Source organism: Pseudomonas abyssi (genome assembly GCF_002307495.1).
Classification (GTDB): Bacteria; Pseudomonadota; Gammaproteobacteria; order Pseudomonadales; family Pseudomonadaceae; genus Halopseudomonas; species Halopseudomonas abyssi.
On the sequence record NZ_NTMR01000003.1, the window covers coordinates 171,756 to 226,337 of the forward strand.

Genomic DNA, 54,582 nt, shown 5'->3' on the forward strand with positions numbered 1-54,582 from the left:
GCATCGCTGAGGTGGAAGATATCAAAGCGCGCGCTGTCGGCCACGACCTGTTGAACCGTGTCCAGCGTCAGTTGCCCCTGAGGGCAGTACAGCTTGAGCTTTTCGATCTCCTGGGCGGCGGCCAGCAGGTTGCCTTCTACCCGGGCGCTGAGCAGCTCCACGGCGTCCGGGCTGGCCTGCAGGCCAGCCTGGGCCAGCCGGTCACGAATCCAGGTGGGTAGTTGCTGCGGCTCGATCGGCCAGATTTGCACAAACCGGCTGTCGGCGTGCTCGATCAAGGCCTTGGCCCACTTGCTGCGCTGGGTGCTGCCGTCCAGCTTGGGCAGGCTGATCAGCAGGGTGGTGTCTTCGGCGGGTTGCTCTAAATAGGCAAGCAGGGCCTTGGCGCCGGCGTCGCCGGGCTTGCCCGAAGGCAGGCGCAACTCCAGCAATCGCTTCTGGGCGAACAGTGACAGGCTGTGGCTGGCTTCATAGAGTTGCGCCCAGTCAAAGCTGCGGTCTACATCAAAGACCTGACGTTCTTCGCTACCGGCGGCGCGGCAGGCCTGGCGAATCAGGTCGCAGGCCTCGCCGCAGAGCAGCGGATCATCGCCACTGACCACGTAGACCGGCGCCAGCTCGTCCTTGAGCTGCTTGCCCAGCTGGGGCGCGTTGAGCTTCATGCGACGCTCAGTTTTCCTGCTGGTTAAGGCGAGACTCGTAGCTCGACAGCTGGCCTTCGGTGATGCTGGACAGGCGGAACAGCAACTGCCGGGTCAGGTCCTGGCGCATCTCCCGGCGCAGCAGTTCCTCTTCCTCGGTGGTGCCGATGATGTTGTCCTTGTCATTGACGTAGGTGCGCTGCGTGCCCAGTGTTTCCGGGCCGATCAGCGGTCGGCCCTGACGGTCGGCGATCTGGAACGTCAGGCTGCTGCTCAGTTCGTACTCGGCCGGAGTCGAGCTGCTGGTATAGCTGACGGCGCGGCGGCCCTGGTTTTCTTCCAGCAGCTGCAGTTGGTAGGGCGCTGTTGGGGTCACTTTTACCCCGTCAATTTCCAGCGCCTGCAGTACCTGCTGGTAGGTTGGTCCATAGCGGTTGTGGGCGCTGACATCGAGCTGGTTCAGCTCAACGCTGTCGACACCAGTGCCGCGCAGGTGGAACCCGCAGCCGGAGGCGAGCAGGGTCGCGCCGAGAACGGCGCAGCTGAGCAGCAATCTGGGTGTGGTCAGTGACATCTTGGCTCTCCGTTGCAAAATCAGTTGGCGACAATGTTGACCAGCTTGCCGGGGACGACGATGACCTTGCGGATCGTCAGCCCTTCGGTAAAGCGCAGCACATTCTCGTTGTCCCGTGCGGTGGCTTCAATCAGCTCGCGGCTGGCATCGGCGGCGACTTCAATATGACCGCGCAGCTTGCCGTTGACCTGAATCACCAGTTGCAGGCTGTCCTGAACCAGTGCGCTCTCGTCGACCTGCGGCCAGCGGGCATCGATGATGGCATCGCTGTGACCCAGTGACTGCCAGAGGCTGTGGCTGATGTGCGGGGCAATCGGGGCCAGCACCAGGGCGACAGTCTCCAGGCCTTCCTGCAGCAGCGCGCGGTCCTGCTCGGCGTCCTGCGGGGCTTTTTCGAGCACGTTCATCAGGGTCATGACGGCGGCGATGGCGGTGTTGAACTTGTGGTGCTGGCCAATATCCTGGCTGGCCTGCTTGATGGCCAGGTGAATGGCGCGGCGCACGGCTTTCTGCTCGTCACTCAGGCTGCCGAGGTCGGCTTTGCCGGCCGGGCCCTTGGCGTGATGCTGCTGGCTCAGGCGCCAGACGCGGCGCAGGAAGCGCTGGGCGCCTTCAACGCCGGAGTCGGACCATTCCAGGCTCATGTCCGGCGGCGAGGCGAACATCATGAACAGGCGGCAGGTATCGGCACCGTACTGGTCGATCATGGCCTGCGGGTCAACGCCGTTGTTCTTCGACTTGGACATCTTTTCGGTGCCGCCGATCTCGACCGGCTGGCCATCGCTGCGCAGGGTGGCAGCAACAATCTTGCCCTTGCCGTCGCGTTCGATATCTACATCGGCCGGGTTGAACCAGGTCTTGGAGCCGTTGGCTTCAAGGCGGTAGTAGGTGTCGGCCAGAACCATGCCCTGGGTCAGCAGGTTCTTGAACGGCTCGTTGCTGTTGACCAGGCCCTCGTCGCGCATCAGCTTGTGGAAGAAGCGGGCGTAGAGCAGGTGCAAAATGGCGTGTTCGATACCACCGATGTACTGGTCCACCGGCAGCCAGTGATTGGCGGCAGCCGGATCGACCATGCCCTGGTCGTACTGCGGGCTGGCGTAGCGCGCGTAATACCAGGAGCTCTCGACGAAGGTATCCATGGTGTCGGTTTCGCGCTTGGCCGCGGCGCCGCACTTCGGGCAGGTGCACTCGTAAAATTCGGGCATCTTCGCCAGCGGGCTGCCGGCGCCATCGGGAATCACGTCTTCGGGCAGTACGACCGGCAGCTGATCGTCCGGTACCGGTACGTCGCCACAGCTGTCGCAGTGGATGATCGGAATCGGGCAGCCCCAGTAACGCTGGCGGCTGATACCCCAGTCACGCAGGCGGAACTGGGTGCGCGGCTCGCCCAGGCCTTTCTGCTTCAGCACTTCGCCAATGGCGGTGAAGGCGCTGTCGTAGTCCAGGCCGTCAAATTCTTCCGAGTTGATCAGCTCGCCTTTCTCGCCGTAGGCGTCTTGCCAAGGCTCAGGCGTGGCGTCGCCGGCGGAGGTGCGGATAACCGGCTTGATCGGCAGGCGGTATTTGCTGGCAAAGGCAAAGTCGCGCTCATCATGCGCCGGCACAGCCATCACGGCGCCTTCGCCGTAACCCATGAGTACGTAGTTGGCGACCCATACCGGCAGTTTCTCGCCGGTCAGCGGGTGCAGTACGTACAGCGGGGTTGGCAGGCCTTTCTTCTCCTGGGTGGCAATATCCGCTTCGGCCACGCCGCCGCGCTTGCACTCATCGATAAAGGCTTGCAGCTCGGCGTTGCCCTCGGCGGCCTGGGTGGCCAGCGGATGCTCTGCCGCTACGGCAACGTAGGTCGCGCCCATCAGGGTATCGGGGCGGGTGGTGAAGACCTTGAGAGTGCCGTCGTGGCCGATGCTGGCGGTGTCGTACGGGAACTGGACTTCCATGCCCACTGACTTGCCGATCCAGTTGCGCTGCATGGTCTTGACCTGCTCGGGCCAGCCGGTCAGCTCATCGAGCGAGCTGAGCAGCTCCTCGGCGTAATTGGTGATCGCGAAGTAGTACATCGGGATTTCGCGCTTCTCGATGACTGCACCACTGCGCCAGCCTTTGCCGTCAATGACCTGCTCGTTGGCCAGCACGGTCTGGTCGACCGGGTCCCAGTTCACCGTACCGTTCTTGCGGTAGATGATGCCTTTCTCGAACAGGCGGGTGAACAGCCACTGCTCCCAGCGATAGTAGTCGGGTTTGCAGGTGGCGATTTCGCGTGTCCAGTCGATGGCCAGGCCCAGGCTTTTCAGCTGGGTGCGCATGTAATCGATGTTCGAGTAGGTCCAGGCAGCCGGGGCAACCTTGTTGTTCATCGCGGCGTTTTCCGCCGGCATGCCGAACGCATCCCAGCCCATGGGCTGCAGCACATTCTTGCCCTGCATCCGCTGATAGCGGGCGATCACGTCACCGATGGTGTAGTTGCGCACGTGCCCCATGTGTAGCTTGCCGCTCGGGTAGGGAAACATCGACAGGCAGTAGTAGGTGTCCTGACCCGGGGTTTCGCTGACCTTGAAGGCCTCGGCGTTATCCCAGTCAGCCTGGGCGGCGGCTTCTATCTCACTCGGTGAATACTGTTCTTGCATGGCGTGGGTCTGGTGACTCGTACGGAGGAAAAAGGAATGGGGCAGGATACACCACCCGGCGCGGCTCAGGTAGTCGCGTTGCCATTCGTCGTCAGGTCGCCGGCGACCGCTCTGCGGCGTCTATTCTCTAGGAAAGCCCGACCCTAACGGTCGGACATAAGCGTCGGGAGGTGACAGCACATGTGCGCAGCAATATCAGAGACAATGCTCAGTCGGCCTGGCGACAGCGGCTATGGCCGGCTGTTGCGACGACTTGATCAGGCTCTGGACATGGCGCACACCCGACAGTGGATGGGTGGCGAGGCCGAGCCATCGGAGCTGGAGTTGAAAGGGCTGAGCGAAGCAGATCTGCGCCTGTTGCAACAAATACTCTGTGCGCTGGCCGAGCGCACGCCCTTACCGGGCGTGTTGCCGCCGGCGCAGGACACACGGCACTAGGATCAGCAGTGCCAGGGCAATCAGTGGCCAGCTGCGCCAGCGCAGGTAGGGCGTCAGGCCGGTCATGGGCTGCACTTCACCGATCAGCACCTCCTGCTGGAACTGCGGTATGCGCTGACGGATGCTGCCGCGTGGATCAATCAGCGCGGTCACGCCGTTGTTGGTGGCGCGGATCATCCAGCGCTGGGCCTCAATGGCGCGCATCTGTGCCATCTGCAGGTGCTGCAGCGGGCCAATCGAAGAACCGAACCAGCTGTCATTGCTGATGGTGATCAACAGCTCGCTCTGCGCTGCCAGTCGTGCAGCAAAATCGGGGTAGACGGCCTCATAGCAGATCAGCGGGGCCAGGGCGTAGCCGGCTGCCTGCAATGGCGGCTGGTCGGCCGGACCGCGGCTGAAGCTGGACATGGGCAGGTCGAAGAAATCGATCAGCCCGCGCAGCAGTCCTTCCAGTGGTACGTACTCGCCAAAGGGCACCAGTTTTTGTTTCAGGTACTGGCTGCGTGGCTCGCTGCCGCCGACCATGATGCCGTTGTAAATGCGCAGGCCATCGGCATCCTGGGTGTCCACCGGAATGCCGGTGATCAGCGTGCGGCCCTCTTCGGCCAGATTGGCGGCAATGCCGTCGACGAAATACTGGCCCTGGCTCTGCAGGATAGGGACGGCCGTTTCTGGCCAGACCACCAGATCGGTAGGTGGCTGGGCGTAGGTCAGGTCGCGATACAGCTCCAGGGTGCGGGTAATGTAGGCCGGGTCCCACTTATTGGACTGGGCGATATTGGCTTGTACCAGGTTGACGCTCAGGCGTTTTCCGGTCGGCTGGGTCCAGTCGATGTAGGACAGCAGCAGGCCGCCGCCCCAGATAACGCCGAACAGCAGCGCCGCGCCGAGCAGCTGCAGCGGCTTGCGTGCCAGGCGCCATTCGCTCAGCAGGCAGGCCATGAAGACCGACAGCACGCCCAGCAGCCAGACGCCGCCCACCGGCGCCCAGCCGGCCAGCCAGGTGTGGCTGTGGGCGTAGCCGTGATACAGCCAGGGGAAGCCGGTCAGGAACCAGCTGCGAAACATCTCCTGGACAAACCACAGCAGGGCAAAGGTCAGGCTGCCGTGCCAAGCGCCCTGCGGGCGCAGGAAGCGTGCCCAGAGCCAGGCCATCAGGGCGAAGAAGCACGCCAGTCCCAGCTCCAGGCCACCGGTCAGGAAGGCTGCCAGCGGCGGCGAGGCGTTGCCGTGCAGGTGGATGCTGATGTAGATCCAGGACACCCCGGAGGTAAACAACCCGAGGCCCCAGGCACCGCCGCGCAGAGCTGCCTGCTTGGGTGCGATCTCTTTCAGGCCCTGATACAGCAGCGCCACCGAGAGCATGCCCAGCGGCCAGAGGTTGTAGGGCGCGAAAGACAGCGTGCTGAGCGCGCCGGCGACCAGCGCAATCAAGTGGCCGACGAGGCCGGGGCCGCGCAGGCGGCTCAGCAGGGCGTGCATGGGGTGTTCCTTATCGCGATGGACTCAGCGGTTGACCAGGGTGACGCGCAGCAGGTGAACCCGGCGGCTGTCGGCGTTCAGGACGCGAACGCGGAAACCATCCAGCTCGACCACTTCATTGCGCTTGGGCAGGTGGCCAAAGGCGTTCATCACCAGGCCGCCGACCGTATCGAACTCTTCGTCGGGGAAGCTGGTGTCGAAGTGCTCGTTGAATTCGTCGATGGGCGTCAGACCCTTGACCAGATAGTCGCCGCTGGGCAGCGGTTTGATCTGGCTGTCTTCGTCGACATCGTGCTCGTCTTCAATGTCACCGACAATCTGCTCCAGCACGTCCTCGATGGTCACCAGGCCGGCAACGCCGCCGTACTCGTCGATGACCACGGCCATATGGTTGCGGGTGGCACGAAACTCTTTCAGCAGCACATTCAGGCGCTTGGACTCGGGCACAAAGGTGGCCGGGCGCAGGATGTCCTTGATGTTGAAGCGTTCGGTATTGTCTTCCAGCAGCAGTGGGAGCAGGTCCTTGGCCAGCAGCACGCCGAGCACATCGTCGATGCTCTCGCCGATGACCGGGAAGCGCGAGTGCGCCGCTTCGATCACCGCCGGCAGGAATTCACGCGGGCTTTGGGTTGCCTTGATGGTGGTCATCTGCGAGCGCGGCACCATGATGTCGCGAACCTGCATGTCGGAGACCTGCAGTGCACCTTCGATGATCGACAGGGCCTCAATATCCAGGACCTCGTTGCTGTGCGCCTCGCGCAGCAGTTCGAGCAGTTCCTGGCGGTTCTTGGGTTCATGGACAAAAGCCTGGACCAGCTTATCCAGCCACGACTTATGCCCGTTGGTCGATCGATCTTCGCTCATTGATCCTTACTCATCATCGTCAAGATAGGGGTCGGCTATGCCGAGTTCTGCCAGCAATTCCCGTTCCAGGCTTTCCATTTCCTCGGCCTCATCGTCTTCGATGTGATCATAGCCGAGCAGGTGCAGGCAGCCGTGGATAACCATGTGCGCCCAATGGGCGTGCAGCGGTTTGCGTTGTTCGATGGCTTCGCGGGCCACCACGGGAACGCAGATAACCAGATCGCCCAGTAGCGGCAAATCCAGTTCGGCAGGCAGGTCAGCGGGAAAGGACAGTACGTTGGTGGCGTAGTCCTTGCCCCGATAGGTGTGGTTCAGCTGGCGGCCCTCGTCGGCGTCCACCAGGCGAATGGTCAGTTCTCGGTCGGTACCGGCGCCCAGTGCCAGTCCGACCCAGCGTATGAAGCTGTCGTCGTCAGGCTGATCTGGGGCGCCGGAGGCGCGCTGGATATCCAGCTCAATGCTCATCACGGCGTTCTCGACGGGCGCTTTCCTGCAGTGCATCAAAGCGGTCATAGGCTTCAACAATGCGCTGTACCAGCGGATGACGTACGACGTCCTTGGACTGGAAGTGAGTAAAGCCGATGCCGTTGACGCCCTTGAGGACCTCGGTGACGTGTGCCAGGCCCGAGCGCGTGCCGCGCGGCAGGTCAACCTGGGTGATATCGCCGGTGATAACCGCGGTCGAGCCGAAGCCGATACGGGTAAGGAACATCTTCATCTGTTCCAGCGTCGTGTTCTGCGACTCGTCGAGGATGATGAAGCTGTTGTTCAGGGTGCGGCCGCGCATGTAGGCCAGCGGGGCAATCTCGATCACCTGCTTCTCGATCAGTTTGGCAACCTGCTCAAAGCCAAGCATTTCATACAGTGCGTCATACAGCGGGCGCAGGTAGGGATCGATTTTCTGGGCCAGGTCGCCCGGCAGGAAGCCGAGTTTCTCGCCGGCTTCGACCGCCGGGCGCACCAGCAGGATGCGTCGCACCTGTTCTCGCTCCAGTGCGTCTACCGCGCAGGCGACGGCGAGGTAGGTCTTGCCGGTGCCGGCCGGACCGATACCGAAATTGATGTCGTGCTCCTGGATGGAGCGCACGTAATTCTGCTGATTCGGGCCGCGCGGCTGGATGGTCATCTTGCGTGTGCGCAGGATCACCGGCTTTTGGTTGCTGCCCCCCGTACTCAGCGTTTCGCTCAGGCTCTCCAGACCCGACTCCTGCAGATACAGGTGCACGGTATCGGGGCTCAGGGCGTCGTTATCACGCGTTTCGCGATACAGCTGGCGCAATACGGCCTCGGCGGCGCGGGTCAGCGACTCGTCGCCAATCAGCTCGAAGTGATTGCCGCGATTGCGCACCTCAATGCCGAGACGCTGCTCGATCAGGTGGAGATTTTCATCGAACTGGCCGCAAAGGCTGGCAAAACGACGGGGGTCGACGGGTTCAATGCTGAAGCGATGTATGTGTGCGGATGCGTTCAAAATGGTCCAGATGGCGCCGTGTGGCTAAAGGGCGTACAGCATAACGCTCAGGCGTAACAAGCTACAAGCAGCAAGCCGCAAGCTGACCCGGTTCGGGCTGCTTGAAGCTTAAGGCTTGCTGCTTGCAGCTGTGAGTTCACCTCTGAGCGAATGCGGCAGCGCTTCGAGGATCTCGACGTCGACAAATTGACCGATCAGACCGGGGTTGTCGCAACGGAAGTTGACGACGCGGTTGTGCTCGGTGCGGCCCTGCAGCATGCCTGGGTCCTTCTTGGAGAAGTCGCTGACCAGGATGCGCTGGGTGGTGCCGACCATACGGCGGCTGTTCTCGAAGCCCTGCTGGTTCAGGCGGGCCTGGAGAATCTGCAGGCGCTGCTTTTTCACCTCCATCGGCGTGTCGTCGTTGAGGTCGGCGGCCGGGGTGCCTGGGCGTGCGCTGTAGACAAAGGAGTAGGAAAAGTCGAAGCCGACGTCCTCGACCAGCTTCATGGTCTGCTCGAAATCACGGTCGGTTTCGCCCGGGAAGCCGATGATGAAGTCGGAGCTTAGGATGATGTCCGGCACGGCTGCTTTCAGCTTGCGGATGCGCGACTTGTACTCCAGCGCGGTGTGGTTGCGCTTCATCGCTGCCAGCACGCGGTCGGAGCCCGATTGCACCGGCAGGTGCAGGTATTTCACCAGCTTGGGAATCTCGGCGTGGGCCTGGATGATGGCGTCGGAGAATTCCAGCGGGTGGCTGGTGGTGTAGCGAATGCGTTCGATCCCGTCGATCGCGGCAACCGCGTGCAGCAGGTCCGCAAAGTCGGTACCGTCAAAGCGGTAGCCGTTGACGTTCTGACCTAGCAGGGTGACTTCCTTGACGCCGTTCTCGGCCAGGTGAAGGATCTCGCTGAGCACGTCCGCCAGCGGGCGGCTGACTTCTTCGCCGCGGGTGTAGGGCACCACGCAGAAGCTGCAGTACTTGCTGCAGCCTTCCATGATGGAGACAAAGGCGGTCGGGCCGTCCACGCGGGGCTCGGGCAGGGCGTCGAACTTTTCGATCTCGGGGAAGCTGACGTCCACCTGCGGCTGGTGGGTGGTACGTGCGGCGTCGATCATCTCGGGCAGGCGGTGCAGCGTCTGCGGGCCGAACACCACGTCCACGTAGGACGCGCGGTCACGGATCGCGCTGCCTTCCTGGCTGGCGACGCAGCCGCCAACGCCGATAATCAGTTCCGGATTCTTCTCTTTTAGCGGACGCCAGCGCCCCAGCTCGGAAAAGACCTTTTCCTGCGCCTTCTCGCGGATCGAGCAGGTATTGAGCAGAATGACATCCGCCTCGTCGGGGTTGTCAGTCAGCTCCATTGCCTGGTGGTCGCCGAGCAGGTCTGCCATGCGCGAGCTGTCATACTCGTTCATCTGGCAGCCGTGGGTCTGGATAAAGAGTTTCTTGGCCATGGGAATGTGCTGGGGGCTGGAAAAAGGGGCGATTATACACACAAGCGCCTGCCTTTGTTATGCCGGCCCCTGTGCTATGATGCGCGCCCGCCGAGCGGTCCTGCTCTGGCGTTCCTTCATATATGTCAACCTGTTGATCAAGCCGCCATGAGTAAAGAACAGCCACCGGTCTTCCGAGTCATCTTCCAGAACCAGGGACAGGTTTTCGAGCTGTACGCCCAGCAGATTTTCCAGAGTGAGCTGTGGGGCTTCATGGAAATAGAAGAGCTGATTTTTGGCGAGCGCTCACAAATGCTGGTTGATCCAGCCGAAGAGAAGCTCAAGAGTCAGTTCGAAGGCGTCAAGCGCAGCTTTATCCCGGTGCACTCAATCATTCGCATCGATGAGGTGGAGCGGGTAGGGACCGCCAAGATCAGCGAGGCGACCAGCACAGGCAATATCATGCATTTCCCGATGCCGCCGCGTAGCGACAAGTAACTAGGGTCTGTTGACGCTTCGTTCACCCTCCTGTTGCAGCCTGTAAAGCCGCCAATCAAGGAGCGAGGAGCGTAGGGTGTTCAGCGCATCCCTGCGCTTCACCCCTTCGGGGCTGGCGCGCAAAAACGCTCCCGGCGTTCTTGTGGTCATTCCACGTGAGCGCCGAGCGACGCCGAGTGGCGGCTTTACAGGCGCAACCTTGGCGGCCCCACCCGGAGGGCCGGGGCCATTTTTCGGCCATGCTGCGTTGTCGGTCGCTTATGTAGAGCGACTACACTGCGCTCCCTCCGCCTTGCCTGGCCGAAAAATGGCCTCCGGCAGGCGAGTGAGCGAAACATCAACAGACCCTAAGGCAGCTCCAGCTCCTCGTCTGCTCCGTTCTCCCCGTCGTTCTGGGGCTCTTGCGGCTCAGGCTCGGCGGGAATGCTGCCGCTCAGCTGCTCCTCGCGAATCTGGGCCAGGTAGTCGCGGAACAGCGTGCCTAGCACGTGATTGGCGACCTGGGTTTCCTGCTCGTTCATTTGCAGCGCGACGAGGTCGGCGGCGTCCATGGCTTCATTGCTGCCATTGACGGCTGCCATCTTCAGGATGATGTAGGCCTGCGGCAGGTTGCGTGTCACCCCTTCGCCCTGAAAGTGCATCATGCCCAGTCGGTACTGCGCCTGGGGTTGCCCCTGAATGGACGCCTTTTCCAGCCAGTTCAGCGCGCTGGCGTAATTGCGTTCTACCCGTTCGCCCCGGTAATACAGCTGGCCGAGTTCGAACTGGGCGCGCAGGTCGCCGCCGTTGGCCGCTTCTTCGCAGACCTCAATGGCCATCGGCAGGCTGTCGTCGTCTACCCGTTCAAAGGCGCAGCGGTCCTCGGCGCTGATCAGCAGCGGGTTGTCAGACTGGGCCAGCAGTGGCGCGGCGGGCAAGCCCAGCAGGCTGAACAGGGCGAGGCGTGGAAACAGGCGGTGCATGGGCGACTCAGGGTCTCGGCTAGGAATCATCACTCGACGCGTCAGCGTCGGACGTTGCTTTATTGTGCGCCTGTTCGCTCAGCAGGCCAACCGTCAAAGCGGCGCCCAGCAGCGCTGGGAATAGCGACAGTAGCGTGCCGTTGGCAACAAACAGGTCAGCCAACGGAGGGCTGCCCTGTTTGAATAGCGGCGCCAAGGCGCCGGCAGCGCAGACCAGCGCCAATGGCAACGGACGGCGGTCGTTGCCCATCACTCGCACGCAGGCCAGCAGCATGACCAGCAGCGCAGCGCAATTGATCAGCCACTGATAGCTGTTCAGGACGTCCATGCGCCGGCTCAGCTCGAAGGCGGCCATCAGGCCCAGCAGAATGCGTCCCCAGTTAGCCGGTTGCCAGCGCAGGCCGACCCCCAGATACAGCGCGGCCAGACCGAGCAGCGGCAGGCTCAGGCTTTGCGCGGCCAGGCCCAGAATGCGCTGGGTGTGTGCCAGCTCGTCGGCCCCGGGGAGCGCCCCGAGGCTCAGCAGCAGACTGGCGGTGGCGGCTAGCCCGAGCCCCAGCAGGGCCGCGGTGATGGCGCCGCGTGCGGGCAGGCTGAGCGGTCCGCGCTGGCGCCAGAGCCAGATGCCAACGGCCAGCAGCAACAGCGTCAGCAGGGCATGACCCAAAGCGATCATAGGGCGGCGAAGGCCTTTTCGGCAGCGTCCAGGGTCAGCTTCAGTTCTGCGTCGCCATGGGCGATGGAGGTGAAGCCGGCCTCGAAGGCGCTGGGTGCCAGATAGACGCCACCATCGAGCATCAGGTGGAAGAACTGCTTGAAGCGTTCCACGTCGCTGGCCATCACGTCGTCAAAGGTGACGATGTCGTCGGCGCCGGAGAAGTACAGGCCGAACATCGCACCTGCCTGAGTGGTCACGAAGGGCACCCCCGCGGCATCGGCGCGCTCCTGCAGACCGGCCAGCATGCGGCTGGAGTAGTCGGTCAGTTCGTCATGGAAGCCAGGACGCTTGATCAGGCGCAGCGTGGTCAGGCCGGCGGCCATCGCCAGCGGGTTACCGGACAGGGTGCCGGCCTGATAGACCGGGCCGAGCGGGGCAATGCACTCCATCACGGCGCGCTTGCCACCGAAGCAGCCAACCGGCATGCCACCGCCGATGATCTTGCCGAAGGTGGTCAGGTCAGGAGTGACGCCGTAGTGCGCCTGGGCGCCGCCGAGGGCCACGCGGAAACCGGTCATCACCTCGTCGAAAATCAGTACCACGCCGTGCTCGTCGCAGGCCTCACGCAGGCCCTGCAGGAAGCCGGGCGCCGGCGGCACGCAGTTCATGTTGCCGGCAACCGGCTCGACGATGATGCAGGCGACCTGCTCGCCAACGTCGGCCAGGGTGCTGCGCACCGCTTCGATGTCGTTGAACGGCAGGGTCAGGGTGTGTTTGGCGAAGTCGGCCGGCACGCCCGCCGAGCTGGGTACGCCCTGGGTCAGCAGGCCGGAACCGGCCTTGACCAGCAGGCTGTCGGAGTGGCCGTGGTAGCAGCCTTCGAACTTGATGATGCTGTCGCGGCCGGTGTAGCCGCGAGCCAGACGAATGGCGCTCATAGTGGCTTCAGTACCGGAGCTGACCATACGCACCATGTCCATCGACGGCACCAGCGAGCAGACCAGCTCGGCCATTTCGGTTTCCAGCGCGGTCGGCGCGCCGTAGGACAGACCGTGCTGCAGCTGATTGCGCACCGCGTCCAGTACGTCCGGGTGGCTGTGGCCGAGGATCATCGGGCCCCAGGAGCCGACGTAATCAACGTAGCGCTTGTCGTCTTCGTCAATGACGTAGGCACCTTCGGCGTGCTTGAAGAACAGCGGCGTGCCGCCGACGCTCTTGAAGGCACGAACCGGCGAATTGACGCCGCCGGGGATGTGTTTCTGGGCGCTGGCAAACAGGGATTCGGAACGGGACATGGCAAGTCTCTCAGGATGCGTGAATGAGTTGGCTGAACTGACGGGCGCGTTGCTGCACCGTCTCAGCGTTGGGGGCGCCGAACAGGCCGTTGATGACGGCGAGGTAGTCGGCACCGGCTTGCAATAGCGGCGCAGCGTTGTCCAGCGTGATGCCGCCGATGGCGACGATCGGCAGGCTGAAGCGGGCGCGGGCTGCGCGTAGCAGGGGCAGGTCGGCGCTGGGCCCACCCGGCTTGGTCTGGGAGGTGTAAAAGCGCCCAAAGGCGATATGGTCGGCGCCGGCATCGATGGCGTCTTCAGCCAACTGCAGGCTGGCATGGCAGGTGGCGCCGAGCAGCGCCTGGGGGGCGAGTTGCTGGCGGGCCTCGCGCAGGGAGCCGTCTTCCTGGCCCAGGTGCAGGCCGACGCCTAGCTCGGCGGCCAGCGCCAAGTCATCGTTGATGATCAACTCGCAGCCGTACTGGCGGCACAAATCGCGCAGTTGACTGGCTTGCTCCAGCCGCTTGACACTGTCACCGGACTTGTCGCGATACTGCAGCCAGCGGGCACCGCCGATCAGCGCGGCTTCGACATAGGGCAGTAGCTTGCCGTCGGCCAGCAGCGCGCTATCGGTGATGGCGTAGAGACCGCCCCCCCTCATGAACAGAAGTCCAGCGGCAGACGACGCGGCACGTACTGGCCGTGGCCGGGCTGCTCCGCGTCACGTAGCGTGCGCCAGGTGTAATCCAGTGCTGAACGCACCGCGCTGACCAGCTCTTCGCCCAGCGCCAGGCGACCAGCCAGGGTGCTGGCCAGGGTGCAGCCGGAGCCGTGGTAGCTGCCGGGCAGGCGCGGGCAGGTAAAATCGTGGCGGCTGCCGTCGACGCAATACAGGCGGTTGTGGATTTCCGCCTCGTCACCGTGGCCGCCGGTAATCAGCAGGTGGCGAATATGCGGCAGTAATTTGTCGGCACACTCGTCGGCGCTGCCCTCCGGCAGTTCGGCCAGAATGCGTGCCTCGGGCAGGTTTGGGGTGGCGATGGTGGCAGCCGGGAACAGGCGTTCGCGAATGGCAAAGCCGACATCGTCCTTGCCCAGTGAGCCGCCACCGCCGGCGCGTAGCACCGGGTCGCAGACCAGTGGTGCGTCCGGCAGACGCTGCATCAGCTCCAGCACGGTATCGACCATCTCCACCGAGCCCAGCATGCCCAGCTTGACCGCCGAGACGGGCATGTCGCTGATCACCTTGTTGGCCTGGGCCAGCACCCACTCGCGATCCAGTACGCGGAAGTCACTGACATCCACGGTGTCCTGCACGGTCAGGGCGGTAACCGTGGGAGCTGCGTGGCAGCCCTGGGCGATCAGTGCCTCGATATCGGCCTGCAGGCCGGCTCCGCCACTCGGATCATGGCCGGAGAGGCAGAGGACGACGGGCTTGAAGGGGTTGGGTTGGGGCATGGTGAGCGCTTCCGCGAGCTGACGGGTGATGCACCAGCGGCGGTGTGAATCCGCCGCTGGCATGACAGCGCGTTAGCATACCATCTTGCCCGCCGAGCGGGGGGCTCAGCCGCTGTGCCGATGCAGGCTCTGTTGCGCCGCATCGTAACGCCAGTGTGGCTGGCCTGGCTGTAGCTCGACGCCGCCGACCCAGTAGCCATTGGCGCGGCTGGTGAAGCCGTCCGCCTTGCCCTGTAGCACGGCTTCGCCCTGAGGACTCAGTTGAATAACCCGTTGGGGCCAGTCCGCCACGCTGTCGTCGATCTGCAGTAGCGGGGTCGTGCCACCGAGCAGCGGCTGCAGTATCCACCAGAACATCAGGTCGCCCAGATAGGGTAGTGGCTCGTCATTGCGCATCAGGGCGGCGAAGACCTTGCCTGTCGGCAATGGGCCTTGACGCTGGATAATCTGCAGGCTCAGGCGTTCGGTCAGCCCGAGTCCGTCGTGCTGTCCTGGCAGCTGCTGCAGGTGCCGGTGCAGGGCCTTGCCGAGCATCGGCAGGGCCGGCGTGCCGGTTTGAATCAGGGCCAGCAGGGCGGTGGGGTCGTCTGCGGTCAGTGCGTGCCAGGCGTCGCTGCCGAGTTGGAGCAGTTCGGGTTTGATCGGTCGGCGCTGGGGCCAAAGCCAGCTCAGCACCTCCGGTGCCAACTGGCCGATGCCGATAAAGCGCTCCACGCCCGGCACCTGATCGACCGCAATCAGCTGCAGCTCAGCGCTGGGCTGCAGTTCGCGCAGGCGATGCAGCAGATAGGCGAGAATCAGTTGGTCGTAGCTGTCGTGTTCGAACCACAGCACGATGCGTTGATACTGATCGAGCCTCAGCAATGTGCCGTAGCCCTGTTGCTGGCGGCCCAGCGCGTCGGCAGGCGCCAGATCGAAAGCCTCTGCAAGAAAGGTGGCGCGCTCACGCAGCAGGGTTTGCGGGTCGCTGTCACTCAGCGGTCCGATGCAGTAAGGGTCGGAAAACTCGAGAAAGTCTCCGGTCAGACCCGCAGTGCGCAAACTGTGCTGAATATCGCTGCCGCAGCGGATATGCAGGGTCTTTAGGTCCTGATCCCCCTCGCTCAGCAGTCGTTGATTGGCCAGGCTGATGCTGTCGATATGCTGCTTGAGCCGCGGCCAGCTGGCAAAGCCGCACTCGCGGGCAATAACCAGCTGAGCGTCGGCCAGCTTGAGTGCGTCGCTACGCGGGGTGATCCACTGGGTGACACGCGCCAAGGCTGAGTGCTCGCCTGCGTTGATGCCCTTGAGCAATACCTTGGCGCGCTTGCGTTGCTGTTCAAGATTGAGGCGGCCGTTGCTGATGGGCCGGGTGCTGGTGCTGGACATACGATCCCCTTATCGGGCCTGTGTCCGCCTGGCAGGCTGGGTGTCGTATGGGTGACTCAAGATAAGGTGAAGCGGGCGCAGCCCTTTCCGCGAACGGGGACGCCTTGCAGCGTGGCCCAAAGGATCGCCGCTGTCGCGTGCGTTGTCAATGACCGCTGGCCGCCGCGGACACTGGTTATCCTGTGCTCATGCTGTCTACACTCTGAGACAGAGTATGTAGCCCATCAGACCAATAACAGGGTGCTTTATGAAAGCGATTGACCAATGGTTCGACGAGTATGGTGAAAGCCACCGCAACCCGATCAACAAGCTGACGCATTGGATTTGCGTGCCGCTGATCACTTTTAGCGTGCTCGGCATGCTGTGGGCCATCCACCCTTGGGTGGCGATGCTGGTGGTGGGTGCCTCGCTGCTGTTCTATGCCATGCTGTCCTGGCAGATTGCGGCTGCCATGCTGGTCGTCAGCCTGGTGATGTTGCTGATCCTCAGCCTGATGACCTACGTGTTCTGGCCCAGTGTGGCGATTTTTGTCCTGGCCTGGATCGGTCAGTTTATTGGTCACCATATCGAGGGCAAGAAGCCGTCCTTTTTCAAGGATCTGCAGTTCCTGCTGATTGGCCCGGCCTGGCTGCTGGGCTTTGTATTCAGATTGCTCGGCATTCGCTACTGAGTTGAACGGGCGCCGGGCGGCGCCCAGTAGCATTCCAATCAGCGCTTGGCCTACGACAGCTGGTGCTTCATCACCTTGCCATTGGCGTTGCGAGGCAAGGCCTGCATCTCTGCGTACAGGCGCGGGCGTTTGTAGTCGGCCAGCAGCGGTTCGAGGAAGGCTGACAGTTCTGCCTGCAGGTCGGCCACCGGTTCACGCAGCACGACGACCGCCTTCACCGTTTCGCCCCATTGCGGGTGGGGGACGCCAAATGCCGCCACTTCCACGATATTTGGATGCCCTTCCAGCGCGACTTCAATCTCCCGTGGATAGACGTTGACGCCGCCGGAAATGATCAACTCCTTGGCGCGGCCGAGCACCCAGTAGTAGCCACCGGCATCGCGCCGGGCAAGATCCCCGGAGTCCAGCCAGCCGTCGCTGTGCAGGCATTCGGCTGTCGCTTCGGGTTTGTTCCAGTAACCGAGCATCATGCCTTCTGTGCGGATCTGCAGTTGCCCGGTGCCTTCACCAATAACCTCGTTGCCGTGCTCGTCGACCATGCGCACTTCCGTGTGCAGTGCGCCGCGGCAGCCAATCGATCCTGCTTTCTGGCGATGTTCCTCGGGCATCATGATGGTGCCGCTCGGCCCTGCTTCGGTCAGGCCGTAGACGCAGTACAGACGGTCAGTGCGCATACGCTCGGCGATCAGCGCTACCTGCTCGCTGGAGAGCGGGCCGCCGCCGTAGACCCAGGCCTGCATCGAGCTGATGTCGCGCTCGGTGATATCCGGCTGCTGGGCGGTCAGCAGAAAGGCCACCGGCGCACCAAAGAAGTGGGTGGTACGTTCCTGCTCGACGGTATCGAGCAGCAGCCTGGGGTGAAACTCCGGCAAGACCACGTGGGCTGCGCCAACATAGGTGCCGCCCAGCAAGAAGACGTTGAGCGGCGCCGAGTGGGTCAGCGGCATCATGTGCAGCAGGCGGCTGTGCGGGCGCATGTCCATTTCCACTGCTGAGGCGGTCGCGACGGTCAGCAGGGCGTGATGGTCAAACAGTACGCCCTTGGGTTTGCCGGTGGTGCCGGAGGTGTAGAGCAGGGTGCAGGGCTGGTCGGCTGCTGCGTCGGCGACCAGCCAGCGGGCGTGCATGTCGGCCAGCTGGGCTGACGGCTGGTCCAGTCGCAGGCAGGGCGCCAGGGCGCTGGCACGTTCGGCGTGCTCGCCCTGGGCGATAACCACACGGGCGTCGCAGTCGCCAAGGATGTACTCCAGCTCCGCACTGGTCAGGCGCGCATTGATCGGCACCACAATGGCGCCCAGGTTGATCACCGCAAAATAACCCAGTACCCAGCTGTAGCCGTTGGGCAGGTACAAGGCAACGCGGTCGCCGGCGCCGATCTCATACTGCTCGTGCAAGTGGGCTGCCAGGCGCAGGCTCTGATCGTGCAGCTCGGACCAGCTGAGGCGGCACTCGGGCGTAATCAGCGCCTCGCCAGAAGGGAATTTGCGGGCATTGACGGCGAGCAGCTTAGGTATGTTCATGCGTAGCATCCTGTTGTTCTTGTTGATTGATGATATGCAGGGTCAATGGCTGATAGGGATATCTCTCCATTGGCCCGGTAGCAGGTTGTCCAGCGTCCAGTCGCCGATGCGCACGCGCACCAGTCGCAGGGTTGGCAGGCCAACGGCGGCGGTCATGCGGCGCACCTGGCGGTTGCGGCCTTCGCGGATGGTGATCGCCAGCCAGCGGGTGGGCACGCTCTTGCGAAAGCGCACCGGCGGATTGCGCGGCCACAGGGCAGGCTCGTCGATCTGCTCGACCTCTGCGGGTCGGGTCGGGCCGTCGTTCAGTTCGGGGCCATCGCGCAGCTGCTTCAGTTGCTGCTCGCTGGGCTCGCCCTCAACCTGCACCCAATAGGTCTTTGGCAGCTTGTGTTTCGGGTCAGTAATGCGTGCCTGCAGACGACCGTCATTGGTCAGCAGCAGCAACCCTTCGCTGTCGCGATCCAGACGACCGGCCGGATACACCCCGGGGATGTCGACAAAGTCACGCAGGGTTGCGCGCCCACCTCCGTCGGTGAACTGGGTCAGCACATCAAAGGGTTTGTTCAGCGCAATCAGGCGCGGCTCGGCAGGCGGCGGCGCGGGTTTGCGGCGAACGCGCTGCGGCGGGCGCGACTGAGCTGAGCGGGGGCGTTGCTTCATGCGATTCCTTGGTCTGATCGGCTGTGCAGGGCGGCCGAGCATTGTCCCTCTGGCGGTGGGCGGCTGGGAAGGGCGGCCTGCTAGGGCCGGTGCCATTTTTTGGCCATGCTGCGTTGTCGGTCGCTTATGTAGAGCGACTACACTGCGCTTCCTCCGCCTTGCCTGGCCAAAAAATGGCCTCCGGCAGGCGGGTGAACGAAATGGCAACAGACCCTAGGCCAGCCCATCACTTGAGACCACGGCAAGGGTGACGGTGGCCTTGCTGAACAGCCGCTTCTTACCCTTCTGTAATGCGAATACCTCGGCCTCGACGACGCTGATCTGCTTGCCCGGTTTGAGTACCTCGGCGCGGCACAGCAGGGTCTCACACAGCGCCGGGCGCAGCAGGTTGAGCTTGAACTCGACCGTCAGTGGCGCGTAGCCCTCAGGCAGCAGCGTGGCGGCGGCGGCGCCAGCGCTGTGGTCGGCAATGGTGCCTTGCACCCCAGCATGGACGAAGCCATTTTGCTGGCTGTGGCGGTGGAGAATCGGCAGCTCGGTTTCGACCCAGCCGGGCCCGCAGGCAACCAGCTTGACACCCAGGTCGCTGAGAAAGGCGGCGCGGTCAAAGCCGCTGCGAACCAGCGCTTCGATCTCTTGTTGTGTTCTGTTCATGCGCATCCCTCAGAGGTTGGCCGGTGTGGAGCGGGTGACCAGCGCCGCCACATCTATGCCGCGCGGCAGTGTGCCATACGCTTGCCCGTGCTCGCCCAGGCGGCTGGCGATAAAGGCGTCGGATACCGTGCTGTTGCCTGCTTCGAGCAGCAGTTTGGCCTGCAGTGCGATGGCGACATCTTCGGTCAGTTGGCGGGCGCGGTATTGAATGTCGTCGGTGTCGGCAAAGTGCTGCTTGATGTGCTCGATGCGCTGTTTCAGCGCGCTGGAACCGTGGCCGTCACCGAGTTCGATGAACAGGGCATCAAGCACGCCCGGTTCTTTGGACAGTGCGCGCAGAACATCCAGACATTGCACGTTGCCTGAGCCTTCCCAGATTGAGTTGACCGGCGCTTCGCGGTACAGGCGCGGCAGGATGGTTTCTTCAACGTAGCCGGCACCACCTAGACACTCCTGTGCTTCGTTGATCATGCCGGGCGCGCGTTTGCAGATCCAGTATTTGCCGATGGCGGTGACCAGGCGAGCGAACTTGTCCTCCTGCGCATCGTGGGCGTTGTCCAGCGCTCTGCCCATGCGCATGGTCAGGGCCAACGCGGCTTCGCTTTCCAACGCCAGATCGGCCAGCACGTTTTGCATCAGCGGCTGCTCGCTTAGAACCCGCGTGCCGACGGTGCGGTGCGCGCAGTGATGCGTCGCCTGGGTCAGCGCTTGGCGCATCAGCGAGCTGGAGCCGATCATGCAGTCGAAGCGGGTCAGCGAGACCATCTCGATGATGGTGGGTACGCCGCGCCCCTCCGGGCCAACCATCCAGGCCAGCGCTCCGCGGTACTCGACCTCGCTGGAGGCGTTGGCCCAGTTGCCCAACTTGTTCTTCAGGCGCTGCACGTAAAATTCGTTTCGGCTGCCGTCGGGGCGGTGGCGCGGCAGCAGGAAGCAGCTCAGGCCCTTGTCGGTCTGCGCCAGGGTGAGGAAGGCGTCGCACATTGGCGCTGAACAGAACCACTTGTGGCCGACCAGTTCATACGCCTGCCCCGGACCGCCGACACCCACCGGGTAGGCGCGCGTGGTGTTGGCGCGCACGTCGGTGCCGCCCTGTTTCTCGGTCATCGCCATGCCAATGGTGGCGCCGCTCTTCTGCTCAATCGGCAGGTTGCGCGGGTCGTACTGGCCGGACAGGATCTTCGGCAGCCAGGTCTTGGCGATGTCGGGCTGCAGGCGCAGCGCGGGGACGCAGGCAAAGCTCATGGTCATCGGGCAGCTGGTGCCTGCCTCGGCCTGGTTGTGCAGGTACATGGTGGCTGCACGGGCAACCTGTGCGCCGGGGCGCGGATCGTTCCAGGGTGCGCTGGTGATGCCGGCTTTGATGCCGGCGGCCATCAGTTCGTGATACGCCGGGTGGAAGTCGACCGTATCCACGCGGTGACCGTAGCGGTCATGGCTCTTGAATACCGGCTTGTTCTCATTAGCCAGGAAGCCCGCCTCCATCAGCGCGCCGCCTGCCAGCTGGCCGTAGGCGTTGAGCTGCATGTCGGCCCAGTCGCCCTGGTAGCGATGCACCCATTCCTGCAGTGGCAGGTCGGCGCGATACAGGTTGATGCCTTCCAGCGGTGGGACCTGATTGGTGACTTCGTGGGTTTCGGCGTACTGCTGTAACTGGCTCATGGAACCTCCTTGGCGTTGATGGCGCGCAGGCAGAAACGAACAATGGCGAGGGTGACGGCCTCCAGCGTTTCGCTGGGCAGGCCGCTCTCGCGGTCTGCTCGGGCCTGTGGTGAGAGCGGGCCGACCAGCGATTCGGCGACAGCCCCGACCACGCAGGCGGATGTCAGCGGAATGTTCTCGACCTGAAAGCTGCCGTCGGCGATGCCCTCGGCGATCAGTTCGCCGTACAGCGATGCATAGGCCTGACGGTAGTACAGACGCTGGGTCTCGACTTCTTCTTCGGCGGGTTCGGCAATCAGCGCATAGGCGAGCTGGCGGCTGTGCCAGGCGCGTGCGGCAAACTGGGTCAGGCCGTTGCGCAGGCGGTCGACCGCGCGGCCTTTGGCCTGGAACTGCTGCTTGAGGGTATCCAGCTCAAGCCGCGTGGCCTTGACGAAAACGTCGGCAGCCAGCTCGCCCTTGCCGGAGAAATGCCGGTACAGGCTGCCGGTGGCCACACCGGCGTTGCGCGCCAGCGTACTCATGGTCAGCGAGCTGAATCCACCCTCGGCGACCTGCTGTACGGCGCAGTCGAGGATGTGTTCGCGTAGCGCTTGATCGCGCTCGATGCGGCTGGCGGTGGTGCGGTAGGCCATGTTCTGAATCCTGGTTCACTTCTTTGAGTGCTAGTGAATCAGGATTCAGACGTTGGAGCAGCGGGGAAAACAGCCAGAAAAGCGGCTGAATTGGTCAGTGTTCGACCACCATGATCAACACTTCCTTGACGATGAAGGCGGCCACACCCAGGCCCAGCGCAAAGAACAGCACGGCGGTACCGTAGCGGCCGGCCTTGGACTGCTTGGCCAGATCCCAGACGATGAAACCCATAAAGGCAACCAGCCCGAAAATCATCAGGGGCATGGCAATGGCTTCGAACTGTTCGTAATTCACAGGCGACTCCGGCGCAAAAGTGGGGCGCCAGTATAGCGGTGTCGCACCGATAAATCAGCGCTTGCTCAAATGCGTCAGCGGCAGCTCCGTACTGGCAATGATCTGATGAAGCACGAAGCTGGAGCGTACGCTGGAGACGCCTTCAATGCGCGTCAGCGTGCCCAGCAGCAGTTGCTGATAGTGCTCCATGTCCGGCACCACCACGCGCAGGTGGTAGTCGGCGTCCATGCCGGTGACCAGGCAGCAGTCGAGGACCTCGGGGCACTGAGCAATCACCTTTTCAAAGCCGGCGAAGCGTTCCGGGGTGTGACGGTCCATGCCGATCATGACAAAGGCGGTCAGCTTGAGACCCAGCTTGGCAGGATCGAGCAGGGCCACCTGGCGGCGGATCAGGCCGCTTTCTTCCAGTTGCTTGACCCGGCGCGAGCAGGGCGAGGGGGACAGGCCGATGCGTTCGGCCAGCTCCTGATTGCTGATGCGGGCGTCGTGTTGCAGGGCGGCGAGGATCTTCAGGTCGTAGCGATCAAGGTTGAGAGAATCCATAGGTTTTAACCGATTGCTGGTGTTGTCTGATTTTTAGGTTTTTATTGCGCGATTGGCAAGCATTTGTGCAAAAAGAGGGAATTAATGTCCGGGCTGTCGCGATACCATGTTCAACAGATTCAGCCAGAGCCGGTCGTCCAGATCGCTGCGTCCACAAGGCGAAGCGAAGCCAGAACATCCAGAAGATGTGCGGCAAACCGGTTACCCAGCCCACAAGGCACGGGAGCAAAGGCATCATCCCAAGAGGATGGAAGGGGACGTAAAAAGGCGAGCTGCCCTGCAGGCAGCTCGCCTTTTTTATGCGCTCAGGCCGGGTCCTTGTGGACCAGTACGTCGGCCTGCGGGTAGCGCGCCATGATCGCCAGCCGGGCTTGCTCGCCCCGTTCGTGGGCCTCAGCCAGGGTGAGCGTGGCCGGCAGCTCAAGATGCAGCTGCATAAACCAATGTTGCCCGGACTGACGGGTGCGCAGGTCATGTACGTCGATGACGTCGGGTACGGAGCGGGCGATGCGCAGGGCCTCGGCACGCACGTCGTCAGGCAGTTCATGGTCCATCAGAATCTGAATGGCATCCAGCCCGATGCGCACGGCGCCGTAGCCGATGAACAATGCTATGCCCAGACCGAACAGCGCATCTGCCTGCTGAATGCCGAACTGGGCGAGCAGCAGGGCGATGATGATGCTGAGGTTGAGCAGCAGGTCGGAGCGGTAATGCAGGGCGTCGGCGCCGACGGCGGTGGAGTGGGTCCGGGCGATAACGTGTTTCTGGATCACCAGCAGGCCGAGCGTAGCGGCGATGGAGAACACCATCACAGCCACACCGGCCCAGGCGGTATCCAGCGGCTCGGGATTCAGCAGGCGGTTGATGCCCTGCAGCAGCACCAGCACCGCTGACCCGGTGATAAAGGCAGACTGCGCCAGCCCAGCCAGCGCCTCTGCCTTGCCGTGGCCAAAGCGGTGTTCCTTGTCAGCGGGCTTCAGGGCGTAGCCAACGGCAAGCAGGTTGATGATCGACGCGGCTGCGTCCATCAGCGAGTCGATCAGGCCAGCCAGCAGGCTGACCGAGCCGGTGCTCATCCAGACCGTGGCCTTTAGCGCGATCAGCATCAGCGCAACGGCGACCGAGGCGCGGGTCGCCAGCCGCAGCAGCCGGGCGCGCTCCTCGCCGGTGGCCAGCGGTGAACTCATCAGCCGCGGCCAGTGTGTTGCAGCAGGGCCAGTTGGCTGAGTGATTCGGCCTTGATCTGGGTCGCTTCGGCGAGCGGCAGATCCTGTCCCAGCTGCTGCTTGAGAATCTGCTGCAGCATGGCGGTATCGACCTGGCCGTCCTCGTCGACTGCCTGCTGCAGGGTCTCCGGGGCAACGCTGTATTTACCATTCGGCAGGTAGATGGCACCGGTTGCGAAGTCGACGCCAAAGGCGATCAGGCCCGGGATGATGTAGATCAGCAGGCCGATGCCATTGAGGATGGCGACGCCTGGGTCAATCTGGCCGCTGATCTGGCCTCGCCGTTCGGGGTAAAAAATCGAACCGCAGGCGCTGAGTTGGGTGATAAGGCTGCCGCACAGCACGATGGCGGCCAGAGGTTTGAGTCGGGTTTTCACGCGAGGCGCTCACAGCAGAGGGTTGACTGGAAATCGGCTTTAGCATAGCCGGCGGCCTGCGTGACGGGAAGCCTTCGGCCGCTATAATGCGGGCTCATTTCAGTCAGTCCAGGCCCCATGAACGACCTGCCCGTTTCCCAGATACTGCCCGAGCTTCAACAGACCTTGAGCGCGCGTCACTCGGTGGTGCTGCAGGCGCCGCCTGGTGCGGGCAAAACCACGTTGGTGCCGTTGGCATTGCTGAGGTGCGATTGGCTGGCCGGGCAGAAGATCATCATGCTCGAGCCGCGACGGCTGGCGGCGCGAGCGGCTGCCGAGCGCCTGGCCGAGTTGCTGGGTGAGCCGGTTGGGCAAACGGTCGGTTATCGCATTCGGCTGGAGAGCAAGGTCAGCGCAGCGACGCGCATCGAGGTGGTTACCGAGGGCATATTGCAGCGTCTGCTGCAGGACGATCCGGAGCTGCCGGGTGTCGGCGTGGTGATTTTCGATGAGTTTCACGAGCGGAGTCTGGATGCGGATCTGGGGCTGGCGCTGTGCGTGCAGACCCAGCAGTACCTGCGCGATGATCCACCGCTGCGATTGCTGGTCATGTCGGCAACGCTGGATGCCGAGGGTGTCAGCAGCTTGCTGGATGATGCGCCGATCATCACCAGCGAAGGGCGTCAGTACCCGGTGGATATACGCTATGGCGCGCCGGCGACGTTGGGTCGGGCAAATGATGCCGAGGTCGTTCAGACCGTGCTGCGCGCAGTGGAAGAAGAGGCGGGTAGCGTGTTGGTGTTCTTGCCGGGCATGGCCGAGATCCGCCGGGTGCTGGCGCGCCTGGAAGAGGCCTTGGGCGACCAGCCGAAGGTGCTGCTGACTCCATTGTATGGTGATCTCGATCTGACCGCGCAGCGCCGTGCAATTGCGCCAGCGCCGGAGGGTGCGCGCAAGATCGTGCTGGCGACCGCCATTGCCGAGACCAGCCTGACTATCGAAGGCATCAGGGTGGTGGTGGATGCTGGCCTGTCACGCGAGGCCGCTTTTGATCCGCTGTCGGGCATGAGTGCCCTGCAGACCCGCCGGGTATCCCGTGCAGCGGCGGAGCAGCGCGCTGGCCGTGCGGGGCGGCTGGAGCCCGGTGTCTGCTATCGGTTGTGGTCGGCGCAGCAGCATGAGCAGTTGGCTGCGCAGAGCGACGCCGAAATGCTGCAGGCCGATCTCGCACCGCTGGCATTGCAACTGGCTCAGTGGGGTATTCAAGAGCCCAGTGAACTGGTCTGGCTCGACCCGCCGCCTGCCGCTGCGTTGCAGCAGGGGAGGGAGCTGCTGGAGCGCTTGGGCGCCTTGGTACGCGATGGCGCCCACTGGCAATTGACCGAGCATGGCCGCGTCCTGGCGGGCTTGCCAATGCACCCGAGGCTGGCGCATATGCTGGTCGAGGGGCAGCGCCTTGGGCTGGGCGAATTGGCGGCGCGTATCGCAGCGGTAGTCGATGAACGCGATCTGCTGCGCCGCGCTGACAACGCTGATCTTGGTACCCGACTTGGCCTGTTTGACGACCCGCGCGGGGCCGATGTCGATCGTGGCGCGCTGCAGCGTGCCAAACGACTGGTAGAGCAATGGAAGCGCATGCTGAGCCGCCTGCCGTGTAACGACCCGGTCAGCGATCCGCAGAGTGATGACTGGCATGGCGTGCTGCTGGCGCTGGCCTACCCGGATCGTATTGCCCAGCGCCGTGGTGCTGCGGGTTCAGACTACCGTCTGGCCAATGGCCGCTCGGCCGGCTTTGTCGACGTCGATCGCCTGCAGCAGTGCGAGTGGCTGGCCGTGGCGGCGTTGGGTGGGCAGGGGGGGCAGCGCCAGGCGCGCATATTCATGGCCGCCGAGCTGAACGTTGAGCGTCTGCTGGCGGTGGAACCAAGCATGCTGGCGACGCGTGACACATTGGAGTGGGACAGCCGCAGCGAGACGCTGATGGCCGAACGGCAAGAGCGGATCGGCGAGCTGGTCTGGCGTCGTAAAGCCTTGCCGAACGTGGCGCCGGAGCAGCGTCAACGCGCGCTCTGTGAGGTGGTGCGACGTCAGGGCATCAACCTGCTGCCGTGGAAGCCGGAGCAGCGTCAGTGGCAGGCGCGGGTCATGTTGCTGCGCGAGCTGGATCTTGCGCAAGCTGCGGACAGCCGCTGGCCGGACCTGTCGGACGAGGCCCTGCTCGCCAGCCTGGAAGACTGGCTGGCGCCTTATCTGGACAAGGTCACCCGGCTCGCCCACTTCGCCAATCTGGAGCTGGGCAACATCCTCGCCGGGCTGCTGCCCTGGCCGCTGCCCAAAGAGCTGGACGAACAGGCGCCGACCCACTGGACAGTGCCGACCGGCTCGCGCATTCGCATCGATTACAGCGAGACGCCGCCGGTACTCGCTGTGCGTCTGCAGGAAATGTTTGGCAGTGCCGATACGCCGCGCATCGCGGGAGGTCGGCAGGCGCTCAAACTGCATCTGCTCTCGCCGGCCCAGCGTCCGGTGCAGGTTACTCAGGATCTGGCCGGGTTCTGGCAGGGCAGTTATGCCGAGGTAAAAAAGGACTTGAAGGGGCGTTATCCCAAGCATTATTGGCCGGATGACCCGCTGCAGGCCGAACCCACCCGCCGCGCCAAGCCGCGTGGCACCTGACTGAGTTGTTCTGTGCTTCCCTGGATCAGCACATCCCTTACAATGCGCCCCTTTGATCAGCGGAGAGCCCGATGGACAACACCAGCCAGATTCTTGAGCGCAGCGCCGAGCTGTTCAGCGGTCAGCGACTACTGCTGGTCAATCCCGCGGCCGATGGTCTGACGCGCAGCCTGGCGGCAGACTGGACGCTGTGGAACTGGGATTATGCGGCCAGTCGCGGCCTGGCCGGTGCGCTGCCGGAGGATCGCCTGGTGTTCTCGCATCTGTGTCCGCAGGTCGATGATCTGGATGCGGCAATTCTGGTCATGCCCAAGGCGATCGAGCGCGCGGAGTATGCGCTGGCGCAGATGGTGCCGTTGCTGGCGCAGGGCAAGCCGGTCTATCTGGTTGGCGAAAAGAAGGGCGGCATCACCCGCGCGGAGAAGCTGCTGGGGCGCTACGGGGCGCAGCCTGAAAAGCTGGACTCGGCGCGTCACTGTCAGCTCTGGCGGGTGGTGGTCGATCAGTCGGTTGCGCCGTTCCAACTGGAAGACTGGCTGCAGCGCTACGAACTGAGTATTGATGATCAGCCGCTGCAACTGGTCAGCCTGCCCGGCGTGTTCAGTCATGGTCGGCTGGACGAGGGCAGCGAGCTGCTGCTTGAAGAGCGGCGACCGTTGCCCGAGGGGCGCGTGCTGGATTTTGGCTGTGGCTCCGGGGTGCTGTCGGTGGTTATGGCGCGGCGTAATCCGGGCTGCCGATTCGAGCTGGTGGATATCGACGCGCTGGCAATCTACTGCGCCGGGCAGTCGCTGTCGCTCAACGGTATCGAGGCAGAGGTTTACCCCTCTGATGGATTGAGTGATGTGCACGGCCGCTTTGTCGCTGTGATCAGCAATCCGCCGTTTCACACCGGCATCCGCCAGGACACCAGCATTGCCGAGCGCTTTTTCAATCAGGTCACCCGTAACCTGCTGCCACGCGGCGAGCTGCGCATTGTGGCTAACGGATTTCTGCGCTATCCGCCGTTGATAGAGGAGCATATTGGCCCCTGTAATGTGCTGCGCGAGAACAACCGTTTCAAAGTCTACTCGGCGGTCGCGCCAGGTTGATTGGCTGATAGCAAGTCGTTATAGTTGCGTCCGTCTTAGGGGAGTAGCCTCCTTGCAAGCGCTAGGGAAGCACTGATTAATTCCACACGCCCTCTGCGAGTGCTCAAGCGTGCAGATGCATGCTTGAGCGCTCGCCCTACGGGGCGTACAGGCTGGGCCGCACCCTGTGTTGTGATTTCTCGACAGGTCCCGACATGCCTTCGAAATCACGCCTTGATTGCAGCCCAGCCGGATGCGGCCCAGCCTGAACGCCAGAGGGCATGCGGAATTAATCAGTGCTTCCCTGGCTTGCACTGGCAAACGTCAACATAATTGATCCGCAGATCATGGCGTTTGCGACCCTCCACCGCTCCGCGCGGTACCGGGTTTGACGAGACCTTTGACACGCGAACACCAGCCGAGGGCGGGGGTGTGCGTGTGTCAATGGAATCCGACCCGCCCTCATTTGGAAAATCCGTGGACGCTTTTTTCGTATCAAGCGGGATTGTTACGCTGGCAGAGATCGGCGACAAAACCCAACTGCTGGCGCTGCTGTTGGCAGCCCGTTTTCGTCGCCCTTGGCCGATCATCTGGGGCATTCTGGTGGCGACCCTGGTCAATCACGCAATGGCGGGTGCCATTGGTCAACTGGTTGCCGACTACCTGAACGACACCTGGCAGCACGCGATCCTTGCCGTGTCGTTTCTGGCGGTTGCCGCCTGGACCCTGATCCCGGACAAGCTGGACGAGGACGAAGCGCCGCCGGTAGGGCGTTACGGTGCTTTTGTGGCGACCGTGATTGCGTTTTTTCTGGCGGAGATGGGCGACAAGACACAGATAGCGACCGTCGTGCTGGCTGCGCAATTTGATGCTTACGTCTGGGTTGTTCTGGGGACGACCGTTGGCATGCTGCTGGCCAACGTACCGGTGGTGATTTTGGGCAATGTGGCTGCCGAGCGTCTGCCGCTGACGCTGATCCGCCGTGTTACTGCCTTTGCCTTCCTGCTGCTGGGGCTGTATTCGCTCTGGTTGCTGCTGGCTGGCAGCTAGCAGCCAGCGTTGTGCCGCCCAGCAGCACGCCCGCATGATCAGCCGTTGTTGATCATGCGGTCGCGGCCCTGTTGCTTGGCCTGATAAAGGCTGCGGTCGACCTTGTCCAGAAAGGCTCGCGGGTCGTCCCGCTGGCTCGGGGTAATGGTGCCAATACCCATGCTGATGGTCAGAAGCTGGCTGACCGGTGAGTTGGCGTGAGTGATCTGCTCCTTGAACAGCAGTGCCCGGCAACGCTCGGCCACACGCTCGGCGGCGCTGACGTCGGTTTCCGGCAGCACCAGAATAAACTCCTCTCCGCCGTAGCGGGCGAAAAAGTCTCTGGCCCGGGCCGCCGCGCCGCTGAGTACCTTGGCAACCCGCTTTAGGCAGTCGTCACCGGCAATGTGGCCATAATGATCGTTGTACTGTTTGAAGTAGTCGATATCCAGCAGGATCAGTGAAAGCGGTTGGCCGTTGCGACGCGCGTTGGTCCATTCCAGCTGCAAAATGGAGTCGAACATGCGCCGGTTGGCGACGCCGGTCAGGCCGTCCTTGAACGAGAGTTCTTCGAGCTCTCGTTGCAGAGCCTTGAGCTTCTCTTCGGTCTTCTTGCGCTCGCTGATGTCGAACATAAAGCCGATCAGCGCTTCTACCTCGCCGTTCTCGTCCCGCGCCACATGCACCACATCGCGAATCCAGACATAGTCTCCATCGGCAGTCAGGGCGCGGTAGTCCGCCTCGTGGTCGGTGCCGGATTGTGACTGCGATACGCAAAAGTTGACCACCCACTCGCGGTCTTCCGGGTGCATGCGGGTGGCCCAGTCGTCCACGCTCAGCCAGCTGTCCTGCCGCCAGCCCAGCAGGTGCTCGATCTGCGGGCCAATGTAGGTGAAAGCCATGGTCTTCCAGTCGATCTTCCACGGAATGGCCTTGGTCGATTCCAGCAGGGTCTTGTATACCGCGCTGTCTTGGGCAATTTCGGTGGCGATGTCGGTCATGGTCACATCTCTTCTGGCGGATGGTGTCAATCTGTCACGGATAAACGTTAGCAGGCTTCATGCCAAGTGGCCATTATGGTTGTTCACTGTGGCGATTGTGTGTCCGTGAGGCTGTGTACCGCGCGCTGGTACAGTGCCATCAGCTGCTCTGGTTGATCATAGACAATGCGTTCGCCAGCGCGCAGTTCGCGGCGCATCAGCCGAATCATCTGCTCCAGAACGGGTTGCCCGAAGTTGCTCGCTGGCTCGCCGGTGACCTCCGCGAGGCGTCCGGCAATGACAGCTGCATCGCTGACAACCGGGCAGATGCGGTAGCGATAGGTGCCGCCGATGGCCTCGGGTATCAGATCCATAAAGCGGTCTGGTCGTTGGCGGAAAAAGCTCAGCGGCAAGCGATAGGCGTTGTGGCCGAGAATCGGCAGATCGTCCGGTACTGCCTCTTCCTCGTCCAGCACCTGCAGGCCGGTGGCCAGCGGCAACAGTTGATCGAGTTGATAGTTCTGGGCCATGTGCGGGTTGCCAACCCGCACCAGGTTGGCGATCAGCTCCCCGAGCGAGGCGTGGCCAATGATGGCAGCGCGCTTGGGCAGGCCGCCCCAGGCGCCGTCGGCGCCATTGAGCAGGGCCTCCAGCACCGAGGCGTTCTCGAACCCGCCGCCAGCATGCATGTGCACCAGCAGCTTGAGTGGGCTGGGCAGGCAGCTGCGCGCCACGGCGACAAAGGCGCCGACCTGAAAGGGCAGGTAGGTGCCGCGATCATCTTCCATGCTCAGGCCAAAAATCGGCTGCTGGGCCAGCAACTGAAGAATCTCGATCGTCTCGCTCGGGTTGTCGGCAAAGGCGTCACAGCCGTCGACGACGTTGATCAGAATCTTGGGTGCGCCGCCGTGATCGCCGCGAATGTTCTGTTGCAGCCAGGCGATGCTGGCCGGCAGGCTGCGCCGCAGGGTGGCGAAGTCATACTGGCCGCTCATGCCGTCCTGGCTCAGGTAAATTTCGTGCAGGGTATTGGGGACGCCATAGTCACGCAGCTTGAGCATGGAAGGAGAGGGCGTGAACTCGCCCGCGTCGTTGACCAGGCCGATATCGGTGAAGGCGTAGCAGCCGGTCATGTCGATCTGATGGTCACGCAGGTACATCATGAAGTCGTCGTCGACCTCCAGCTCATCGGGCATGGAGTAGTCGAGGGTGCCCAGCAGGATGCTGTCGAACCCGAATTCACGCACCTTGGGCAGAATGGCCAGCTTGTCCTGCAGGGTTTGGCCAACGCGTGCACCAACCGGGTTTTCGCGCAGGGACAGGTCAATAAAGAACGGGTTGATGTTGCGCAGTTGATCGATCTTGGCCTGCGCCCCAGCGAGAATCGCATGGGCGTTGCTGAGAGTGTCGTCGATTGTCGACATCGGCGTTACCTTCCGTGGTGTGTCAGCTCCTGTGTATAGCACTGACAGGTCGGCCTTGCCACCGCATCTGGTCGCCAACTGCGACCAAAGCACACTGCAGGTTGTCATCTTGCTGTGTTACCTATGATGTAGATCAGCACGCTGACCGTATCCAAAACCCATAATTCGTGCTGCCGATTCAAGGATGTCTGTCATGAGCCCGTTTATTGCCCGTTTGTCGCGTTGCCTGCTGCCAACCCTGCTGTTTGGCTGGAGTTCACTGGCCTTTGCAGCTGACCCCATTTATCTCGGTTTGAACCTGCCTCGCACCGGACAATATGCCCAGGAGGGCCTGATGCAGATGCGTGGGGCGCTGTTGGCAGTGGACGAGCTCAATCAGGCGGGGGGCGTGCTGGGCCGGCCATTGCAGCTACTGGAGCGTGACTCGGCCTCCAATCCCGAGCGTGCACGCCGCAACGTGGACGAACTGGCCAACGAAGGCGCCCGCATGCTGTTTGGTGGCGCCTCCAGTGCGGTGGCGATTGCGGCGGGACAGCGTGCTCGTGAGCGCGGGCTGCTCTACTTCGGCACCCTGACCTACTCCAACGACACCACCGGCGCGGCCGGACATCGCTATATGTTCCGCGAGAGCTACAACGCCTGGATGGCGGCGCGGGTGCTGTCAGCCCAGTTGCAGAAGCAGTTCGCCGGCAAGCGCTATTACTACGTGACCGCCGATTACACCTGGGGGCACAGCACCGAGCAGTCGATGCGGCACTTTACTGATACCACCTCGACCGAGACGCACGGCGCGACGCTGGTGCCTTTCCCGAATGCGTCGTTGCGTGAAATGCGCGAGTCGCTGCAAAAAGCCAAGGATGCTGATCCCGAGGTACTGGTGCTGGTGCTGTTTGGCGAGCAGATGGTCAAGGCGATGAGCATTGTCCGGCAGCTGCGCTTCGATGATGTCCAGGTGGTGGTGCCCAACCTGACCCTGAGCATGGTCGAGCAGGCCGGTCCCGCGGTCATGGCGGGGGTGATGGGCGCGGTGCCCTGGGCCTGGAATGTGCCGGCGCAATTTGGCTATGCGCGGGGTGAGGAGTTTGTCGGTGACTTTGTCGAGCGCTATGAAACCTACCCGTCCAGCTCGGCCGCGTCAGCCTACAGCATCGTCTATCAGTGGGCCGATGCGGTCACCCGCACGGGCTCATTGGACAGTGAAACGCTGATTCGTGCGCTGGAAGGGCACAGCTATGAATTGCTGAAAGATACCCAGACCTGGCGGACATTTGATCACCAGAACCTGCAAACGGTGTACGCGGTGCGGATCAAACCGCGTGCCGAGGTGATGGCTGACCCGCTGCATCAGGACTATTTCGAGATCCTGGACTCATTGGCAGGTGAGCAGGCTGCCCAGACGCTGGAGCAATGGCAGACGGTACGTCGTGAGGCCGGGCAACCGCTGACCTTGCAATAACGGCGTCAGAAGCCCTGCTTGGCGAGCAGCGCTGCGACCTGCTCCAGCGCAGGGATGTCCTGCACGTCGGTCTCCAGCCACGGCAACTGGGGGCGCGGCAGCGCAGCGAAGGCTTGTTCGATCTGTCGCAGGTACTGCGCTTCCTGATCGCGCCTCCGGCGCAGAAAATCGCCGTCGGCGTCGCCGGGAATGACCCGGTTGACCAGGGTCGCGACGACCGGAATGCCTGCTTCGCTGAGTGCGCTGACCGCGCGTTCGGTTTCTAGAATCGGCAGGCGCTCGGGTGTCAGCACAAAGAGAAAGCCGCTCTGTACCGGATCTTCCAGCTGACGCCGGGCCTGGTGAAATAGCCGGCGGCGCTTGCGCAGGGTGTCGGCTACGTCGCGACTGCGGCGGTCCAGTCCGCTGAGCTGATCCTCGTTGGGGTCGGCCAGCGGATTGGCTAGATCGCGCCCACTGCGTGGCGTCAGGTGCTGCAATACCTTGCTCAGCTCGGCGGACTTGCGGTTGTGACTGAGCAGGCCGTCGGTCCAGGCAGCCATGGCTTCGGGCAGCGTCAGCAGGCGCAGGGTGTGGCCGGTGGGCGCGGTATCAAAGATGATCAGGTCGTAGTCATCCGCAGGCGCCGTCAGCAGCCGCGCGATTCGCTCGAGCAGCGCTGCTTCCTGGGTGCCGGGTGAATGCCGGGTCAGCTGCATCTGGCGCTTCAGCTCCTGCAACATTTCCGGCGCGGCCAGTTTGCGCATGTGTTCGATGACCCGCGCCAGATGAGCGTCCACCTCGGCGTTCGGATCAATTTCCATGGCATCCAGGTTGGGCAGCAGACGGCGGGGATGGTCGTCGAGCGGCCGGGCAAACACATCACCCAGGCTGTGGGCCGGGTCGGTGGAGACCACCAGGCAGCGCTTGCCGCGCTGGGCGGCCAGCACGGCGAGGGCGGCCGACACGGTGGTCTTGCCCACACCGCCCTTGCCGCCGACCCAGATCAGGCGGCGCTCGAGCAGATTGGAAAGGTTGGCTGAAATAACAGGTCTCCCGTTCAGCAGCAGCGGAAATGATCCAGTGGCGAGTGTTCCATGCCCATGCGTCGATGCCAGTCATGAAAGCGTTCAAGCAGCAGCGGCTGTAGCTCCAGCGTGTAGTAGGCGGCGGGGTTGGGCACGCCCATCATTTCGCTGAACACCAGCAGCATGAACAGGTCATCGTGGTCGCGACGGCTGCGGGCAATGGCGCCGCGATAGCGCGCGCTGTAGCTCTCCTCCAGGAAGAAACGGGCCTGGCTCAGCCAGGCCCGCCAACTGTCACTGCGTTTAGTCGGCATCAGGCTGCTCCGTAGCCGCCAGGGCCCGATGGCGCTTGAGCGCTGCGGCGCATTCCAGCGCTACCAGAATCGCCGCCACCAGTACCACGATATCCAGCCCCAGCAGGAAGTAGTTCTCCTGTTCGAAGAAGGTCTTGAGCTGCAGCACCAGAGCCAGCACGGTCATCAGCAGCAGGAAGCACAACGGCAGCAGGGTAAACCACATGGGGCGGCGCATGTGCACCAGCATGACGGTGATTACCAGCAGGGTCAGGCCGGCCAGCAGCTGGTTGGTGGTGCCGAACAATGGCCAGATGATCATACCGCCGGAGCCGTCTGCACCGCCGGCACCAAAGGCCAGCAGCAGGCAGGTGCCGATGGCCAGCAAGGTAGCCGGCAGCGGCTTTTTCATCCATGGCTGGTTATAGATTTCGCCCCATTCCTGGAAGATGTAACGCTGCAGGCGCAGGCCCGTGTCCATGGTGGTGCCGGCGAACAGCGCGGCCATCACGGTCAGCAGGGTCGCTGCTGTGACCTGCGGCAGGCCCAGGCCGTTGTGGATCACGTAGGCGCCGCCTTCAACGAAAGCCGTTACACCGCCTTGGCCAAAGGCCGAGTACATGGCTTTCCAGTCCGTCAGGCTGGCAAAGCCGGCACAGGCGACCAGAATCGCTGCCAGTGACAGACAGCCTTCGCCGATGGCACCGAAGTAACCGACAAAGCGGGCGTCGGTTTCCTTGTTCAGCTGCTTGGAGGTGGTACCGGAGGCGACCAGTCCGTGGAAGCCGGAAATGGCCCCGCAGGCAATGGTCACGAACAGCAGGGGCAGCAGCGATGGCGTGCCGGCGGGCACATCGTTGTTGATCATCGGCGCTACCAGCACCGGGTTGAGCAGGGCGATGGCGCCATAGAGGATCAGCAGGCCAACAAACAGCTGCAGGCCGTTGATGTAGTCACGCGGCTGCAGCAGCATCCACACCGGCAGGACCGACGCGATACCGGCATAGAGAAACAGCAGCAGAATCCACACCGCGTTGCCGGACAGGCCCGCTACCTCGGCCGGCATCTGAATCGGCACGCTGGGGCCGGCCCAGATCAGCGCATACAGCGCGACCACACCGATGACCGATACCACCGGCAGGCTGACGATACGGCGATAGATCAACTGGCCGACGATCAGGGCGACGACGATAGCGCCCCACACCGGCAGCACCGCAGTGGGGAAGTTCATCATCAGCTTGGCGATCACCACTGCGAACACTGCGTTGACCATCAGCAGTACCAGGAAGATGACGATCATGAAAATGCTGCGGGCGCGCTTGCCGACCACGTCGCCGGTCAGCGAGCCGACCGATTTTGCCTTGTTGCGCACACTGGCCCAGATCGCGCCCATGTCGTGCACGCCAGCGAAAAAGATGGTGCCCATGACCACCCAGAGAAAGGCGGGCAACCAGCCCCAGATAACGGCAATGGCCGGGCCCACAATGGGCGCAGCGCCGGCAACCGAGGTGAAATGGTGGCCCCAGAGAACGAAGCGGTTGGTGGGGACGAAGTCGATGCCGTCTTCAAATTCGTGCGCCGGAGTACGAAAGTCCGGGTCGAGGCGGTAAATACGCTGGGCGATAAAGCGTGAGTAAATGAGGTACCCGAGGGACATCAATACCAGCCCGATCAGCAGAAGGATCGCTGCGCTCATGGGGTGGGGCTCCTGTGCGGTTGGGTCTTGTTTTAAGGGGATGCCTTTGTCTCAGGCAAGCCACTTACGACTATAGTTCAGCGTGGCGGCAGGCGTTTTACGACTAATGTCTAGGCTAGAGTCTGTTGCCGTTTCGCTCACTCGCTTGCCGGCGGCCCTTTTTCGGCCATGCTGCGTTGTCGGTCGCTTGTGGTGGAATGACCACGCCACGTTTCTCGCTCCTTGATTGGCGGCTTTACAGGCAGCAACAGACGGGAGAGCGAAACGGCAACAGACCCTAGCGACTGGCAAGCCACAGGCCGCAGCCAATCATCAAGCCGCCGCCAAGCTTGCGGGCGGCAGGCTGCTCAAGCGGGCTGGACAGTCGGCTACCGACCAGCGCATACGTCCCCTTGACCAGTAGCAGCGCGGCTGCGGTGGTGCCCAGCACCTGCAGGCATAACAGCGGTGTCAGTGGGGCGGCCACAAAGAGCGGGAAGAAACTGGCATAAAACACCAACGCCTTGATATCACCGAGGGTCAACATCAGCCCGGCCAGCAGGCTGGTGCCCCAACTGCCTGCAGTGCCAGAGGGTGGACGGGTTGCCGGCTGCCTGCACCAGAGCGTCCAACCAAACCAGACCAGATAGGCCGCAGCCAGCCAGCGCAATAGTTGGAACAGGGAGCCCAGGCTTTCCATTGCTGCCTGCCAGCCGGCCAGCGCCAGTGCGGCCAACAGCAGATCTGCCAGCGTAATGCCCGCTGCGGCGGCCAGGCCATGGCCGGTGCCCCGCTCGGCACTGCGCACGACGACCAGGGCAACGCTGCTGCTGGGCAGCAGTGCGAGGGCGATCAGAGCCAGAAACAGTGACAGCAGGGCTGCCAGGCTCATCAGCTGTCCTGCGCCTTGAGAACGCGCTCGGTGCTGGCGGGGTAGCGCTGCAGTAGCGATGCAGGTCGGACGGGCCGGGCGACAAGATTGCCGCCGCAGTTGGGGCAGCGTCCGCCAAAGCGCTGTGCTGCGCAGGTCTGGCAAAAGGTGCATTCAAAACTGCAGATCAGGGCGTTGCTGGCATCAGCTGGCAGGTCGGTGTCGCAGCACTCGCAGTTGGGGCGTAGTTGCAGCATGGGGCGGATTCCGGTAACGGGCTTATTCGCTGTTATAGCAGTGGCTGATGCGCGGTGAAAGCTGGCTGGCAAGGGTGTACGCTGAGTACTGACTTTTTTACTGATGCGAGCAAGCCCATGCAAAGCCTGACCATTGATATCGTTTCCGACATTGCCTGCCCCTGGTGCGCCATCGGCTATGCGCGCCTGGAGCAGGCGTTGGCCACGCTCAAGGGTGAGATCGATGGGCAGGTCGAGTGGCATGCCTTTGAACTCAACCCTGACCCGAATCAGCAGCCGATGCCCATCGTCGAGGCACTGTCACGTAAATACGGCCGTACCGAAGCCGAGATGCGGGCGGCGCAGGACAACATGATCCGTATCGCCACCGATCTGGGGCTGAATTTTACCCATATGCAGGAACGCAGCACCGCCAACACCTTTGATGGACACCGGCTGGTCAAATGGGCGGCCGAGCATGGTCGGCAGACGGCGATGAAGCAGGCCCTGTTTGACGCTTACTTTGGCGAAGCGAAAGACGTCAGCGATAAAGGCGTCTTGCTGGAGGCGGTGCGCGCGGCCGGTTTGGACGCAGCCGAGGCCGAGCAGGTGCTAGACACTGACCGCTTTGCCGACATCGTGCGCGCCGATGAGGCCAAGTGGCAGCAAGCCGGTATCTCGTCCGTGCCGGCCTTTGTGATCAATGGCCGTTATTTGATCTCGGGTGCGCAGGAGCCGGACTATCTGGTGCAGTCGTTGCGCGAGATTGTCCGGCAAGATGCCGAGGGTGCGCCGGCCTAGGTGACCGGCAGCCTGAACGCCGCGCAGGGCGTGTGGAGTTATCAGAGCTTGCCTAGAGGTTGCTCTTGATCATGGTGCACTGCTGAACGCCGGCGCGGCCCTGTTGCTCGCTGACAACCTGCAGCTTGGAGCCACCGGAGACCAGGCCCATTTTCACTTCCTGCCAGACAAAGTAGTTGCGGTTTGCTTCGGTGTTGAGCAGGAGCGACGAGGCGCCATTTTGTGAGCTGATGGTGTGCTGACCCGGTTCGAGCTGGAAGCGGAAGAATGACTTGGGCCCGGTGGTGCCCGCCTGCCTGCCATCCACCGATACCGGCATCGATAGTGCGGCCCCAAAGGTTTCATTACGGTAGACGTAAACTTGGGCGTAATCCGGGTGGGTGTTGAACTGCTTGGCTTCGGTGTTCATGGCGCTGGGCGCCTTGTTAATGCTGGCGCAGCCTGTGGCCATTGCCGCGGCAACGAGTACGGCAGAGAAAAGCGTGTTTCTGATCAACATCGGGTCCATCCTTTTTTTGTGGGTGATGCTCTTGGTTGCTTGACGGCGCTGGCAGCTGGTGCACGAAAGCGCCAGCGTTGAAACGCCGGGAAACAGGGCAACAGGGAAACAGGGCAGAGTATCGGGGCATCCATGCCGCAGGAGGGCCGCGAGGCAGTGCCTGCGATGGCGAAATAATGCCCCTGCCGATGATATTCCGCTAGCCCTATTTTTCAGTCAGATTGCAATCAGGTTGCAATCTGAGGTTGGCATGCTTCCCTAATGCCAACGATGGCTGAGAACAGGAGAGAGGCTGGCATGGATTCATCCCAGACCGGGGCTGCAGGGCAGCCAGTGGCGCAGGCATCGCTGCGCCAGGCGCTGCTGTTTTGGCTGAAACTGGGCTTTATCAGTTTTGGCGGTCCGGCTGGGCAGATTGCCCTGATGCACGAGGAGCTGGTGACCCGGCGGCGCTGGTTGTCAGAGCGACGTTTTTTGCACGCGCTGAATTACTGCATGCTGCTGCCAGGGCCTGAGGCGCAGCAGTTGGCGACTTATCTGGGGTGGTTGCTGCACCGCACCTGGGGTGGTGTGGCCGCCGGGCTGTTGTTCATTTTGCCGTCGTTGCTGCTGCTGATCGTGCTGGCCTGGGTATATCTGGTATTCGGCCAGGTGCCACTGGTCGCCGGGTTCTTCTATGCGATTAAGCCGGCGGTAGTGGTCGTGGTGTTTCAGGCTGCCTGGCGCATTGGCGGGCGGGTGCTGCGCAATGGCTGGTTATGGACGATCGCTGCCGTGGCCTTTGCCGCGATCTTCTTTTGGCGTCTTCCCTTTCCGCTGATTGTTCTGGGCGCCGCTCTGGCCGGAGCACTCGGCGCGCGTTGGCGCCCCGGCGCCTTTACCACCGGTGGCGGCGAGGCGGCGACCTCATCGGCGGCACCAGCGCTGATCGACGACCATACCCCGACGCCTGAGCACGCCCGCTTCAGCCGGCTGCGTCTGGCACGTCTGATGCTGCTGGGGGCGGTGCTGTGGTGTTTGCCGATGCTGGTGTTGACTGCCAGCGTGGGTTGGGACGGTACCCTGACGCAGATGGCCTGGTTCTTTACCAAGGCGGCGCTGCTGACCTTTGGCGGTGCCTATGCGGTATTGCCTTACGTCTACCAGGGGGCGGTGGTGCAGTTTGGCTGGCTATCGCCCTTGCAGATGATTGACGGGCTGGCGCTGGGTGAAAGTACGCCGGGGCCGCTGATCATGGTGGTCGCCTTTGTTGCCTTTGTCGGCGGCTATCTGGGGCAGGTGCTGGGGCCGGAGCAGCTGTTTGCGGGTGGTGCACTGGCAGCATTGCTGGTGTGCTGGTTCACCTTCCTGCCGTCCTTTCTGTTCGTGCTGGGTGGGGCGCCCCTGATTGAAGCAACGCGTGGGGAGCTTGGCTTCAGTGCGCCACTGACGGCCGTCAGCGCGGCGGTGGTAGGGGTGATCCTGAACCTGGCGCTGTTCTTTGCCTGGCATGTCTTCATGCCGCAGGGGCAGGGTCCCGACTGGCTGGCGCTGGGCCTGGCGGCGATAGCCGCGGTGCTGATGTTCGGGCGTGGCTGGACGGCGCTGCAGACGCTGCTGCTGTGCGGGGCAGCAGGTCTGCTGTTGGGCTGGGCCGGCTGGCTGCCCTGAGTGGTCGTCAGCCGGATAGCGCCGCTACCGCAAGCCCTGTTTCAGGCAGCGGAGTGAGCCGGGCCACCCAGACGGTTCATCAGGGTGCGCAGCAGTACGCCGTAGAGCGGCAGGAACAGCAGCATGCTGATAATCAGCTTGATGGCGTAGTCGACGGTTGCAATTTCCACCCAGTGCTCGGCCATGAAGGGGTTGCTGCTGTGCCAGAAGGCGACCGAAAAGAAGGCAAAGGTGTCGGCCAGGTTGCCCAGCACGGTCGACAGGCTGGGGGCAATCCACCAGGCCTTGATACGGCGCAGGCGGTCGAATACCTGAATGTCGAGTAACTGGCCGATGACATAGGCGACGAAGCTGGCCAGCGAGATGCGCAGGACGAAATCATTGAACGACAGCAGCGATGACACGCCGCGATAGCTGCCTTCCTGGAACACCACCGACACCAGGTACGAAGCAACCAGCGCCGGCAGCATGACGCGAGCAATGACGCGGCGCGCGGCCTGTTTGCCGAGCAGGCGAACGGTCAGATCGGTAGCGAGGAAGATGAACGGAAAGCTGAAGGCGCCCCAAGTGGTGTGGTAGCCGAACAATGTGATCGGCAGCTGCACCAGGTAGTTGCTGGCAATGATGATGATGATGTGAAAGCTGATCAGCAGTGCGAGCGCGCGGCGCTGCATGCCGGAGGTAAGTACGGTCATGTGTCGTCCTTTTTACGATTCGGACCGGTTGGTCCGCCGTTTTGTCAAATGGGGTGAGGGAACCCATGTCGTTCGGGGTCGAACGGCGCGCAATTGTACCGGTTTTGCGGCGATTGACTAGCGTCTTTGCGGCTTTCCGACCGGCGGAGCGGGTGCTACGCCGGTCGGAAGGTGCCTATCTGGCGGCTTCGTACAGCGGTTGCACCTGAGGCGTGGCCGCCTGCAGGGCCTGGATGCGACCGGCGGAAGAGGGGTGAGTGCTCATGAACGCGGGCGGCTCGCCCTGGGACGCGGCCTGCATTTTCTGCCACAGGCTGACCGCAGCCTGCGGGTTGTAGCCGGCACGGGCTGCCAGTTCCAGACCGATCAGGTCGGCTTCGCTTTCGTTGGAGCGGCTGTTGGGCAGCGTCAGGCCGTACTGCACGGCCATCTGAGCTGCCTGGTTGCCGGCATCACCCAATCCGAGCAGGGCGCCTGCCAGCTGGGTGCCCATCTGTGTGACGTAGGCTCGAGAGATGGCTTCGCGGCCATGCTCGCGCAGGGCGTGGGCAATTTCGTGCCCCATGATCTGGGCGATCTCGTCATCGCTGAGTTGCAGCTGGTCGATGATGCCGGAGTAGAACAGAATTTTGCCGCCGGGCGCGCAGCTGGCGTTCAGTTGGTCGTCTTTGATCAGGTTGACTTCCCAGTCCCAGCTGCTGGCGTCGTCGCGGAAATGCGGGACTTCCTCGATCAGCTTGCCGGCGATCGTGTTGAGACGGCGCACGGTCGCGGCGTTGGTGTTGAGCAGGCCTTGCTTCTTGGCTTCTGCCAGGGTCTCCTGATAGGCCTCGTCTGCCATCTGGTTGACCTCTTCGGCTGACAGGCCTCCCATCATGTACTGGGTGCGGTTGACGCCGACATTGCCGCCCTGGGTGGTTTGAACGCTCTGGCAGCCGACCAGCAGAACGAGGGGCAGGCAGAGGAGAAAACGCAGTCGCATGGCAGATACTTCCTTGGTGTCTGATGAAGTTGGAGTCGGTTGAGTTCAGGCTGCGCCGACAGGGTCAGGGCAGCGTGACTGGTCGCCCACGGCCGTTGTTGCCGCCAGGCAAAGCAGGCGGCGATGGGTGACGTTGGCGTGGCGCAAGGGTAACAGAACCGGGCCGGGTGGCGAAAAGTAGTCGTGTTACCTGTGTCACGTTCAGGGCCTGCGCAGGTCTCTAAGCAACGGTTGGGCGCCGCCATTGTAGAGTCCTGAGCAGGCCCAAGCGGCCTTTCAGTCGATGCTGGCTCGAGGTCTTGCGCTAGTTGGCGGCGTCCTGAATACCGTCACCTACCGCCTGAACATCCTCACCGACGCCCGCGACCGTGTTGCAGCCAGTCAGCCCTGCGGTACCAAACAGCGTAAACAGCAAAATCACCAGTGCTTGCTTCATGATCTATGCTCCTGACAGAAGTTGGAGGTGCCGGAATACTCCAGCCGTAGCTGCCACCTGGCAGGGGCAGCTTAAAGGGTGGGACAGCGAAACGCTGACAAAGTATGCACATGACTGTAGTTTTTTTATCGCTGGCCGATATACCCGATGAAGCGGTATCGTTCGACGCCCTGCAGCCCCCCGAGTAGAGGTAATCCATGAAATTCAGGTCCATTCAGCTGTCCATCGCCGTTTTGGCCGGTGCCTGCCTGTTTATCGCCGTTGGTGTGATGACGCTCTATTCGGTCTATTCGGCAGAACGTAGTCAGAAACATGTGCAGGAACGTTCGCGTGTACTGATCGATGAACTGGTAAAGGATCGGGTACAGGCGATTGCCTCTGGCGAGCAGGCGCGTATCCGCCGTCATCTCGAGTACCCGCTGGCCGTTGCCTCCCAACTGGCGCAGCTCAACTCGATGCTGGGCCAGATTCAGGATGATGGCATGCCGGCACTGATGATGGGGCGTGAAGAAATGACCCGCGTCATCCGCATGACGCTGGAGCAGAATCCGAACCTGTGGGACGCCTACGTGGGCTGGGAGCCTAACTCCCTGGATAATCTCGACAGCTTTTTTGAAGGCATCGAAACCGATGGCTATAACGGTACCGGCCGCTATATGCCGCTGTGGTTCCGAAATGCCGATGGCGAACTGTCCCTCGAGGCCTTGGGCGATCTTGAGGATGAAACCATTCTCGATAACGGCGTCAGAACCGGCGAATACTATCTTTGCCCGCGCGAGACCATGCGTCCCTGTGTGATCGATCCTGCGCCCTACGAGGTGGGTGGCAAAACCGTTTTGCTGTCGTCTTTCACGGTGCCGATCATCAGCGATGGCGAGTTCATGGGCGTCGCCGGTGCCGACCTCTCCATGGATTTTTTGCAGGGTATGCTGCGCGCAAGTGACGAGGATCTGTACGACGGTGCAGGCGAGCAGGCGCTGGTCAGCTCCACCGGACGTCTGGTGGCTTATACCGGGGAGGGCGCCAAACCGGGCGACCAGGCAGCTACCGTGCTGGATAAGCAGGAGCTTGAAAGTATTTCCAGACTAGGCAGCGAGCCGCTGTTCGAGGTGGATCGCGAGGGGACTGATCATATGCAGTTGATCATGCCGATCACCCTGGATGGTACTGACGTGCGCTGGGCTCTGGTTATCAAGCTGCCGCTGGATGTGGTCATGGCGGAGTTCAACCAACTGGATAACGATCTTACCGACATGCGTGTTCAGGACTCGCTGCTGTTGGCGGGTATCGGCCTGCTGGTGGCGCTGGCCGGCCTGGTCGTGATGGTGTTGCTGGCCTACAGTCTGGCCAAACCGGCCCGCCAGCTGGTGGCGATGCTGGATGACATCGCTAAGGGCGAAGGGGATTTGACCAAGCGTCTGGCGGCTGATCGAGCGGACGAGCTGGGCGATATTGCCCGTGGCTTCAATGCCTTCCTGGACAAATTGCAGGGCATGATCCGCGAAGTGGTCGGCTCGGTGCAGCAGGTGACCGATGCCTCCGAGCATACGGCGGATATCGCGATGCGCACCAACGACGGCGTGCAGCGTCAGCTCAGCGAGATCGACCTGGTTGCCACCGCTGTCACCGAAATGACCGCCACCGCGCAGGACGTGGCGCGCAATGCCTCTCAGGCTGCCAGCGCCGCGCACAATGCTGACGGCTCCGCCAGCCATGGCCGTGAAGTCGTTAGGGCGACCTCTGAAACCATTCAGAGCCTGTCGCAGGATATTCAGCGCGCGGTGGACAGCGTTCAGGCGTTGGCCCGTAACAGCGAGAACATCACCGGTATCCTCGACACCATTCGTGGCATTGCCGAGCAGACCAACCTGCTGGCTTTGAACGCTGCCATTGAGGCCGCCCGTGCTGGCGAACAAGGTCGCGGTTTTGCCGTGGTGGCTGATGAAGTGCGTAACCTGGCGCAAAAAACCCAGAGTTCGACGGAAGAAATTCAGCACATGATCGAGCAACTGCAAAACGGCACCCGCGATACCGTGAAGGTGATGGAGCAGAGCCGTACACGCACCGAGCAGAGTGTATTGCAGGCAGAAGAGGCCGATGCGGCGTTGACGTCGATTACCCAGGCAGTATCGGTGATCAATGATATGAACAACCAGATCGCCAGCGCCGCCGAGGAACAAAGCGCGGTAGCCGAAGACATCAACCGCAATGTGACCACCATCGACACGGTGGCCAAGGCGGTCGCCAAGGGTGCCGATGAGGCCTCACAGGCCAGCGGCTCGCTGACCAAGCTGGCTGAGCATCAGCGTCGACTGATCAATCAGTTCAAGGTCTGAGCCGGGCCGCTCGGGTTGCAGCAATGCGGCCCGGCCGTGGCCGGGTTGCTGACTGCCGGGTTGACCGGGTAGATCATCTCGATACGCCCCTCGGCGTTCAGTAGCAGCGGCTGCAGGGCGCTGACAGCGGTGCGGTCGGCCAGCCAGATGGCCTGCTCTCCGCTGTTCAGGGCCGCTGGCATGCGATCGCCAAGGCGGCCGGCCAGTCCCTTGGCAGGCACGGTGATCAAGGCGCAGCTATCCCAGAATTGGCCGTCATCAAGCTGGTAGCGCTCCCATAGCCCCGCCAGTGCCAGCCCTCCTTCCTTTCGTCGCACGTACCAGGGTTGCTTGCGCGCCCCCTGCTGCAGCCAGAGAAAGTAACCATCAACCGGGATCAGGCAGCGTCGCTGGGCAAAGGCCTGGCGGAACATGGGCTTTTCATGCAGGTACTCGGCGCGGGCCGAGAAACTGGCGCGACTGAGGTCAGTCAGCCAGGTCGGGGTAAGATTCCATAGCACCTGTACACACTCGATCTGGCCGGCTTGTTTGCGCAGGATCAATAGCGGTTTGCCCGGAGCCAGGTTCCAGCTGGGTTTCCAGTCGGCGGGCAGGTGGCTGTGCGGAGGGCTGAACTGGGCAAGTCGACCGCTCACGGCTGCTGCTCCGGGCTGATCTGCCAGCTGTCATCGTCGTCAACCGGCGTAGCGCTGAGATATTGCTGAATCAGCTGGTCGCTGCGTGCCTGGTCTTCATCCTGCACCCACAGGCCAAGCAGGTCATGTACCGGCAAGTCACCGATTGCGCCTTGCAGATAGCGTCCACTGACCTGGCTGTGGATGTGGTGATCGGCCAGCATGGCGCACAGCAGGTCGGCTTCGGCCAGATCGGCCGGTCGGTAGACGCATTGCATGCTCAGTCCTGTTCCCGGCGCAGGTCGATATGGACTTCTTCGCTGTGCTCATCCATCCACAGGCTGACCAGAATCGGCTGGCAGCAGATCTCGCAATCCTCGGTATAGGACTGGCTGCCACCGCTCAAATCGAGCAGCAGGGTGATCGGTTCGCCACAGTGTGGGCAAGTGAGGTTGGCTTCTTCCAGTGCCTGCACTGGGAGTACTCCGTCGGACGTGTGTGACACAAAGTGTAGCGGTATCGTCAATCTGGCGAAACCACGGTCAGCGACGCATAATGCGCGGCTGATGATAAGACTCAGAGGGTGACATGAGCGAGTTCGAGGGCATCCGCCCGTACAACGATGCCGAAGTACCGGCGGTGCTGCAGCGACTGCTGGCCGATCAGGAGTTGATGCGCATGCTGGCGGCCTATCGGCTGCCGAAGCTGAATCGGCTGCTGCCGGGGCTCAGTCGTCGCGTGGTACAGGCAGCATTGCGCCGGGAAGCACGTGGCGTGGCGACGGTAGAGGACCTGCAACACCGCCTGGAGCCCTACCTCGATCGGCTGATCGAGCGCAGCACGCTGGAGGTTACCTACAGCGGTCTGGACCAGCTCAGCGCCACCCAGCCACACCTGTTTATCGCCAACCATCGCGATATCGTGATGGACCCCGCCTTTGTCAACTATGCGCTCTATCACGCCGGCCATCCGACGCCGCGTATCGCCATTGGCGATAACCTGCTGCAGCGCCCCTTTGTCAGCGATCTGATGCGGCTGAACAAGAGCTTTATCGTGCATCGCTCCCTGACGGGACGGCGCGAGAAGCTGCAGGCCTATCAGAATCTGTCCGCCTATATCAGCCACTCGATTGCCGAGGGTGAGTCGATCTGGATTGCTCAGGCCGAAGGGCGCGCCAAGGACGGCCTGGATGAAACCGATTCGGCGATCATCAAGATGTTTTGCATGAGCCGCAAGAGCGAGCCTTTTGACGAGGTGATCGCGTCACTGAACATGGTGCCGGTGTCGATCTCTTACGAGTGGGACCCCTGTGACGGCATGAAGGCGCGCGAGCTGGAGCAGCGTGCCCGGACCGGAGCCTACGTGAAGGAGGCAGGCGAGGACGATCGTTCCATCGCCATGGGGCTGACCGGTTACAAGGGGCGGGTGCACGTGGCCTTTGGGACGCCGTTGCCGGCCGGGATGGCGGATGCCCGTGCGGTGGTGGCCGAGGTGGACCGCCAGGTGCTGGGCAACTATCGCCTGTATCCGTCCAACTACCTTGCCTTTGAGCAGCAGGACGCGTTGCCGCCGGCGTTGTCCGATTGGCGAGAGGGCTTTTCGGCGCTTGAGTTGGCGCAGGAGCAGCAGCGCTTCAGCGCGCGCCTTGACGCTTTACCCGAGGCGCTGCGTCCGTACTGGCTGTTGCAGTATGCCAATCCGGTGCGCAGCCGCCTGCGGGTGCTTCCCTAGGGGCTGTTGACGTTTCGTTCATCCACCTGTTGCTGCCTGTAAGGCCGCCAATCAAGAAGCAAGGAGGACAGTCGCCTTGCCAGGCCGAAACAAAACTACGGCAGGCGGGCGAGCGAAACGTCAACAGACCCTAGAGCTGGGTGCTGGTCAGCGATAGCAGCGTGGCCAGGCCCAGGCACACGGCGCCGACACTGTAGAACAGGCGGTTGATGCGCTGATCGCGGGTGAGAGTCGGCTCGCTCTCACTGGGCGGCAGGGTTGCCAGTCGCTGACGGCCCAGGCTGCTGCGCAGTTGGGTGGCGATCCACAACCAGCTGCCGTTGACGGCAAAGAACAGGGCAAGGCCGTTGAGGACCAGTGCCGGGTTTTCCAGGTAATAAAGCCAGGCTGCCTGCAATGGGAACACGGCAGTACCTCCGGTGTCTCGGACTCGGGCAACCAGCTGTCTATTATTGTGGTTTTACAGGTTACGACGGAGTACAAAAAAGGGATGACATGGCGCGGCATTTTCAGTGCGCCGGTTCATAAGCGCGGCCGATGTTATGCCAGGCCGCGATTGATTTCGACTCGGATTGATCACTTTCCGATCAATGGTTGTCCAAGTACAGCGTGTTACTCTTTTTCGACGACAGCGCCGGTAGCAGGTTCGGCGGGGTCGCTTTCAGCGAGGTGGTTAATCATGAAAAAGCAGGCGTTTGCAGCAGTTGTACTAGGTGCGCTTCTGGCGCTGGGTGGTTGTGCGTCGTCCCTGACCGGTGATGTGTACAGCCGGGAAGATGCCAGAGCACCGCAGACGGTGCGTCAGGGCACTGTCGAATCGGTTCGTTTGGTTCAGATTGAAGGCACCAAGACGGTGATCGGGCCGGCTGCGGGTGCGGCAATCGGTGGTGTTGCCGGTAGCACGGTCGGCGGCGGGCGCGGCAGTACGATTGCTGCCATTGTGGGTGCGCTTGCCGGTGGCGTTGCCGGGGCGGCGGCCGAGGAGGGTATTACCCGGACCCAGGGTGTGGAAATTACCGTCAATGAAGATGGTGGCTATACTCGAGCCTACGTGCAGGAAGCCGTGGATGGAGTGAACTTTGCGCCCGGTGACCGTGTTCGCATCATGACGGTCAATGGCCAGTCTCGGGTGGTCAAGTAGCCGATCATGCGGCCGTGCTGGCACCGGCGCCGCTGCCTGTGACACCAGGTTACGCATTTTGTAACGGATTCAGCGGCTTGCGTTGATCGGCTAGAGGGGCTTGCCTCTATAATGACCTGCGCTTCCTGAGCACTATGGCTCGGCAACACTGTGGTTACCCGGTGTTGCCGTGCTGGCACGGAGGCCGCAATGGCCATATAAGGAGCTAGTCCTGCATGACCCTGGCGCTGATCGTCATTCTTCCTCTGCTTGGCAGCCTGCTGCCGCTATTGTTCAACAATCAGGGACGTTCCCTGTGCGCCGCGATGACCATGGTCGCGCCGGTGATCGGATTGGTTCTGCTGTGGCAGCATGCCGATGCGGTGTTTGCCGGCCAGGCGGTGATCCATTCCTGGCCCTGGCTGACTGACCTGGGGCTGAACATCAGCTTTCGCCTTGATGGGCTGAGCTTCCTCTTTGCATTGATGATCCAGGGCATTGGCCTGCTGGTGATTCTCTACGCGCGCTATTACCTCTCAAAACGCGACCCGATGGGTCGTTTTTTCTGTTATCTGCTGCTGTTCATGTCGGCCATGCTGGGCGTGGTGCTGTCCGAGAACCTGCTGTTGATGATGGTGTTCTGGGAGATGACCAGCCTGTCGTCCTTCCTGCTGATCAGTTACTGGTCTCACTCCACTGATGCGCGTAAGGGCGCGCGCATGGCGCTGGCGGTAACCGGTGCCGGTGGTCTGGCGCTGCTGGCCGGTGTACTGCTGTTGGGGCAGGTAGTGGGCAGTTACGAACTCACCGATGTCTTTGCCGCCGGTGAGCAGATTCGCGCGCACGCCCTCTATCCAGTGATTCTGGTGCTGGTGCTGCTGGGGGTGTTTACCAAGTCGGCGCAGTTCCCGTTTCATTTCTGGCTGCCGCACGCGATGGCAGCGCCGACGCCGGTATCGGCTTATCTGCATTCTGCAACCATGGTCAAGGCCGGGGTGTTTTTGCTGGCGCGCCTGTATCCGGCCCTGGCCGAAACCGATCTCTGGTTCTACCTGGTCAGCAGTGCCGGCATGGCGACTCTGCTGGTGGGGGCCTGCACGGCGCTGTTCCAGCATGATCTCAAGGGCCTGCTGGCCTATTCCACCATCAGCCACCTGGGCCTGATCACGCTGCTGTTTGGTCTGGATACCCGGCTGGCTGCGGTCGCTGCGGTATTCCATATTATCAACCATGCGACCTTCAAGGCCTCGCTGTTCATGGCGGCGGGCATTATCGACCACGAAACGGGCACCCGTGATATGCGCCGCATCAACGGGTTGCTGCGTTACATGCCGCATACCGCGACGTTGGCGATGGTCGCGGCCTCGGCGATGGCCGGAGTGCCGCTGCTCAACGGTTTCCTCAGCAAGGAAATGTTCTTCACCGAGACCCTGGAGCAGCACATGCTGGGCAGCTTCAGCTGGTTGATTCCGCTGGGCGCGACCCTGGGCGGGGTCTTCTCGGTGGCTTACTCGCTGCGCTTTATTCACGACGTGTTTTTCAACGGCAAGCCGGTCAACCTGCCCAAATACCCACCGCACGAGCCGCCCCGTTACATGAAGGTGCCGGTCGAGGTGCTGGTGGCCATGTGTCTGGCGGTGGGTCTGGCGCCGGGCTTTACCGTTGCCGGTTTGCTGGCGACAGCCGCGGCAGCGACGGTTGGTGGTCCGCTGCCCGAGTACAGCCTGGCTATCTGGCACGGCTTTAACTTGCCGCTGCTGATGAGTTTTGTCGCCATGCTTTTGGGCATTGCGGTGTATTCGGCACGTCGCCCCCTGTTTGCCTGGTATGCGCGTCAGCGCGATGTGGACGCCAAGCTGGTGTTTGAGCGCGTGGTGCAGACGACGGTGCGTGGGGCCGCGCACATTACCCTGCTGTTGGAGAACGCATCTTTGCAGCGCTACCTGACGTGCCTGCTGCTCAGTGCGCTGGTGGTGAGCGGTTGGTGGCTATGGCGCTTGCCGGCGCTGCAGGGGCCGGTGGCATTGACGCCGGTCGATGGCGTGACCCTGGCGGCGGCGGTAGTGATGATGCTGGGCGCTCTGGCGACCGTTTACTGGCACCGCATGCGCCTGGTGTCGTTAACCATGTTGAGCGTGGTTGGTCTGGTTGTTTCGCTGGCGTTTGCCCGTTTCGCGGCACCGGATCTGGCGCTGACGCAAATCTCTGTCGAAGTGGTAACTATCGTCCTGCTGATGCTGGCGCTGTTCTTCCTGCCGGCGCGCACACCGCGTGAGTCCTCGGCGCTGCGTCGGGGCCGGGACATGCTGGTCGCCGGCGGCTGTGGCTTGCTGGTCGGGGCGCTGGCGTTTGGCATGCTGACCCGGCCCTACGACAGCATTTCCGGCTTCTTCCTCGCCAACTCGGTCACCGGTGGCGGCGGGCATAACGTCGTCAACGTGATTCTGGTCGACTTCCGTGGCTTCGATACCATGGGCGAGGTGACGGTGCTGGCGATTGCTGCCATCGCCATCTACGCCCTGATCGACGGTCTGCGCCTGCGGGTGCCGGGCGGCGATAGCCTCGGCAAGCCCTGGGCGCAGCGCGGCGATCTGCTGATGCTGGTCAACCTGTCCCATGTGCTGCTGCCGCTGGCGCTGATGATCTCCGTGTATATCTTCCTGCGTGGCCACAACCTGCCCGGTGGCGGCTTTATCGCCGGCCTGATTACCTCGGTGGCCTTGATCCTGCAATACGTGGCCAGTGGCGAGGCCTGGACCTCCGAGCGCTGGCCGGTCAACTACCACTGGCTCGCCGGGGCAGGGGTGCTGATTGCCGGTGCCACCGGGCTGGGTAGCTGGGCCTTTGGCTATCCCTTCCTGACCAGTGCGTTCGACCATTTCCACATTCCGCTGGTAGGGGATATAGAGCTGGCCACGGCGATGCTGTTTGACCTGGGCGTCTATCTCACGGTGGTGGGGGCGACGCTGCTGATTCTGGCCAACCTGGGCAAACTGCCCCAGGGGCGCCCAAGCGAAGGAGAGATCTGATGGAGCTGCTTTACGCGCTGGCGTTGGCGGTGCTGACCAGCTGCGGTATCTACCTGATGCTGCGTGCGCGCACCTTTCCCGTGGTGGTCGGGCTGGCGCTGCTGAGTTACGCGGTGAACCTGTTCCTGTTTGCCACGGGCCGCCTGGCTGAAGCTGCGCCGGCGGTGCTGGGCAAGGCTGAGGTCTATGCCGACCCGCTGCCGCAGGCACTGGTGCTGACGGCCATTGTTATCGGCTTCGCCATGACCGCCTACGCGCTGGTACTGGCGCTGCGTGCGCAGGGCGAGCTGGACAGTGACCACGTTGACGGCAAGGGAGACCATTGATGAGTCACCTGCCGATTATGCCGGTGCTGGTGCCCATGTTTGTCGGGGCACTGTTGCTGGTGCTGCGTGGCAGCCTGGATATGAAGCGCGCGATGGCCCTGTTGGCGACCCTGGTGCAGGTGCTGCTCGCGAGTCTGCTGATGGTCGAGGCCAGTCAGGGTACGCAGGTCTATGCTCTGGGCAACTGGATGCCGCCCTTTGGCATCGTGCTGGTCGTGGATCGCCTCAGCGCCTTGCTGTTGCTGGTGACCTCGATACTGGCCAGTGGCGCGCTGTTGTACGCGATCCGTGGTGACGACGCAGCAGGGCGCAACTTCCACCCGCTGTTCCAGTTCCAGCTGATGGGAATCAACGGTGCCTTCCTGACCGGCGACCTGTTCAACCTGTTTGTCTTCTTCGAGATTCTGTTGATCGCCTCCTACGCCTTGCTGCTGCATGGCGCGGGCTCCGCGCGGGTCCGTTCTGGCCTGCATTACCTGCTGCTGAATCTCACCGGCTCTGCGCTGTTTCTGATTGCGGTCGGCACCCTCTACGGTGTGACCGGCACGCTGAATATGGCGGACATGGCGTTGCGCGTGCGTGAGCTGGGCGCAGACGATGCGCCGCTGGTGGGCGCGGCTGGCATGCTTTTGCTGGTGGTGTTTGGCCTGAAAACGGCGTTTTTCCCGCTGTATTTCTGGCTGCCGCGTGCCTATGCCGCGGCCAGCGCGCCGGTCGGCGCCTTGTTTGCGATCATGACCAAGGTTGGGCTGTACTCGATCCTGCGGGTCTACACGCTGATCTTCGGCGCCGAGGCCGGCCCGCTGGCAGACATGGCGGTTGGCTGGCTTTGGCCACTGGCCCTAGTCACGCTGGGCCTGGGCGCCATCGGCGCACTGGCCGCCAGTACGCTGAATGCCTTGAGTGCCTACCTGGTGGTGGTGTCGGTGGGTACCCTGCTGGCCGGCGTGTCCCTGGGCACCGAGCAGGCGTTGAGTGCCAGCCTCTACTACCTGATGCACTCGACCTGGATTTCCGGTGCACTGTTTCTGCTGACCGGCATGTTGCAGCGGGTGCGTGGGCCGCGCTTCGCTGCGCGTCTGGTCGCAGGGCCGGCATTGCCGCATCCGATGCTGCTGGGCGGCTTGTTCTTTCTCTCGGCGATGGCGATTGCCGGTATGCCCCCGTTGTCCGGCTTCCTGGGCAAACTGATGCTGCTGGGCGCCGTTGGCAGCGGGCGCGAGGCGGCTTGGCTGTATCCGGTGGTGCTCGGTGGTGGGCTGTTGGCGCTGATCGCGCTCAGCCGTGCCGGCAGCACGCTGTTCTGGCGCCACACCGACGTGGCGCCCTCAGGCGAGCCGCTGGACGGCATGCGCCTGGCGGCTACCCTGTTGCTGCTGATGTCCAGCCCGGCGCTGGTGGTGTTTGCTGGCCCCACACTGGAGTATTTGAATCAGACGGCAGCACAGCTGCTGGAGCCGCAGAGCTATATTGATGCCGTCATGTCTGTCGCACCGGCCACGGGGGGCACGCCATGAGACGACCTGATCGCTGGTTTCCGCATCCCTGGCTAACTGTCACTCTGGTGATCGGCTGGTTGCTGCTGATGAATTCGCTGTCCTTCGGCAACCTGCTGATGGGCCTGGTGCTGGGCTCTGTCATTCCCTGGCTGACCCACGTCTTCTGGCCCGCTTCGCGCTATCGCCTGCGGGTCGGCAAGCTGGTGCTGTTTGTTGCCCGGGTGGTCACCGATATCGTGCTGGCCAACCTGCAGGTGGCGCGTCTTATTCTGGGGCCGCGCCGGGACCTGCGTCCTGCCTTTGTGAACTACCCGCTGACGCTGGAGACCGACTTTTCCATCAGTGTGCTGGCCAGCACCATTTCCCTAACGCCCGGCACCGTCTCGGCGGACATCAGCGCTGATCGCAAGTGGCTGCTGATTCACGGTCTGGATGTGGGGGATGAGGTGGCGTTGATCGAGCAGATACGCCTGCGCTACGAAGAACCAATTCGGGAGATATTCGAATGCTCGACACCGTAGTGCTGATCTGTCTGGGGATCATCAGTCTGGCGATGGTGTTGACCTTTGTCCGACTGGTACGCGGCCCGGATCTGCCGGACCGCATCCTGGCGCTGGATACCCTTTACATCAATGCCATCGCGCTGATCATGTTGCTGGGGCTGTATCTGGATTCCAATCTGTTTTTCGAGGCAGCACTGCTGATTGCGGTGATGGGCTTCGTCAGTACGGTTGCCATCGCCAAGCATTTACTGCGTGGCAACATCATCGAATAGGAGGCTGCAGCATGGGCGAAGCAAGCTGGATGGAATGGCTGGTTGCAGCGCTGCTGCTGACCGGTAGCCTGTTTGCGCTGGTGGGGGCGATTGGCTTGTGCAAGCTGCCGGACTTTTTTATGCGCCTGCACGGGCCAACCAAGGCGACCACACTGGGAGTTGGCTCGCTGGTCGTCGGCTCAATGGTCTACTTCAGCGTGCAGAGCGGCGCGCCGAGTCTGCATGAGCTGCTGATTACCTTTTTCCTGTTTATCACCGCGCCGGTCAGCGCCAACATGCTCGCCAAGGCGGCGATGCACGAAAAGCTGCGCCGCGAAGCGCGCACCCGCGGCGAGCCCTGGGATCAGTAGTGCCCAGCCTGCAGTACTCGTATGGCCCTGCTGACAGCGCAAGGCCGTGCTCGCTCAGGGGCAGGCCACGGCAAGCCGTGGCCAGGTAGCGTCAGTCTGAGTTTGCCGGCGTTTTGATGCGCGGAAATCCGAACACGATGGCCAGTGCCGCCATCAGCCCGAGCAGCCAGCAGTAGTGCACCTGGGTGATCAGCGCCAGGGGCGACAGCGCGGCCAGCGAGCCCGCCAGCAGAATCTGCGCACCGTAAGGTATCAGCCCCTGTACCACACAGGAAAAGATATCCAGCAAGCTGGCGCTGCGCCGTGGGTCAACGTTGTAATGCTCTGCCAGGTCCTTGGCGACGCTGCCACTGATGATGATGGCCACGGTGTTGTTGGCGACAAACAGGTTGGTTGCGGCAACCAGGCCTGCAATACCGGTTTCACCGCTGCGCCGCCCGGCGTTGTGCGCCGCCAGTGCCTGGATGCGCTCGCGCAGCCAGTCCAGCCCGCCCTCCTGCTTCATGATGGCCGACAGGCCGCCGATCAGCATCGACAGCACCATGATCTCCAGCATGCTGGCAAAGCCCTGGTAGATGTCATTGCCGTAGGTGGCCAACTGGTATTGCGGGGTGACCAGCATGCCGGTGATACCCGACAGAATGATGCCGGTCATCAGCACAATCATCACATCCAGGCCGCACAGGGCGAGGATCAGTACGACCAGGTAGGGCATGACCAGGCGATAATTGAACTCGACCGGGTCCGGCTGAATGCTGGTGTCGCCCAGCACGAACAGCACCGCCAGCGTCAGCAGCATGGCCGGCAGGGCGATGGTGAGGTTGAGGCGAAACTTGTCGCGCATGCCCACGCCCTGGGTGCGAGTGGCGGCGATGGTGGTATCGGAGATGATCGACAGGTTGTCGCCCGCCATGGCGCCGCCGACCACGGCGCCGATGGCCAGCGGCAGAGACAGGCCGGTCACCTCGGCAAAGCCCAGCGCGATTGGTACCAGCGCGCCGATGGTGCCCATGGACGTACCCATGGAGGTGGAGATGAACACCGCGATCACAAAGAGGCCAGGCAGG

At 62.6% G+C, this 54,582-nt stretch carries 57 protein-coding genes (2 of these 57 running past the window's edge); 18 read left to right on the top strand and 39 right to left on the bottom strand.

Going from position 1 to position 54,582, the window contains the following annotated elements:
- The 3 genes in view from holA to leuS are tightly spaced (at most 20 nt apart) and all read right to left on the bottom strand, a layout consistent with a single transcriptional unit that may run on beyond the window.
- Positions 1-662: the 5' portion of a DNA polymerase III subunit delta gene (holA, locus tag CNQ84_RS03235; RefSeq protein ID WP_096003480.1), read on the bottom strand. 367 nt of this gene lie to the left of the window's left edge; 662 of the gene's 1,029 nt are visible here — the first part of the coding sequence; the start codon lies at positions 660-662; its stop codon lies beyond the left edge, outside the window.
- A gap of 7 nt (positions 663-669) precedes the next feature.
- Positions 670-1,215 (bottom strand): LPS-assembly lipoprotein LptE, encoded by a 546-nt coding sequence (locus tag CNQ84_RS03240; protein ID WP_096003481.1) that lies wholly within the window; start codon positions 1,213-1,215, stop codon positions 670-672.
- Positions 1,216-1,235: 20 nt separating this feature from the next.
- A complete protein-coding gene (gene leuS, locus CNQ84_RS03245; protein WP_096003482.1) occupies positions 1,236-3,842 on the bottom strand; it encodes a leucine--tRNA ligase in 2,607 nt (868 codons plus the stop codon).
- 204 nt (positions 3,843-4,046) lie between these two features.
- On the opposite strand from leuS, the gene CNQ84_RS03250 reads away from it, so the two are divergent.
- The gene (locus CNQ84_RS03250; RefSeq protein WP_096003483.1) at positions 4,047-4,280 is read left to right on the top strand and encodes a hypothetical protein; all 234 of its coding nucleotides are present in this window, start codon (positions 4,047-4,049) and stop codon (positions 4,278-4,280) included.
- On the opposite strand, the gene lnt is transcribed toward CNQ84_RS03250, so the two are convergent.
- The 5 genes from lnt to miaB all read right to left on the bottom strand — a co-directional run bounded on the left by lnt (position 4,239) and on the right by miaB (position 9,534).
- On the bottom strand, positions 4,239-5,762 hold the full coding sequence (gene lnt / locus CNQ84_RS03255; RefSeq protein WP_096003484.1) for an apolipoprotein N-acyltransferase: 1,524 nt from the start codon (positions 5,760-5,762) through the stop codon (positions 4,239-4,241). The two genes, CNQ84_RS03250 and lnt, sit on opposite strands and share 42 nt — an antisense overlap.
- A 24-nt stretch (positions 5,763-5,786) precedes the next feature.
- Positions 5,787-6,626, bottom strand: a complete 840-nt coding sequence (locus tag CNQ84_RS03260; protein ID WP_096003485.1) for a CorC family transporter — start codon at positions 6,624-6,626, stop codon at positions 5,787-5,789.
- Between the two features lie 6 nt (positions 6,627-6,632).
- Complete coding sequence (gene ybeY, locus CNQ84_RS03265) at positions 6,633-7,091, bottom strand: rRNA maturation RNase YbeY (protein WP_096003486.1); 459 nt, start codon at positions 7,089-7,091, stop codon at positions 6,633-6,635.
- Complete coding sequence (locus CNQ84_RS03270; RefSeq protein ID WP_096003487.1) at positions 7,081-8,097, bottom strand: PhoH family protein; 1,017 nt, start codon at positions 8,095-8,097, stop codon at positions 7,081-7,083. The genes ybeY and CNQ84_RS03270 overlap by 11 nt, the downstream gene beginning before the upstream one ends.
- Positions 8,098-8,205: 108 nt before the next feature.
- On the bottom strand, positions 8,206-9,534 hold the full coding sequence (gene miaB / locus CNQ84_RS03275; protein WP_096003488.1) for a tRNA (N6-isopentenyl adenosine(37)-C2)-methylthiotransferase MiaB: 1,329 nt from the start codon (positions 9,532-9,534) through the stop codon (positions 8,206-8,208).
- Between the two features lie 147 nt (positions 9,535-9,681).
- Between miaB and CNQ84_RS03280 the strand changes: the two genes are divergently transcribed.
- Entirely contained in the window at positions 9,682-10,011 is a 330-nt protein-coding gene (locus tag CNQ84_RS03280; protein WP_096003489.1) for a DUF1820 family protein, read from the top strand.
- Between the two features lie 347 nt (positions 10,012-10,358).
- Here the strand turns inward: CNQ84_RS03280 and CNQ84_RS03285 are convergent, their stop codons facing one another.
- The 6 genes from CNQ84_RS03285 to CNQ84_RS03310 all read right to left on the bottom strand — a co-directional run bounded on the left by CNQ84_RS03285 (position 10,359) and on the right by CNQ84_RS03310 (position 15,731).
- Positions 10,359-10,973, bottom strand: coding sequence for a tetratricopeptide repeat protein (locus CNQ84_RS03285; RefSeq protein ID WP_096003490.1), 615 nt, complete (start codon positions 10,971-10,973; stop codon positions 10,359-10,361).
- 19 nt (positions 10,974-10,992) lie between these two features.
- Positions 10,993-11,649 carry a hypothetical protein gene (locus CNQ84_RS03290; protein ID WP_096003491.1) on the bottom strand — a complete coding sequence of 219 codons (657 nt, stop codon included), beginning with the start codon at positions 11,647-11,649 and terminating at the stop codon, positions 10,993-10,995.
- Positions 11,646-12,926, bottom strand: a complete 1,281-nt coding sequence (gene hemL, locus CNQ84_RS03295) for a glutamate-1-semialdehyde 2,1-aminomutase (protein ID WP_096003492.1) — start codon at positions 12,924-12,926, stop codon at positions 11,646-11,648. Before hemL ends, CNQ84_RS03290 begins: the two co-directional genes overlap by 4 nt.
- A 10-nt stretch (positions 12,927-12,936) precedes the next feature.
- Positions 12,937-13,566, bottom strand: coding sequence for a thiamine phosphate synthase (thiE, locus tag CNQ84_RS03300; RefSeq protein WP_096003493.1), 630 nt, complete (start codon positions 13,564-13,566; stop codon positions 12,937-12,939).
- On the bottom strand, positions 13,563-14,363 hold the full coding sequence (locus CNQ84_RS03305) for a hydroxymethylpyrimidine/phosphomethylpyrimidine kinase (RefSeq protein WP_096003742.1): 801 nt from the start codon (positions 14,361-14,363) through the stop codon (positions 13,563-13,565). Before CNQ84_RS03305 ends, thiE begins: the two co-directional genes overlap by 4 nt.
- A gap of 105 nt (positions 14,364-14,468) precedes the next feature.
- Positions 14,469-15,731: a DUF1835 domain-containing protein gene (locus CNQ84_RS03310; RefSeq protein WP_096003494.1), complete on the bottom strand. Its 1,263-nt coding sequence runs from the start codon at positions 15,729-15,731 to the stop codon at positions 14,469-14,471.
- Between the two features lie 247 nt (positions 15,732-15,978).
- Here CNQ84_RS03310 and CNQ84_RS03315 point away from each other — a divergent pair, with 247 nt between their 5' ends.
- Positions 15,979-16,401: an Mpo1 family 2-hydroxy fatty acid dioxygenase gene (locus CNQ84_RS03315; protein WP_096003495.1), complete on the top strand. Its 423-nt coding sequence runs from the start codon at positions 15,979-15,981 to the stop codon at positions 16,399-16,401.
- A 50-nt stretch (positions 16,402-16,451) separates the two neighbouring features.
- Here CNQ84_RS03315 and CNQ84_RS03320 read toward each other — a convergent pair whose 3' ends face one another.
- The 9 genes from CNQ84_RS03320 to CNQ84_RS03360 form a co-directional block, all read right to left on the bottom strand.
- Entirely contained in the window at positions 16,452-17,921 is a 1,470-nt protein-coding gene (locus tag CNQ84_RS03320) for a class I adenylate-forming enzyme family protein (protein WP_096003496.1), read from the bottom strand.
- Positions 17,922-17,963: 42 nt separating this feature from the next.
- Positions 17,964-18,584 carry a pseudouridine synthase gene (locus CNQ84_RS03325; protein ID WP_096003497.1) on the bottom strand — a complete coding sequence of 207 codons (621 nt, stop codon included), beginning with the start codon at positions 18,582-18,584 and terminating at the stop codon, positions 17,964-17,966.
- Between the two features lie 213 nt (positions 18,585-18,797).
- The gene (locus CNQ84_RS03330) at positions 18,798-19,238 is read right to left on the bottom strand and encodes a PaaI family thioesterase (protein ID WP_096003498.1); all 441 of its coding nucleotides are present in this window, start codon (positions 19,236-19,238) and stop codon (positions 18,798-18,800) included.
- A 9-nt stretch (positions 19,239-19,247) separates the two neighbouring features.
- Positions 19,248-20,900, bottom strand: a complete 1,653-nt coding sequence (locus tag CNQ84_RS03335; protein ID WP_096003499.1) for an acyl-CoA dehydrogenase family protein — start codon at positions 20,898-20,900, stop codon at positions 19,248-19,250.
- The gene (locus CNQ84_RS03340; RefSeq protein WP_096003500.1) at positions 20,897-21,535 is read right to left on the bottom strand and encodes a TetR/AcrR family transcriptional regulator; all 639 of its coding nucleotides are present in this window, start codon (positions 21,533-21,535) and stop codon (positions 20,897-20,899) included. Before CNQ84_RS03340 ends, CNQ84_RS03335 begins: the two co-directional genes overlap by 4 nt.
- Positions 21,536-21,629: 94 nt before the next feature.
- The gene (locus CNQ84_RS03345) at positions 21,630-21,800 is read right to left on the bottom strand and encodes a DUF2788 domain-containing protein (protein WP_096003743.1); all 171 of its coding nucleotides are present in this window, start codon (positions 21,798-21,800) and stop codon (positions 21,630-21,632) included.
- 84 nt (positions 21,801-21,884) lie between these two features.
- Positions 21,885-22,373: an Lrp/AsnC family transcriptional regulator gene (locus tag CNQ84_RS03350; protein ID WP_096003501.1), complete on the bottom strand. Its 489-nt coding sequence runs from the start codon at positions 22,371-22,373 to the stop codon at positions 21,885-21,887.
- Between the two features lie 305 nt (positions 22,374-22,678).
- Complete coding sequence (locus CNQ84_RS03355; RefSeq protein ID WP_096003744.1) at positions 22,679-23,548, bottom strand: cation diffusion facilitator family transporter; 870 nt, start codon at positions 23,546-23,548, stop codon at positions 22,679-22,681.
- An 11-nt stretch (positions 23,549-23,559) separates the two neighbouring features.
- A complete protein-coding gene (locus tag CNQ84_RS03360; protein ID WP_096003502.1) occupies positions 23,560-23,976 on the bottom strand; it encodes a polyribonucleotide nucleotidyltransferase in 417 nt (138 codons plus the stop codon).
- Between the two features lie 117 nt (positions 23,977-24,093).
- Here CNQ84_RS03360 and hrpB point away from each other — a divergent pair, with 117 nt between their 5' ends.
- The 3 genes from hrpB (at position 24,094) to CNQ84_RS03375 (ending at position 28,751) form a co-directional block, all read left to right on the top strand.
- The gene (gene hrpB, locus CNQ84_RS03365; RefSeq protein WP_096003503.1) at positions 24,094-26,631 is read left to right on the top strand and encodes an ATP-dependent helicase HrpB; all 2,538 of its coding nucleotides are present in this window, start codon (positions 24,094-24,096) and stop codon (positions 26,629-26,631) included.
- Positions 26,632-26,702: 71 nt separating this feature from the next.
- Positions 26,703-27,722 (top strand): methyltransferase, encoded by a 1,020-nt coding sequence (locus tag CNQ84_RS03370; RefSeq protein ID WP_096003504.1) that lies wholly within the window; start codon positions 26,703-26,705, stop codon positions 27,720-27,722.
- Between the two features lie 456 nt (positions 27,723-28,178).
- Positions 28,179-28,751, top strand: a complete 573-nt coding sequence (locus tag CNQ84_RS03375) for a TMEM165/GDT1 family protein (protein ID WP_174704237.1) — start codon at positions 28,179-28,181, stop codon at positions 28,749-28,751.
- A 38-nt stretch (positions 28,752-28,789) separates the two neighbouring features.
- On the opposite strand, the gene CNQ84_RS03380 is transcribed toward CNQ84_RS03375, so the two are convergent.
- Both CNQ84_RS03380 and CNQ84_RS03385 read right to left on the bottom strand, forming a co-directional pair.
- The gene (locus tag CNQ84_RS03380) at positions 28,790-29,731 is read right to left on the bottom strand and encodes a GGDEF domain-containing protein (RefSeq protein WP_096003506.1); all 942 of its coding nucleotides are present in this window, start codon (positions 29,729-29,731) and stop codon (positions 28,790-28,792) included.
- A gap of 83 nt (positions 29,732-29,814) precedes the next feature.
- The gene (locus tag CNQ84_RS03385) at positions 29,815-31,134 is read right to left on the bottom strand and encodes a beta/alpha barrel domain-containing protein (RefSeq protein WP_096003507.1); all 1,320 of its coding nucleotides are present in this window, start codon (positions 31,132-31,134) and stop codon (positions 29,815-29,817) included.
- A 214-nt stretch (positions 31,135-31,348) separates the two neighbouring features.
- On the opposite strand from CNQ84_RS03385, the gene CNQ84_RS03390 reads away from it, so the two are divergent.
- A complete protein-coding gene (locus tag CNQ84_RS03390; RefSeq protein ID WP_407920668.1) occupies positions 31,349-32,590 on the top strand; it encodes an ABC transporter substrate-binding protein in 1,242 nt (413 codons plus the stop codon).
- 5 nt (positions 32,591-32,595) lie between these two features.
- Here CNQ84_RS03390 and CNQ84_RS03395 read toward each other — a convergent pair whose 3' ends face one another.
- The 5 genes from CNQ84_RS03395 to CNQ84_RS03415 form a co-directional block, all read right to left on the bottom strand.
- Complete coding sequence (locus CNQ84_RS03395; RefSeq protein ID WP_342745746.1) at positions 32,596-33,687, bottom strand: ArsA family ATPase; 1,092 nt, start codon at positions 33,685-33,687, stop codon at positions 32,596-32,598.
- Positions 33,630-33,911 (bottom strand): cory-CC-star protein, encoded by a 282-nt coding sequence (locus CNQ84_RS03400; protein ID WP_096003510.1) that lies wholly within the window; start codon positions 33,909-33,911, stop codon positions 33,630-33,632. Before CNQ84_RS03400 ends, CNQ84_RS03395 begins: the two co-directional genes overlap by 58 nt.
- Positions 33,901-35,586 carry a carbon starvation CstA family protein gene (locus tag CNQ84_RS03405; protein WP_096003511.1) on the bottom strand — a complete coding sequence of 562 codons (1,686 nt, stop codon included), beginning with the start codon at positions 35,584-35,586 and terminating at the stop codon, positions 33,901-33,903. Before CNQ84_RS03405 ends, CNQ84_RS03400 begins: the two co-directional genes overlap by 11 nt.
- 277 nt (positions 35,587-35,863) lie before the next feature.
- Positions 35,864-36,457 carry a LysE family translocator gene (locus CNQ84_RS03410; protein WP_096003512.1) on the bottom strand — a complete coding sequence of 198 codons (594 nt, stop codon included), beginning with the start codon at positions 36,455-36,457 and terminating at the stop codon, positions 35,864-35,866.
- Positions 36,457-36,693 (bottom strand): DUF1272 domain-containing protein, encoded by a 237-nt coding sequence (locus tag CNQ84_RS03415; RefSeq protein WP_096003513.1) that lies wholly within the window; start codon positions 36,691-36,693, stop codon positions 36,457-36,459. The genes CNQ84_RS03410 and CNQ84_RS03415 overlap by 1 nt, the downstream gene beginning before the upstream one ends.
- Positions 36,694-36,810: 117 nt before the next feature.
- Here CNQ84_RS03415 and CNQ84_RS03420 point away from each other — a divergent pair, with 117 nt between their 5' ends.
- Positions 36,811-37,473, top strand: coding sequence for a DsbA family oxidoreductase (locus CNQ84_RS03420; RefSeq protein ID WP_096003514.1), 663 nt, complete (start codon positions 36,811-36,813; stop codon positions 37,471-37,473).
- 52 nt (positions 37,474-37,525) lie between these two features.
- Here CNQ84_RS03420 and CNQ84_RS03425 read toward each other — a convergent pair whose 3' ends face one another.
- Positions 37,526-37,972 carry a DUF2846 domain-containing protein gene (locus CNQ84_RS03425; protein ID WP_165771209.1) on the bottom strand — a complete coding sequence of 149 codons (447 nt, stop codon included), beginning with the start codon at positions 37,970-37,972 and terminating at the stop codon, positions 37,526-37,528.
- Between the two features lie 297 nt (positions 37,973-38,269).
- Here CNQ84_RS03425 and chrA point away from each other — a divergent pair, with 297 nt between their 5' ends.
- Positions 38,270-39,622, top strand: coding sequence for a chromate efflux transporter (chrA, locus tag CNQ84_RS03430; RefSeq protein ID WP_096003516.1), 1,353 nt, complete (start codon positions 38,270-38,272; stop codon positions 39,620-39,622).
- Positions 39,623-39,663: 41 nt separating this feature from the next.
- Here chrA and CNQ84_RS03435 read toward each other — a convergent pair whose 3' ends face one another.
- The 3 genes from CNQ84_RS03435 to CNQ84_RS03445 form a co-directional block, all read right to left on the bottom strand.
- The gene (locus tag CNQ84_RS03435) at positions 39,664-40,317 is read right to left on the bottom strand and encodes a 7-cyano-7-deazaguanine/7-aminomethyl-7-deazaguanine transporter (protein ID WP_096003517.1); all 654 of its coding nucleotides are present in this window, start codon (positions 40,315-40,317) and stop codon (positions 39,664-39,666) included.
- Positions 40,318-40,492: 175 nt separating this feature from the next.
- Positions 40,493-41,299, bottom strand: coding sequence for a M48 family metallopeptidase (locus tag CNQ84_RS03440; RefSeq protein WP_096003518.1), 807 nt, complete (start codon positions 41,297-41,299; stop codon positions 40,493-40,495).
- 304 nt (positions 41,300-41,603) lie between these two features.
- Positions 41,604-41,735, bottom strand: coding sequence for an entericidin A/B family lipoprotein (locus tag CNQ84_RS03445; RefSeq protein ID WP_096003519.1), 132 nt, complete (start codon positions 41,733-41,735; stop codon positions 41,604-41,606).
- 197 nt (positions 41,736-41,932) lie between these two features.
- Here CNQ84_RS03445 and CNQ84_RS03450 point away from each other — a divergent pair, with 197 nt between their 5' ends.
- Complete coding sequence (locus CNQ84_RS03450; protein ID WP_096003520.1) at positions 41,933-44,071, top strand: methyl-accepting chemotaxis protein; 2,139 nt, start codon at positions 41,933-41,935, stop codon at positions 44,069-44,071.
- On the opposite strand, the gene CNQ84_RS03455 is transcribed toward CNQ84_RS03450, so the two are convergent.
- Genes CNQ84_RS03455 through CNQ84_RS03465 form a run of 3 tightly spaced genes read right to left on the bottom strand, consistent with a single transcriptional unit; the run spans position 44,056 to position 45,160 of the window.
- On the bottom strand, positions 44,056-44,706 hold the full coding sequence (locus CNQ84_RS03455) for an SOS response-associated peptidase (RefSeq protein ID WP_165771210.1): 651 nt from the start codon (positions 44,704-44,706) through the stop codon (positions 44,056-44,058). The two genes, CNQ84_RS03450 and CNQ84_RS03455, sit on opposite strands and share 16 nt — an antisense overlap.
- On the bottom strand, positions 44,703-44,963 hold the full coding sequence (locus tag CNQ84_RS03460; protein ID WP_096003522.1) for a putative signal transducing protein: 261 nt from the start codon (positions 44,961-44,963) through the stop codon (positions 44,703-44,705). Before CNQ84_RS03460 ends, CNQ84_RS03455 begins: the two co-directional genes overlap by 4 nt.
- Before the next feature lie 2 nt (positions 44,964-44,965).
- Entirely contained in the window at positions 44,966-45,160 is a 195-nt protein-coding gene (locus CNQ84_RS03465) for a CPXCG motif-containing cysteine-rich protein (RefSeq protein WP_202974581.1), read from the bottom strand.
- A 113-nt stretch (positions 45,161-45,273) separates the two neighbouring features.
- On the opposite strand from CNQ84_RS03465, the gene CNQ84_RS03470 reads away from it, so the two are divergent.
- Positions 45,274-46,416 (top strand): 1-acyl-sn-glycerol-3-phosphate acyltransferase, encoded by a 1,143-nt coding sequence (locus tag CNQ84_RS03470; protein WP_096003523.1) that lies wholly within the window; start codon positions 45,274-45,276, stop codon positions 46,414-46,416.
- A 130-nt stretch (positions 46,417-46,546) separates the two neighbouring features.
- Here CNQ84_RS03470 and CNQ84_RS03475 read toward each other — a convergent pair whose 3' ends face one another.
- On the bottom strand, positions 46,547-46,822 hold the full coding sequence (locus CNQ84_RS03475; RefSeq protein ID WP_235827177.1) for a hypothetical protein: 276 nt from the start codon (positions 46,820-46,822) through the stop codon (positions 46,547-46,549).
- 273 nt (positions 46,823-47,095) lie between these two features.
- On the opposite strand from CNQ84_RS03475, the gene CNQ84_RS03480 reads away from it, so the two are divergent.
- The 7 genes from CNQ84_RS03480 (at position 47,096) to CNQ84_RS03510 (ending at position 53,515) form a co-directional block, all read left to right on the top strand.
- Entirely contained in the window at positions 47,096-47,557 is a 462-nt protein-coding gene (locus CNQ84_RS03480; protein WP_096003524.1) for an outer membrane lipoprotein, read from the top strand.
- Between the two features lie 215 nt (positions 47,558-47,772).
- The gene (locus CNQ84_RS03485; RefSeq protein ID WP_096003525.1) at positions 47,773-50,565 is read left to right on the top strand and encodes a monovalent cation/H+ antiporter subunit A; all 2,793 of its coding nucleotides are present in this window, start codon (positions 47,773-47,775) and stop codon (positions 50,563-50,565) included.
- A complete protein-coding gene (locus CNQ84_RS03490) occupies positions 50,565-50,891 on the top strand; it encodes a Na+/H+ antiporter subunit C (protein ID WP_096003526.1) in 327 nt (108 codons plus the stop codon). The genes CNQ84_RS03485 and CNQ84_RS03490 overlap by 1 nt, the downstream gene beginning before the upstream one ends.
- On the top strand, positions 50,891-52,408 hold the full coding sequence (locus tag CNQ84_RS03495; RefSeq protein WP_096003527.1) for a monovalent cation/H+ antiporter subunit D: 1,518 nt from the start codon (positions 50,891-50,893) through the stop codon (positions 52,406-52,408). Before CNQ84_RS03490 ends, CNQ84_RS03495 begins: the two co-directional genes overlap by 1 nt.
- Complete coding sequence (locus tag CNQ84_RS03500; protein ID WP_096003528.1) at positions 52,405-52,911, top strand: Na+/H+ antiporter subunit E; 507 nt, start codon at positions 52,405-52,407, stop codon at positions 52,909-52,911. Before CNQ84_RS03495 ends, CNQ84_RS03500 begins: the two co-directional genes overlap by 4 nt.
- Positions 52,896-53,165, top strand: coding sequence for a K+/H+ antiporter subunit F (locus CNQ84_RS03505; protein ID WP_083723584.1), 270 nt, complete (start codon positions 52,896-52,898; stop codon positions 53,163-53,165). The genes CNQ84_RS03500 and CNQ84_RS03505 overlap by 16 nt, the downstream gene beginning before the upstream one ends.
- A gap of 11 nt (positions 53,166-53,176) precedes the next feature.
- Positions 53,177-53,515: a Na+/H+ antiporter subunit G gene (locus tag CNQ84_RS03510; RefSeq protein ID WP_096003529.1), complete on the top strand. Its 339-nt coding sequence runs from the start codon at positions 53,177-53,179 to the stop codon at positions 53,513-53,515.
- Positions 53,516-53,606: 91 nt separating this feature from the next.
- On the opposite strand, the gene CNQ84_RS03515 is transcribed toward CNQ84_RS03510, so the two are convergent.
- Positions 53,607-54,582, bottom strand: the 3' portion of a protein-coding gene (locus CNQ84_RS03515; protein ID WP_096003530.1) for a Na+/H+ antiporter NhaC family protein. The gene runs 350 nt beyond the window's last position; the window shows 976 of its 1,326 coding nt (coding positions 351-1,326); the start codon falls outside the window, past its right edge — the gene reads right to left on this strand; it ends in the stop codon at positions 53,607-53,609.

Coding starts and splice junctions, on each gene's coding strand:
- CNQ84_RS03435 (WP_096003517.1), bottom strand. CDS start 40,317: ATGACCGTACTTACCTCCGGCATGCAGCGCCGCGCGCTCGCACTGCTG.
- CNQ84_RS03460 (WP_096003522.1), bottom strand. CDS start 44,963: ATGCAATGCGTCTACCGACCGGCCGATCTGGCCGAAGCCGACCTGCTG.
- lnt (WP_096003484.1), bottom strand. CDS start 5,762: ATGCACGCCCTGCTGAGCCGCCTGCGCGGCCCCGGCCTCGTCGGCCAC.
- CNQ84_RS03240 (WP_096003481.1), bottom strand. CDS start 1,215: ATGTCACTGACCACACCCAGATTGCTGCTCAGCTGCGCCGTTCTCGGC.
- CNQ84_RS03505 (WP_083723584.1), top strand. CDS start 52,896: ATGCTCGACACCGTAGTGCTGATCTGTCTGGGGATCATCAGTCTGGCG.
- leuS (WP_096003482.1), bottom strand. CDS start 3,842: ATGCAAGAACAGTATTCACCGAGTGAGATAGAAGCCGCCGCCCAGGCT.
- CNQ84_RS03385 (WP_096003507.1), bottom strand. CDS start 31,134: ATGTCGACAATCGACGACACTCTCAGCAACGCCCATGCGATTCTCGCT.
- CNQ84_RS03325 (WP_096003497.1), bottom strand. CDS start 18,584: ATGAAGCAACGCCCCCGCTCAGCTCAGTCGCGCCCGCCGCAGCGCGTT.
- CNQ84_RS03280 (WP_096003489.1), top strand. CDS start 9,682: ATGAGTAAAGAACAGCCACCGGTCTTCCGAGTCATCTTCCAGAACCAG.
- CNQ84_RS03425 (WP_165771209.1), bottom strand. CDS start 37,972: ATGTTGATCAGAAACACGCTTTTCTCTGCCGTACTCGTTGCCGCGGCA.
- CNQ84_RS03485 (WP_096003525.1), top strand. CDS start 47,773: ATGACCCTGGCGCTGATCGTCATTCTTCCTCTGCTTGGCAGCCTGCTG.
- CNQ84_RS03310 (WP_096003494.1), bottom strand. CDS start 15,731: ATGTCCAGCACCAGCACCCGGCCCATCAGCAACGGCCGCCTCAATCTT.
- CNQ84_RS03315 (WP_096003495.1), top strand. CDS start 15,979: ATGAAAGCGATTGACCAATGGTTCGACGAGTATGGTGAAAGCCACCGC.
- CNQ84_RS03440 (WP_096003518.1), bottom strand. CDS start 41,299: ATGCGACTGCGTTTTCTCCTCTGCCTGCCCCTCGTTCTGCTGGTCGGC.
- CNQ84_RS03380 (WP_096003506.1), bottom strand. CDS start 29,731: ATGACCGACATCGCCACCGAAATTGCCCAAGACAGCGCGGTATACAAG.
- CNQ84_RS03330 (WP_096003498.1), bottom strand. CDS start 19,238: ATGAACAGAACACAACAAGAGATCGAAGCGCTGGTTCGCAGCGGCTTT.
- chrA (WP_096003516.1), top strand. CDS start 38,270: ATGGATTCATCCCAGACCGGGGCTGCAGGGCAGCCAGTGGCGCAGGCA.
- CNQ84_RS03285 (WP_096003490.1), bottom strand. CDS start 10,973: ATGCACCGCCTGTTTCCACGCCTCGCCCTGTTCAGCCTGCTGGGCTTG.
- CNQ84_RS03250 (WP_096003483.1), top strand. CDS start 4,047: ATGCTCAGTCGGCCTGGCGACAGCGGCTATGGCCGGCTGTTGCGACGA.
- CNQ84_RS03320 (WP_096003496.1), bottom strand. CDS start 17,921: ATGAACATACCTAAGCTGCTCGCCGTCAATGCCCGCAAATTCCCTTCT.
- CNQ84_RS03415 (WP_096003513.1), bottom strand. CDS start 36,693: ATGCTGCAACTACGCCCCAACTGCGAGTGCTGCGACACCGACCTGCCA.
- CNQ84_RS03470 (WP_096003523.1), top strand. CDS start 45,274: ATGAGCGAGTTCGAGGGCATCCGCCCGTACAACGATGCCGAAGTACCG.
- CNQ84_RS03340 (WP_096003500.1), bottom strand. CDS start 21,535: ATGGCCTACCGCACCACCGCCAGCCGCATCGAGCGCGATCAAGCGCTA.
- CNQ84_RS03370 (WP_096003504.1), top strand. CDS start 26,703: ATGGACAACACCAGCCAGATTCTTGAGCGCAGCGCCGAGCTGTTCAGC.
- CNQ84_RS03500 (WP_096003528.1), top strand. CDS start 52,405: ATGAGACGACCTGATCGCTGGTTTCCGCATCCCTGGCTAACTGTCACT.
- CNQ84_RS03445 (WP_096003519.1), bottom strand. CDS start 41,735: ATGAAGCAAGCACTGGTGATTTTGCTGTTTACGCTGTTTGGTACCGCA.
- CNQ84_RS03350 (WP_096003501.1), bottom strand. CDS start 22,373: ATGGATTCTCTCAACCTTGATCGCTACGACCTGAAGATCCTCGCCGCC.
- CNQ84_RS03480 (WP_096003524.1), top strand. CDS start 47,096: ATGAAAAAGCAGGCGTTTGCAGCAGTTGTACTAGGTGCGCTTCTGGCG.
- CNQ84_RS03290 (WP_096003491.1), bottom strand. CDS start 11,649: ATGATCGCTTTGGGTCATGCCCTGCTGACGCTGTTGCTGCTGGCCGTT.
- CNQ84_RS03495 (WP_096003527.1), top strand. CDS start 50,891: ATGAGTCACCTGCCGATTATGCCGGTGCTGGTGCCCATGTTTGTCGGG.
- ybeY (WP_096003486.1), bottom strand. CDS start 7,091: ATGAGCATTGAGCTGGATATCCAGCGCGCCTCCGGCGCCCCAGATCAG.
- miaB (WP_096003488.1), bottom strand. CDS start 9,534: ATGGCCAAGAAACTCTTTATCCAGACCCACGGCTGCCAGATGAACGAG.
- CNQ84_RS03400 (WP_096003510.1), bottom strand. CDS start 33,911: ATGCCGACTAAACGCAGTGACAGTTGGCGGGCCTGGCTGAGCCAGGCC.
- CNQ84_RS03335 (WP_096003499.1), bottom strand. CDS start 20,900: ATGAGCCAGTTACAGCAGTACGCCGAAACCCACGAAGTCACCAATCAG.
- CNQ84_RS03405 (WP_096003511.1), bottom strand. CDS start 35,586: ATGAGCGCAGCGATCCTTCTGCTGATCGGGCTGGTATTGATGTCCCTC.
- hemL (WP_096003492.1), bottom strand. CDS start 12,926: ATGTCCCGTTCCGAATCCCTGTTTGCCAGCGCCCAGAAACACATCCCC.
- CNQ84_RS03490 (WP_096003526.1), top strand. CDS start 50,565: ATGGAGCTGCTTTACGCGCTGGCGTTGGCGGTGCTGACCAGCTGCGGT.
- thiE (WP_096003493.1), bottom strand. CDS start 13,566: ATGAGGGGGGGCGGTCTCTACGCCATCACCGATAGCGCGCTGCTGGCC.
- CNQ84_RS03450 (WP_096003520.1), top strand. CDS start 41,933: ATGAAATTCAGGTCCATTCAGCTGTCCATCGCCGTTTTGGCCGGTGCC.
- CNQ84_RS03345 (WP_096003743.1), bottom strand. CDS start 21,800: ATGCCCCTGATGATTTTCGGGCTGGTTGCCTTTATGGGTTTCATCGTC.
- CNQ84_RS03410 (WP_096003512.1), bottom strand. CDS start 36,457: ATGAGCCTGGCAGCCCTGCTGTCACTGTTTCTGGCTCTGATCGCCCTC.
- hrpB (WP_096003503.1), top strand. CDS start 24,094: ATGAACGACCTGCCCGTTTCCCAGATACTGCCCGAGCTTCAACAGACC.
- CNQ84_RS03510 (WP_096003529.1), top strand. CDS start 53,177: ATGGGCGAAGCAAGCTGGATGGAATGGCTGGTTGCAGCGCTGCTGCTG.
- CNQ84_RS03305 (WP_096003742.1), bottom strand. CDS start 14,363: ATGCCCCAACCCAACCCCTTCAAGCCCGTCGTCCTCTGCCTCTCCGGC.
- CNQ84_RS03260 (WP_096003485.1), bottom strand. CDS start 6,626: ATGAGCGAAGATCGATCGACCAACGGGCATAAGTCGTGGCTGGATAAG.
- CNQ84_RS03420 (WP_096003514.1), top strand. CDS start 36,811: ATGCAAAGCCTGACCATTGATATCGTTTCCGACATTGCCTGCCCCTGG.